Below are 57,671 nucleotides of genomic sequence, written 5' to 3'. Positions count from 1 at the left end.
GGCGTCGGTGACCACGAGTTCGGGGCCGGCGTCGGTGAGCGTGTACACGCTGCGGTCGACGGGGTGGCCCGGGTCGATCGGCAGATACGCGGCGCCGGTCTTCAGGACCGCGACCAGCGCGACGATCAGTTCGGCCGAGCGGGGCAGCGCCACGGCCACCAGTCGGCCGGGCCCCGCGCCACGCCCGCGCAGCAGGCGGGCCAGGCGGTTCGCGGCGGCGTTCAGCTGCGCGTAGTCGAGCGTTCGTGCTCCCCCGGTGACCGCGGGCCGCCGCGGGTGCGCCGCCGCCGTCGCCTCGAAAGCCCGCGCGAGGGTCAGGTCGGGAACGGGGTCGCCGGGGCCGCCCGCCCGCGACCAGGCGCTCAGGCGCAGTCGCTCCCGTGGTTCCAGTACGTCCACGGCACCGACGCGTTGCGTGGGATCGGCCACGAGTTGTTCCACGACCCGCACGAAGCGGTCGGCGAGGCGTTCGGCGGTGTCCCGGTCGAACAGGTCCGTGGCGTATTCGAGCCGGCCGACGATGCCCTGGCCGGCCGCGTCGGCGAAGAGGTTGAAGCACAGGTCGAACTTGGCGACGCGGCTGCGCAGCGGCTCCAGGCCCACCCGCAGCCCGGGCAGCATGAGGTTCTCCCGAGTGAAGTTCTGCCAGGCGAGCATCACTTGCACCAGTGGCGAATAGGACGTCGAGCGCTCGGGGTTGACGACGTCCACCAGGCGTTCGAAGGGCAGGTCCTGATGGTCGTAGGCGTCCAGCGACTTGCCGCGCACCTGATCGAGCAGGTCCAGGAAGGCGGGGTTGCCCACCATCCGGGCACGCAGGACCCAGGTGTTGACGAAGAAGCCGATCAGGTCGGCGAGGTTGTCGTCGGTGCGGTTGGCGATGGGGGAACCGATGGCGATGTCGTCACCGGAGCCCAGCGCGTGCAGCAGGACGGCGAGCGCGGATTGGCACACCATGGACACGGTGGCCCCGCGGCCGCGGGCCAGTTCCTCGACGGCGGTCGCCGTGCGCGGGTCGATGGCGAACTCCACGACGTCGCCCCGGTGGCTCGCGACGAGCGGGCGCGGGCGGTCGGTGGGCAGCTGTAGGGGCTGCGGCAGGCCCGCGAGTTCTGCCTTCCAGTAGTCGATCTGGGTGGACAGGAGGCTGTCGGGGTCGTCGGGGGAGCCGAGCAGTTCGCGCTGCCACAGCGTGTAGTCGACGTACTGTACGGGCAGTTCGCGCCTGCGCGGCGCCTCGCCGCGCAGGCGGGCGGTGTAGGCGGCGGACAGGTCCCGGGCCAACGGCGCGAGGGACTCTCCGTCGGCGGCGATGTGATGAATCATCAGCAGGAGGACGTGTTCCTCGGCGGCGAGGCGTACGAGCGTGGCGTGCATCGGGATCTGCGTGGCCAGGTCGACGGGGCGCGATGCCGCCGAGGCCAGCACCTCGTCCAGGTCCTGCGGCGCGACGTCGACGACGGGCAGGTCGACGGTCGCCTTCCCGGCGTCCAGGACGTACTGGTGCGGCTCGCCCGCGGCGTCCTCGGGGAACAGGGTGCGCAGGCTCTCGTGGCGCCGCACCACGTCGCGCAGTGCCTCGGCGAGCGCGGCCGCGTCGAGCCGGCCGGTCAGGCGCAGCGGGAACGGCGTGTGGTAGGTGCTCGATCCGCCCTCGAACTTGTCCAGGAACCACAGGCGGCGCTGCGCGAAGGAGAGCGGAACCGTCTTGCCGCGCGGTGCGCCACGCCGTAGCGGGGCGCGCCTGCGGGCGTTGTGCGGCAGGTGTTCCACGAGTTCGACGACCTTGGGGGCCGCGAACAGCACGCGCAGCGACAGCTCGATGCCGAGCACGGAGCGGACCCTGCCGGCCAGGCGTGTGGCCAGCAGGGAGTGGCCGCCCAGGTCGAAGAAGTCGTCGTCGATGCCGACCCGGTCCAGCCCGAGCACCTCGGCGAACAGCCCGCACAGCAGCTCCTCCAGCGGGGTGCGCGGGGCCCGCCCGGTGGCCGTCGGTGCGAAGTCGGGGACGGGCAGGGCTCGCCGGTCCAGCTTTCCGTGGGGTGTCAGGGGCAGTGCGGCGACGGCGATGACGGCGGCGGGGATCAGGTGGGCGGGCAGTCGCTCGCCGAGCCGGCCGCGGAGCGAGCCGACGAGCACGCCGATGCGGGACGCGGCGGACGGGTCGGTGGCCAGTTCCCGATCGGGGCGGGCGGTGGATGCGGGGCACAGGGCGATGGGCCCGTGGTCGCGCGGGAGGAGTACGGCGTCGAAACGTTCGACGCCTGTCGCCGACCCGGTGAGCCGGGCGGTCGCGGTGCGCTCGGCCGCCCAGGCGAGCACGTCGTGCGGGTCCAGGGCCCCGCCGCCGGTGTCCGGGTGCCCGGCGGCGGGGCCGGTCCGGCTCCCGGCCGTGGGACCGGTCAAGCCCAGTTCCGCCGCCAGTGCCGCCTCACCGTCGAGCCGGGCGTTGGGGATGCCCGTGACGACCAGCGCACCCTCGCCGTCGCGTGTGCGCCACAGCCGATCCAGGTCGTTCAGGTCCACTGCCCCCGGGCCCCACGGCACGCGCGGAACGTCGTCGAGGGCAAGGGCGTCGGCGGGCGGATCCGGGCACAGGACGACGTCGTAGCGGTGTCGGGTGAGTTCGTTGTGGACCCGGCCGGGCTTGAGCGCGACGTCCACGCTCGCGACGCCGTTTCGCCGGGCCCAGCGGGTGAACCACTCGGGGTCCAGGGCCAGTTCCGGTTCCAGCAGGACCGCGCGCCGGATCGCGGTGCGGGCCGCAGCCGGGGAGTCGTCCGGACGCCGGGCGCGCTGCGTACCGGCGCGGAACAGCCACAGCGTGGCCGCGTTGCGCACGTCGCCGACGAAGAGCCGTCCGCCGGGCGCGAGCAGCGGCAGGGCCCGGGTGAGCACCCGGTCCAGGTAGTCGGCGTCGGGGAAGTACTGCGCGACGGAGTTGAGGACGACGACGTCGAAGCGGCCGTGCGGCAGGCCCGTCACGTCGTCGGCCGCCTGGTGGCGCAGCGTGCACCGATCGGCGTACCCGGCCTGCTCGACCTCGTCGGCCAGCCGTTCGATGGCCTCGGCGGACAGGTCGGTTCCCCAATACTGGTCGACCCGCCCGACGATCGACGACATCAACAGGCCCGAGCCGACCCCGAGTTCGAGCAGGCGGCGCGGTTCATCCGCGGTGATGCGGTCCACTGTCGCGGCCCGCCACTCCCGCATGTCGGACGGCGGGATCGGCCGGCCCGTGTAGCTGGACTCCCAGCCGGAGAAGTCCTCTCCCCACGGGGCACGCGCCTTGGCGTAGACCCGGTCGTAGATCTGCTCCCAGTCGTGGATCCGTTGTGCCGGGTCGATGGCGGGGGGAAGGTCGGCGCCGGGCACCACGTACCCGACCAGGCGACGCTCGCCGGTGCGGTCCGCGACGATCGTCACGGCGGACTGCGCGACGCCGGGGTGCGCGCTCAGCGCGGCCTCGACCTCCCCCGGTTCGACGCGGAAGCCGTTGATCTTCACCTGGGAGTCGGCGCGGCCGCGGAAGTCGAGCCGCCCGTCGGGGGTACGCACGACAATGTCGCCGGTACGGTACATGCGCTCCCCCGGGGGCCCGAACGGGCAGGCCACGAAGGACCGGGCGGACCGCGCGGCGCGCCCGAGGTAGCCGCGGGCCAGGCCGGCGCCCGCGAGATACAGCTCGCCGGGGACCGAGTGCGGGACGGGCCGCAGGGCCGTGTCCAGAACGTAGGCGCGGGTGTTGCTTCGCGGCCGGCCGATGGGCAGCCGGTCGGGCACACCTTCGGCGGCGGGGATGGGGTGGTAGATGGAGAAGCTGGTGGTCTCGGTGGGTCCGTACGCGTTGAAGATCCGGATGCCGGGGCAGGCGGCGGCGACCCGGGCCACGGCGGTCGGGGACACCACGTCGCCGCCGACCAGGATCTCGCGCAGGCCCGCGAAGCTCTCGGGCTCGCTTTCGGCCACCACCTTGAACAGCCCGGCGGTGAAGCACGCGAGCGTCACTCCCCGCGCGGCGACGAGAGCGGCGAGCGTGCTGGTGTCCAGGGGGCCCGGCGGGGCGAGGACGAGGGTGCCGCCGCGCAGCAGCGGGGTCCACATCTCGTAGGTGGAGGCGTCGAAGGCCTGCGCGCAGTGCATGAGGATCCGCTCGTGCGCGCTGTTCGCAAAGCGGCGGTCCAGGGCGAGGCTCGCCACGGCGCGGTGCGTGACGGCGACGCCTTTCGGGGTGCCGGTGGAGCCGGATGTGTACATCACGTAGGCCAGTTGGTCGCGGTGGTGCCGCCGCTGCGGGGCACGATCGGCGGAGCGCGCGATCTCCTGCTCGACGGCGGGCTCGTCGATGATCAGGAACGGGCGGATGTCCGACGGGAGTTCCGCGGCGAGCCGGGTGTCGGTGAGGACGAGGGCGGGGGCGGCATCGCGCAGCATGAACGTGAGCCGTTCGGCCGGGTAGTCCGGGTCGAGGGGCACGTAGGCGCCCCCGGCCTTCAGGATCGCGAGCGTGGCGACGATCAGGTCGGCCGAACGCCGCAGCGCCAGCCCGACCGGTGTGTCCCGGTCCACCCCTCGTGCGGCGACGACCCGGGCGAGTCGGTTGGCGCGGGTCTCCAACTCCGCGTAGGTGAGCTGCCGTTCGCCGTCGACGACGGCGACCGCGTCCGGGGTCTCGGCGGCCCGTTCGGTGAACAACTCGTCGAGGGTGGCCTTCGGCAGTGCCGTCGCGGTGTCGTTCCAGTCGGTCAGCAGACGGTCGCGGACGGTGTCGGTGACGATGTCGATCGCGCCGACCGGCGTGTCGAGGTCTTCGGTGAGACGGCGCAGGATCCTCGCGTACGCGGCGACGATGTCGGCCGCGCGCTCGCGATCGAAGAGGTGGTTCTGGTACTGGACGGCCACCTGCAGGTGCGGTTCGGCGAGGGCGACGACCGCCATCGGGTAGTGGACACCGCTGAGCGGGCTCAGGCCGGTGATCCGCATCCCGGCGGCCGATGTCGCCTCGCTGATGGCCGCGCTGTCGACGGGGAAGGACTCCAGGACGACCATCGTGTCGAACAGGGTGCTCAGGCCGAGGTCCTGCTGGATGTCGAGGAGCCCGTGGTGCTGGTGGTCCAGCAGGGCGCCCTGTCGGCGGTGCAGTCCGGTCAGGATGTCGCGCGGCGTGCGGCCGGGGGCGCAGTCGACGCGCACCGGCAGCGTGTTGATGAACAGGCCCACCATCGAGTCGATCTCGGCAAGCTCGGGCGGCCTTCCGGAGACGGTGGTGCCGAAGACCACGTCCTGACGCCCGGTCAGCCCGGCCAGGAGTACCGCCCAGGCGCCATGCAGCAGCGTGCCGGCCGTGACCCCCAGTTCCGCCGCCGTCCGGGCGAGGTCACGCGCCGCCTGCGGCGACAACGGCACCTCGATCAGCCCGATCCCCGCGCTGTGCCCGTCCGCGGGCGCGTCGGGGACCAGCAGGGTCGGTTCCTCGATCCCGGCCAGTTCCGCTGCCCAGGCGTCGGCCGCCGCCCGCCGATCCTGCCGCGCGAGCCAGGACAGGAAGTCGCGGTAGCCGCGCACCGGGGGCAGCGCCGTACCGTCGCCCGCTGCCGCGTACAGCCGCGGCAGTTCCTTCATCAGGAGCGGCACGGACCAGCCGTCGAACAATATGTGATGGGCCGTCAGGACCAGTTCCCAGCGGTCCGCCGCCGACTTGATCAGGGAAAGCCGCAGCAGCGGCGGCGTCGCCGGATCGAAGTACGTGCCGTGGTCGGCGGTCAGGAACCGCTTCAGCTCCGCGTCCCGACGTGGCGTGTCCAATGTGCTCAAGTCCAGGTGCTGCCAGGGCAGTTCCACCCGTCGCGGCACTACTTGGCGCCACTCCCCCGACCTGTTCGCGGCGTACGCCGCGCCGAGGTTGGGATGCCGGTCGAGCAGGGCCTGCCCGGCCGCGCGCATGCGCTCCGGGTCCACCTCGCCGGACAGGTGGAAGGTGAGCTGCATGTGGTAGGCGTCGAAGGACGCGCTGCCGGTGAGCATGGTGTGGAACAGCAGACCGGACTGCATCGGGGTCAACGGCCAGACGTCGATCAGCCTTCCGTATCGCGCGTGCCAGGCGTCCAGTTCGGCCTGGTCGATGTCCACGAGAGGGGTGTCGGACGGGGTCGACCCGCCCGCGTCGGGGCGGCTGCCGTGGTCGGCGAGTGCTTCCAGCGCCGTGCGCCACAGGTCCGTCACGTCCTGTACGTCACGGTGGGACAGCAGGGTCTCGGGGTAGCCGATCCTGGCCTTGAGGCAGGGGCCCTCGGGCGATGCGTCGACGTACGCGGTGATGTCCAACGCGGCGAGCGCGGGCATGTCCGGGTCGGGCCCGGGAATGAGGTCCGTGGTGCCCGCGCTCGGCGTGAAGCCGAGGCCGTCGGACGTGTTCCCGGCCACGGCGGGCGAGTTCACGTAGGTGAAGGCGATCTGCCCGGTGGGATACCGGCGCAGGGCTTCGCCGGTCTCGGGGTTGAGGTGGCGCAGCAGGCCGTATCCGATGCCGTTGTCCGGGATGCCCGCCAGCTGTTCCTTGACGGCCTTGACGGCGGCTCCGGCGGCCGGCCCGCCGGCGAGCGCTTCGTCCAGGTCGACCCCGTGCACGTCGAGGCGGACCGGGAACACGCTGGTGAGCCGGCCCACGGTGCGGGACAGATCGGCGCCCGGCACGGCCGACTCCTCCCGGCCGTGGCCCTCGACCCGCAGCAGGAGCGAGGTCTCGGCGATGCCTCGCCGCTGCCGCCACCGAGCCAGTGCCAGCGCGAGCGCGGTGAGCAGGCCGACGTCGACACCGCTGCGGAACGCGGTGGGCAGGGTGGTGAGCAGCGCCCGGGTGCGGGGTGCGGGCAGTTCCAGGTGTATGTGGCGGACCGTGGACGTCACGTCGAGGGCCGGGTCGAAGGGGCGCGGGCCCAGGTCGGGGTCGGGTCCCGTGACGACGCGTCGCCACAGGGCGAGTTCGCCGGTGCGCCGGGGCGTAGCCGCCTCCTCGGTGAGGGCGTGCGCCCAGCGGCGTACCGAGGTGGCGACCTCGGCGAGGCGCGGCGTACGGCCGTCGCGGACCTGCTGCCAGGCGGCGGCCAGATCCGGGAGCAGGATGCGCCAGGAGGCGTCGTCGACGACGAGGTGGTGCAGGACGATGCTCAGCCGGCCGGCGATCGACGGGCCCGCGTCGAACCACACGAACCGGGCCATCACCCCGGCCGTCGGGGTCGGCCGGTCGGCCGCGTCGTCCGGTTCCCTGCGCGCCCGGTCAGACCGGTCCTCGCCCCGAGCGCCGTCGACGGGGACCCGGCGGATGAGCTGCGCCACGTCGACGGCGCCGGGCGGGGCCACGTCGAGCCCCGGCCCCGCGTCGCCGTTCACCAGGGTCGAGCGCAGGACGTCGTGCCGGTCGACGACCGCGGCCAGCGTCGCGACCAGACCGGCCTCGTCGATCCCGACGGGCAGATCGACGGTCGTCGTCATGGCGAACCGGCCGTGGCCGCCGCCCGCTTGCAGCATGTGGTGAGCCCCCGGGAGAAGCGGTGCGAAGCCGACACCTCCACCCGCCGACTCGGTGAGCACCGGCGTGTGCCGCACGTCGCCGGCCGCCTGGGCGAGTTCGGCCACGGTGCGGCATTCGAAGACCTGCCGGGGTGTGACTTCGACGCCCTGTGCCTTGGCTCGCGAGACGACCTGGATCGAGCGGATGCTGTCGCCGCCGACGGCGAAGAAGTCGTCCTCGACGCCGACCCGTTCCAGGCCGAGTACGTCCGCGTACACCCCGGCGAGCACCTGCTCGACGGGAGTACTCGGGGCGCGGTAGGCGCCGACGGTGAACTCCGGCTCGGGCAGGGCCCTGTGATCCAGCTTGCCGTTCGGGGTCAGCGGGACCCGGTCGATCAGCACGAACACCGACGGCACCATGAACTCGGGCAGTCTGGCGGCCACGAATCGGCGCAGCTCCCGCGGCGACACGGTCCCGACCAGGTCCAGGTCCAGCTCGCCGAGGCCGGCCACGGCGCCGAGGCCGGACGAGCCGGCGCCGACGCCGACGGGCACCGCGTAGCCCACCAACTGCCGCTCGCCGGCGCGGTTCGCACCGACGACGACGACGGCCTGTGCGACACCCGGGTGTGCGGTCAGGGCGGCCTCGACCTCGCCGGGCTCGACCCGGATGCCGCGGATCTTGACCTGGGCGTCGGTGCGGCCGAGGTAGTCCAGTTGCCCATCGGCGTTCCACCGGGCAAGGTCGCCGGTACGGTACATGCGCCCACCGGGCGGCCCATAGGGATCGGGGACGAAGCGCTCGGCGGTCGGGCCGGGACGGTCGCGGTAACCGCGCGCGACGTTGCCCGCCACGTACAACTCGCCCGGAAGGCCCGGCGGTACGGGCGCCAGTCCGGGGCCGAGTACATAGGCGCGCATGTTGCCCAGCGGCACACCGATCGGCGCGGTCACCGCTTCGGGCCGGTCCTCGCCGACGGTGTGGGTGGTGGCGTAGAAGGACTCGGTCTGGCCGTATGCGTTGACCACCCGTACGCCGGGTATGGCCTCGCGCACGCGCCGTACGAGCGCGGCCGGCAGTGCCTCGCCCGCCAGAACGACGGCATCGGCCTGCAAACCGTCGCCGCACCGGTCCAACAGCGCGGCCATGACGGACGGAACCGTGCTGATCACCCCACCCTGCCAGCCGCCGCGCTCGGCGATCGTCGGCACGTCCGGGACGACCTCGACCGTGCCACCGGCGGCCAGGGTGGTGATCACCTCGAAGACGGAGACGTCGAAGCCGATGGAGGTTCCCGCGAGAGTACGGGTGCCCTTGTCGATACCGACCTCGTCCTTCAGGCGCAGCACGCCGTTGACGATGTCGCGGTGGGTGAGCGTCACGCCCTTGGGCGTGCCGGTGGAGCCGGACGTGTACATCACGTACGCGGCATTCGCGGGCCGTACCGGCGCCGGGGCCTGCTCCGGCTCCGGGGCCGCGCTCGTGAAGTCGACGTCACCGAACAGCAGAAGCGGGGTCCCGGTTCGCGGGAGGGCAGGAGCGGTGTCCGCGTCGGTGAGCACGAGTGCGGGCCGCGCGTCGGCCAGGATCAGGTCCAAACGCGCGCCGGGGTACCTGGGGTCGATCGGCAGGTAGGCGGCACCCGACTTGAGCACGGCCAGCATGCCCACGATCAGCTCGATCGAGCGGGGCAGCGCCAGCCCCACCAGCGCCTCCGGGCCGATGCCCCGGCCGGTCAGCTCCCGGGCGAGCCGGTCCGAGCGCACCTCCAAGTCGGCGTAGCTCACTCGGCGATCCTCGAAGGCCACCGCGACCGCGTCCGGATCCGCCGCCGCCCGTGCCAACAGTTCCGGAACGCTCACCTCGGGCAACTCGGCCGCCGTGTCGTCGGCGATGCCCGGCGCCTGTTCGCGCGCACCCGGACCCAGCAGGTCCAACGAGCCGATCGCGGCGTGCGGGTTCCGTGCCGTGCCGCTGATGCAGGCGACCATGGTGTCGGCGAAACGACGCACGTCGTCCGCGCTGTACAACGTGCTGTTGGCGTCCACCCGGATGTGCAGGCCGCTCTTGGCCTGGCCGTCGTAGTAGATCGCGAGGTGCAGGTCGTCGAAGGCGCCCCAGGAGAAACCGGATTGCGCGTACGCGGTCGCACCCGCGTAGTCGACCTCCGGGGTGACGAAGGGGAGGATGCTGAGGGTGACTCCGAAGGGACTGGCGACCGACCCCACATCGGCTCTCCCGGCCTCCGCACGGATGTCGGAGACCTGGTGGGCGGAGTGCCGCCCGATCTGCCACAGCTCGCGGGAGACCGTGTGCGCGAAGTCTCGGAACCGCGTGGCCAACGGGGCGTGCACGCGGAAGGGCAGGGTGGTCGACTGTGAGCCGTAGAAGTCCCTCGCGGCCTTCGTGCGGCCGAGGGCCATCGTCGAGAAGGTGAAGTCCCGACGCCCGCCCACGTGCCGGAAGAAGACGGCGGCGGCGGCGGTCAGGAAGGCGGGCATCCGCACGTCGATGGAGGCGGCGGCCTCGAACCACGCGTCCGTGTCCCGTGTCGGCACCGCCAGTGTGTGGTGCAGCACCGTGGGGCGGCCGGCGCTGCGTTGTCCCGGCAGCCGTAGCGGTTCGGGTGCCTCGTCCAGACGCGATCGCCAGAATTCGGCGTCCTTGGCGAACTGCGGAGAGTTCCGGTAGCGGAGGTCTTCCTGGCGGATCAGCTCCGGTCCGCCGTGGGAGCGCTCCGGTATCGGCGTGTCGTGCTTCAGGGCCCGGTAGCACTCCGCGATGCGGAGTGGCAGGAGCCGGGTCAACGTGTAGCCGTCGGCGACGGTGTGATGGGCGGCGAGGAACACCAGGTGACGAGACTTCGACACGCGGACGACCCCGGCCCGGAACAGGAGGTCGTTTTCCAGGTCGAACGGCTCTCGCTCGATGGCCTCGGCCCATGCGTGGGCCGCCGATTCGGGGTCGGCGGCAGCGCTCGCGTCGTGGAAGGCGGGCGTCCAAGTGTCCGTGTCGCCCTCGCGGAGCACCTGCCTCAGTTCGTCTCCGAACTGTCGGAAGTTCACCCGTGCGGCGCTGTATTCGTGGAAGACGACGCGCAGCGCGGCGCGCAGCATCTCCACGTCGACGTCGCCTGCGACAAGCCATCTGCACGCGGGGATGTTCGGCACATCCGGCGTGATCTTCTGAGCCAGCCACAGGCTCTCCTGCGCTTGTGAAACGCCAATGGAACGCACCGGATTCGGCCCCCTCGTAAAGACGCGTCGGAATGATTCCCCGAATTCGGAATCCTCCGTTCCGGAACTCGGCTCCACCGACCGGCCGATCCCCTGGGAACATGATGCGAGAAAGCGAATTCGACGCAACGCGGCTCGCGTCGCAGGCACATCTTTCACCGTGGAATCTTTTGTCCTGTCGACAGGACAGATCCGGAAAAGCGGATGCGGTCCGTCCGCATCATCTCGGACGGGGTAATTGCCGGCGCGTCTCGAACCATTGATTCCCCGGAGGGGCGTCCCGGATCCTGTCACGGTGCATACTCCGGCGCCCTTGGTGTCCACCCCGGTCCCGCCAAAGATCCCACCCCGTCGAAAAGGAGGTCGAATTGAACGGCATGACCGGCCGGAGCGGGAATCCGAGCCCTGACATCTGGTTCAACTGGAACACCATGGTCGTCGACGCCGCACCGCACCCTGCGGCGTACTCCGGAACGTTCTTCGACGAAACCCTCCGCGATGGAGTGCAGGCACCCCACATCAGAAATCCTTCGTTGGATCGGAAACGGACCCTGGTCGACCACATGGCTCGTGTCGGAGTGCGATCCGCCGACCTGGGTTTCCCCGGGTCCGATCCGGAAGCACTCCGTGAATGTGTGGCTCTGGCGCGCCACATCGTCACTTCCGGGCACCCGATCGTCCCGGGTTACGCCGGCCGCACCCACCCCGCGGACATCGCCGCGATCCGGGAGATCGCGGCGCGGGCCGAGACCGCGGTGGACGCCTACGTCTTCGTCGGGGTGAGCCCCATCCGGCAGTACGTCGAGGACTGGAGCATCGCCGGCATCCAACGCAACATCGTCGATTCCGCCGCGGCCTGCGTCGACGGCGAGGTGGACTTCGTCCTGGTTCTGGAGGACGCGGTGCGGTGTACCCCGGAGGTCCTCGGCCAGGTCTACGACGCCGCGATCGATTCCGGAGTCACCCGGCTGACCCTGTGCGACACCGTCGGAGCGGCCCGCCCGGAGGGTACGGCCGCGCTGCTCCACTGGACCTCCCGGTACTTCCGGAACCGGCAACGATCCGTCGACCTGGAGTGGCACGGTCACAACGACCGGGGGCTCGCCCTCGCCAACTCCCTGACGGCGCTGGCCCTGGGCTGCACCCGGGTGCACGGCACCATCCTGGGCATCGGAGAGCGCGCGGGCAACGCCTCCCTGGACCAGCTCATCGTCAACAGCCATCTCGACGGACACGGAACATACGACCTGAAGGCGCTCAGGCGGTACGGCGAGTACGCGGCGGACGTGCTCGACGTGGACATCCCGCAGAACTACCCCGCGCTGGGCCGGGACGTCTTCAAGACCAGCGCCGGTGTGCACGCCTCCGCGATCCTCAAGGCACACCTGAAGGGCGACACACTCGTCAAGGACAGCGTGTACTCCAGCGTCCCGGCCGCTTACCTGGGCCGCGAACAGGAAGTGCTGATCGATCGGGCGTCGGGCACCAACAACGTCCGCTACTGGCTGACCGTCCACGGCTACGACAGCACCGACGCGTCCCTCCTCAAGAAGATCCTGGACGGCTCCAGGGCCCATCGGGGTCCCCTCACCGACGAACAGATAGGGCGGATCATTGCAACAGCGGAGTGACCCCCGGGACGACGGGTCCGAGGAGCGCCGGATCCGCCTGCGCGGCAACGTCCTCGTCCTGACCGAGGACACCGATGTCGTGGCCGCCCAGTTGTCGGGTGATGCGGCGCCCGGCGTCGCCGAACTGCTGCGCGCGCCGCTCATGGACAACATCTCCACCGACGAGATCATCCCGGGCTGGTGTTGTTACCGGTACGACGAGAAGCTCGGTGACTACGCCTACCTGGGACTGCGGGACAGGAAGGTCGCCGAGGGCGCCCTGAAGTCCTTCGCGCCCCGAATCATCGTCAGTGGCGAGGCGAAGGGCTGCGGCTCCTCCCGGGAACACGCCGTCTACGCCGAGAAGTACGCCGGCGTCGAAGTCGTCTTCGCCCGGTCCTTCGAGCGCATCTACGAGCAGAATTGCCGCAACGTCGGCATCGTCACCTGCACCGACTTCGACCTGTTGGAGTCGCTCCTCGACGGCGAGGAAGTGCCGCTCGCGGCGTTCACCCGACGTGCCAACGCCATCGAGCGCGCCATCGTCGACCTCGGGGGCCTGTTCGGCTTCAATCGGCAAGGCTGCGGCCTCACCCCCGACTTCGCGCCCGCCCGCCCGCTGAACGTGGTGGAGAAGATCCTTCAGCGTGCCCTGTCACCGCGCAACCCGCTTCCCGAGAACGCCTCGGTGCGCGTCGGCGAGTCGTACTTCGTCACGACCGACGTCCGGTTTTCGCACGAGTACGTCACCCCCATGGCCGCGGGCATGTTCACCCGACAGTTCGGACCGCACGCCCGGCTCGAACAGCCCGACACGTGCTACTTCTTCCAGGACCACCTCTCCCTGGCCGCCCCCGTCCTCAAGCGCCGGGAGAACGGCGACCGGCTCATCGCCCGGGTCGAGGATCTCGGGGTTCGGCAACGGGAGTTCGCGGAACTCGCCGGCGGGCACTTCATCGGCCTCCGTGAGGGGGGCGGCAGCCGGGCGATCTGTCACAACCACATCCTGGAGCACGTCGCCCGCCCGGGGGACGTGATCATCGGTACGGACAGCCACACCTGCACGGCCGGCGCCGTCGGCGCGCTGGCCTTCGGGGTGGGCGCCACCGACATCGCCAACGCCTGGTACAACCGCGAGACCCTGGTGAAGGTGCCGGCCGTCGTCCGGGTCGAACTCGACGGCGCACTGCGGCCGGGCGTGTGCGCCAAGGACGTCATGCTCGGCCTGCTGGTCCATCCCGGGATCGAGGGGAGCCGGACCCTGGGCAAGGTTCTGCTGTTCACCGGCTCCGGCGTGGGGTCCATCGGCGTGGACGAACGCGCCACCCTGTGCAACATGGCGGTGGAGGCCGGGGGCATGACCGCGTTGTTCGAAGCCGACGACGTCACCCACGCCCATCTGGCCCGCCGCACCCCGGCGAGTCCCGCCGACGCCGCACCGTCCTCGGACCCCGGCGCCCGGTTCGATTCGACCGTCACCGTGGACCTGGGCTCGATCCAACCCATGGTGGCCCTGCCGGGAGACCCGCGCAACGCCGTCCCGCTCGCGTCGGTGCGCGAGGAAGTCCGCGTCGACAAGGTGTACGGCGGTTCCTGCACCGGCGGCAAGGCCGAGGACATGGACATGTACGCCGCCGTCTTCAAACTCGCCCGCGACCGGGGACGATCGGTACCCGCCGAGGTCCGGGCGTACATCCAGGTCGGCAGCGAGGCCGTGTTGAAGCACGCCGCCGAACGCGGCTATCTCGACCTGTTCGAGCAGGTCGGCGTCACCGTCCTGCCGCCCTCCTGCGGCGCCTGCATCAACGCCGGTCCCGGAGTCTCGGAGCGGCCCGACGAAATCACCGTCAGCGCGCAGAACCGCAACTTCCCCGGACGGTCCGGGCCCGGGCAGGTCTACCTGGCCTCCCCGTACGTGGTCGCGGCGAGCGCCATCGCGGGACGGCTCAGCTCCGTGGAGGACATGCTCGCCACCGGAGCACGGACGTGAAGATCGCGGTGATCCCCGGGGACGGAATCGGCGGCGAAGTCGTCCCGGCCGTGCTGCCCGCGCTCGAACTCCTCAGCGACCATTTCGGGTTGGACCTCTCGTACCGCGTCTTCGACTGGGGCGCCGAGCGATGGTTGGCCGAGCGGGTCGGTCTGCCGGCCGACGCGCTCGACCTGCTCGCCTCCGACTACCCCGCCATCCTCCTCGGCGCCCTGGGTGACCCCAGGATCCCCGACATGGCACATGGTCGCGACATTTTGCTGGGCCTTCGTCGCGGCCTCGACCTGTACGTCAACTATCGACCCTTCACCCCTCGCGGCAGCGACCGGGCGATCGCCCTGTTCCGGGAGAACACCCAGGGCCTGTACGCCGGAGTCGGCGGCACCGTCTCGCACGGGAGGCTCCCGGCCGTGGCCATCGACGAATGCGTGTACACCCGGGAGACCGTGGAGAAGTTCCTCCGCTACTGCCTGCGCACCCTGAGCGAGAGCGGTCGCAAACGGGTCACCCTGGTGCACAAGAGCAACGCCGTTCCCCACACGGGTCGCCTCTGGCAGGGGGTCTTCCGAGCCGAACTCGCCGGTTTTCCCGCGCTGGTGGGCAGTGAGGAGTACGTCGACTCCTTCTGTTACCACCTGGTCCGCGACCCCTCGCCCTACGAGGGCATCGTTGCCTCGAATCTCTTCGGCGACATCGTCAGCGACATCGGCGCGGCCCTGATGGGCGGACTCGGGCTCGCCGCGAGCGCGAGCGTGTGCCCGGAGACCGGCTGGGCCCTGTTCGAGCCGGTACACGGAAGCGCGCCCGACATCGCGGGCCGGGGCATCGCGAATCCGTATGCCGCGGCGACGGCGGTCGCCCTCATGCTCGACCATCTCGGCCACCCCCGGGCGGCGGCGCCGCTGCGCCGGGCACTGGCCGCAGCGGCGCGGACCGACTCCGCCACCCCGGACCTGGGCGGTCACGGCACCACCGGCACATTCATGGCGGACGTCATGACCCGGCTGGAGGAGGCTCTCGCCGACGACAGGACCGAGCCCCAGGTCTGACCGCGTCCCCGGGACCGCCGATCCGCTTCGACATGCAGGGGCGGTGTTTTGTGGCCACGCTCCCGAATTCACCGATGCGGAAGCAGTGCAATGCCTCCTACGCCAGGCTGTACTACAACGTCGTGAAAAGCTCGGTAACCGATTTCGATCACGCGGGAGTCCCCTTCGGCGAACCGAAGGGGACTTCGCGTGGCCGCGCGGCATACGATCGGGCGCTACGCCCCGATGCGCGTGGTGCTCCAGCCGCTCCAATTACCGTTGGTATAGCGGTGGTCGTAGTAGCGCTTGCCGTTCATACCGATGCAGGTGACGTTGAAGGCCCAGCCGTTGACGTCCCAGACGTCCATGGAGCTGTTGCCGGGGCTGGTGCTGTAGCCGTTGTCCAGGTGTTTCCACCCGCTCAGGCCGGAGTCGGAGCTCCACTGGGTGTACGTACCGTGGTTGGTGCCGATGACGAAGGCTTGCCAATGCCCGTTGGGCAATTTGATCTTCACGTCGCTGTTGCAGTAGAACGAACCGCCCCACGGGGCGGCGTAGTGACACCACGCGTCACTCGAGCTGGTGCCGACGTCGCCCGGGTCCGACGCGTCGGCGGACGCAGGGGACGCTCCGACCAGTGAAATCGCCGACAGGGCGAGGCCGGAAGCCACGATGCCCCCTATTTTGCGCAGCTGCAATGCCATGGAAACTCCCTGATCGGTCGGCGACTCGAGATTCGGGTCGCCATGCGCCGTACGGTTCGTCCGCCGGAATTTCACCCGGCGACATCGCCATCCTGTCGCCGGGTCGCCGCCCGCGTCATTCGCACAGCGCGCCTCCTCGTAGGCATGGAGCGCACTCTTTCCTCCGAAGCGGACGAGCGCAGGGGGCGCCGCCGGTCAGGCGGACGCGGCTGCCGCTGCCGTCGCGAGCAGTTCCGGCACCGTCCCGCTGAAGTCCGGCAGCAGCATCACGGCCACCGCCCACGCCTCCGGGTCGCCGGCGATCGTCGCCCGCGCATGCTCGGCGAGCACGGCCGAGGCTTCGGCGTGCCCGTCGGGGAAGACACCGGAAAGGTCCGCGACTGCTTCCAGCAACCGCGCCGCCGGGTGGCCGCGTTCGACGAACTCCCGGACCGAGAGCACGTCGTCGGCGAGGGCGTTGCCGAACCAGCAGAGTCCGAGACGAGCCTCCCGCGACGTGGGCGGGAGCGGCCCGGCGAGCGCCGCGAGCGCGTGCTCGCGCACGCCGGCGGCCAGTTCGACGGCCGACCGGTCGTCCACGGCCGCGGCCGCACGGAGCAGTTCGGCGGGACACGACGCATGCCGGGCGAGGAGCACCAGCGCCGCGCGGGGCAGCGGCTCCCGCTCGTGGGCCGCCACGGCCGCGGGCCAGAACGCATCCGGAACGTGTCGCGCCGCGCGCTCGGGCCGTTCGCGGATGGCGGCGACGCGTTCGTCCGGATGCTCGCGGCGCAGGGTCTCGGCGCGCAACCGGGCCAGGCCGTCGGGTGCGTTCAGGGCCCACCGCCGGGCCAGTCGTGCGGTGGACGAGCGGTGCAGCAGCGACCGCAGCCGGGGGTCGAGCAGCGCCCCTCGGCCCTGCGCCTCCCACAGGCTGAGCAGCCCCCGCAGCACGCCCGCCGGACCCAGGTCCTCGGCACGGCGGAGCAGCACCCGACGCAGCAACGCGGTGTGATGCCCGTGCACCGCCTCCAAGTAGCCGTCCTCGTACGGCCCGTTCAGCAAACTGCGGTCGAACGCCGTCAGCCGCACTCGGGGCGACGCGTCGCGGCGGGTCGCGGCGAAGGCCGCGTACCGGGTCGCGGCGTCCGACGACTCGGCCAGCAGCGCGGCGTTTATGTGCCGGTCGTGCCTGGCCAGCAGCACGCCCTCCGTCTCCCGGTCGGGGATCAGGCGGCCGACGAGGGCGCGCGCATCGAGCTCCGGGTTTCGCATCAGCGCGAGGACCAGGTGGCCGGCAAGCGGCTCGTCGACCCGCCTGAACACGTCGCAGACGTCGGAGGGCAGCACCGCGAGCACGGCGGCGGCGTCGTTCGGTGGAAGCCGGCCCAGCAGTCCGAGCGGGGACGTGTGGCCCCAACGCTGCGCCATGGCATGGACGGTGTCGGCATCGGGCGGGTCGGACCCGACGAGGGGCGCCCCGGCGCCGGGGTGGTCGGGGCGGTCGGGGCCGGCGGCCCTCGCGGCGTCCGCGCACAACTCGGTGAACGTCCCCGGGTAGTCCGGGGCGTGCTGCGCCAGCCACGCCCACGCGGCCGGGTCGGGGCCCGGAAGCATGCGGGCCGCTTCGTCCACGACGCGGTCGAGGGATGCGATGCGGGGCTCGGCGTACACGGCGCGCGCGTGCCGTGCCAGGGTGCTGAGCGCGCGCCACGCGGGTCTGCCCTCGAAGGCGAGTCGACGGGCGGTCAGTACGCGCCGGTCCAGCGCCGCGCACAACGCGGTGTGCCGGCGAGCCGTGGTGACGTCGAGCGGCGACTCGGCGGCCAGGACGAGGGCGGCGTCCGTCGGGCAGTCGGGGTGGACGAGCAACCGACGGGCGATGTCGACGCGGTATGGCTCGCGCAGGTGCTCCGCTACGACCAAGTCCCAGTCGCTGCGGGAGTGTCCGTCGAGTGCCGTGCTGTCCAGGCGGGTCTTGAGCTTCCGCAGCCATTCCGCCAACGGGGTGCCCGGGTCCGGGCCTGCCACGGCGTCGGCGGAGGCGTTGTGGGCGCCGGTTTCGACGTCGGAGCCGACGGTCGACAGCAGCCCGAGACGCTCGCGGACCCGCGCGGCCGTCGCCACATCGGCATGTACAAGCAGCACATCGGCCGCGGACGCCCGGCCGCCCTCGTCATCCTTCACCCCGCGACGATACCGACGCGGGCCCGCCGCGGTCGGCCCACCGAATCATCACTATGCCAAGGCCGGTGCGGCACACGCTTCGGGGCGGAGTGCATGGTGTGCTCATGGACCGATTCGTGGGCTCGGCACGTCTCGAGTGGTGGGCCCACACATCGATCTGCCTCGGTGAGTACGAGATCGACATCACCATCTCACCTGAGACCGGATCAATTCGTGATTACTCGGCTTTGCGAAGTTCGTAGCGAAGGCCTCCGCCGGGGCCGCCCAGGTGTGCCACCAGGCGCGGATCCACTTTCCCGCGCAAAGGTTGCGGCGCCCTCGACGTTCGGATCGCCCCCGCCCGCTGCCTCGCCGTCCCCGCTCACCCTGCGGCCCATCACGTCACCTCTCGCTGATGAAATCCCCGTGGTGAAACCGTGGTTCGCTCCCCGAGTCGCCGTGCTTCCACGTCCGCAGGTCGTGAGGCGGGGTGCGAGAACCATCGCGGCGGGCAGGCCGTTCACGCGGATCGCGGCCCCGGGTGCGGCACGGTCGGGAGGGCGGTGGTGGTGGGGGTCGGTTGGGCGTGGCCTCGGATGGCGGCGATGATCCCGGCGGCCCAGTGGCGGGGGTGGTCGTGGCCGAGGGCCGCGTCCAGTCGCATCATGCGGGCGCGGCGCTCCCGTCGGGGCATGCGCAGCGCCCGGCGCAGGACCCGCACGAGGTCCGCCGGGGAATGCGGGTCCGTCAGGAGGGCGCCGCAGGCCAGTTCCTCGGCCGCGCCGGCGTGGCGGGAGAGAACCAGGACCCCGGATCCGTGCGCGGCGGACTGCGCCGCGGCGAATTCCTTGGCGGTGAGGTTCATTCCGTCCTGGAGCGATGTCACCCAGAACACGTCCGCGGCGAGGTAGTGGTCCACGATCTCGTCGAAGGGCAGGTTTCGCGGGTGGTACTCGATCGGTTGCCAGGTCGTGTCGCCGAACCTGTCGTTGATGTCGGCGATGCGGTGTTCGAGCGCGGCCCGGGTCGCGTCGTGGACGACGATGCCGGGCTCCGGTGGGGGGCATACGAGTCGAAAGCGCAGCCGGCCGCGCAGGTCCGGGTCGGAGGCGAGGAGTGCGCCCACGGCGTCGACCTTGCGCTCGGGGGCCTTGGCGTAGTCCAGGCGCTCGACCGCGAGGACCACGTGGCCCGCGGCGGACGGCGGGTGGGGTGCCCTGGCCCGGACCCGGGCGTCGATCGCGTCGCGGTCGACGCCCAACGGGTGCACGCCCACGCTCGGCGCAATCCGGGTCCTGCCCAGTGTGGCCCGGAAGTTCGCGGCGAAACGCGCGGTTTGGAATCCGGCCCAGTCCAGTGTCGTCAGGGAGGCGCGCACCTCGGCCGCGACGGGCAGCGCGGCGAAGACCGACGCCGGGGGAAACGGTGTGTGGTGGAACAGGCCCGTGCGCAGATCCGGTCGCAGGACACGCAGGAGTCCCGGCACGAGCCACAGGTTGTAGTCGTGCAGCCAGACGGTGCCCCGTTCCGCGGCGCGGTCGGCGATGTGTTCCGCGAAGCGGCGGTTCACGGTGCGGTATCGGTCCCAGTCCGCGTCGTCGAAGCGGATGCGTTCGGGTTGCGACATCAGCGCCGGCCACAGTGTCTCCTTGCAGGCACGGTGGAAGTACGAAGACCACGTCGAGACGTCGAACGGCTCCAGAGACAACGCGGGGCCGGGACCGGCGGCTCTCGGCTCCGGATCGGGCGGCGCCTGTTCGGCCACCGACCCGGCCACCGACCCGGCCACCCACAGGGCCGAAACGTCGCGGGCGTCCGCGTGTTCGGTGCCCAGGACCGCGCACAGTGTCGGCAGGATCCCGTTCGGGCTGGCCGGGGGCCGCCACCCGGCCGACGTCCATTCCCGGGGTGGGCGGTGATAGCCCACGACCACCGCGTGCCCGGGCTCCGTCCAACCCAGGTTCGCGAGCCCGGCGAGGATGCCGGCAGCGCCGTGGTGCTCGGCGCGGTACACCTTCTCGTCGCCGGCGAGCGCCCGGTCCAGGCCGGGCTCGGAGCCGGCGACCACCACACCGTGCGCGCCGATCTCGAACATCGACAGGTCGTTGAGCGAGTCGCCGGCGACCAGGATGTCGTCCCATGCCCAGCCGTGCCGCCGCGCCAGCACCCGTACCGCCGCGCCCTTGCCCGCTCCGGGAGGCAGGACGTCGAAGTAGCGATCGGCCGAGTACGCCCACGAGCAGCCCAGCGCGGCCACCGCGCGCGTGAGTTCCACGGTCAGCCCTTCGGGGGGCAGGTGAAACGAACACCGTCCCTGTTGGACCACTCCCTCCTGGTACGCCAGGGCGGGGAACCCCGAGAGCGCCGCACGGACGCGGGCCGCACCGGGCCAGCCCTCGCGTAATCGGGACTGCAGGTCCGCCACCGCGCTCAGGTCCGTGCCGTCGGCCACGGTGGCCCCGACATCGGCGACGATCCACCGCGGTCTGGGTACGAGCGGATCGTCGAGCACCCGACGCACCGAGGGCAGTGCGCGGCCGGTCGCGAACACCAGGGTGATCTCGGGGTGGCGCGACAGGACCCGGCGCAGCCGAAGGCGCTCGGTGTCGGTCCCGCCCAACAACGTGCCGTCCAGATCGGTGACCAGGACTCTCATCGGCGCTCCCCCACTCGATACGGACGCCACGAGATACCCCGTGTGCGAACCGTGCGCGACCGTGCCGGCCGGGAAGCCGGATGCGCCCCGCGGCTCGGGAGCGCGGTCGGGCGACGGCGGCGCGAACGCCGACACGCGTAGAACGAAGAACACTGTAGGGAGTTCGGCGACCGCCGGGGGCGATACCCGGGCTGTCGTGCTCAGATCGACGTCACGGGTTCGACCATCGCGAGCCACGCGGACAGTTCGCCGACCGTGACGGCCCCGCGCGATCCGGGCGAGGTGGCGGCCGCCGATCCGCAGGCCACCGCCGCGGCCAGGCACCGGGTCACGTCCCAGTCGGCGAGCAGGCCGTGGATGAATCCGGCGTTGAAACAATCGCCGGAGCCGGTGGTGTCCACGACCCGAACCGGCACCGCGGGAACGGCGAACCGACGCCCGTCCCGCAGCACGATCGCGCCGTGTCCACCGCGCTTCATCACGACCGTGGGCACCAGTTCGCCGAGAGCCGCGGCCGCGTCGTCGGCCGTGGCGGCCCCCGTGAGGCGTAGCGCCTCGTCCACGTTGGGCGCGAAGACGTCCACCTGTGCCAGGACTTCGCGCACGGTCGGCGTCTCCAGCGTGACCGGGACGTCCTGGCAGTCCATGAAGACCGACGCGCCCGTCGCGCGTACCGCGCCCAGTGTCGCCGCCACGCCCGGGCCGTGGCGCAGTTCGGGCAGGACCAGAATCCGCGGCCGGTACGCACGGACCAACTCGTCCACCGGGCGGGGCGTCGTCGGGTCCCGGAAGCTGACCATGGCCCGGTCCGCGGCGTACGACAGCGCGACCGTGACGCTGCGCAGCGGCCCGGCGTGGTGGCGGAATCCGGACTCGTCCATCCCCGCCGCTCGGGCCCCGGCCAGGACGTGTCGGCTGAACTCGTCGTCGCCGAAGTCGGTGGCCCACACCACGTCGTTGCCCAGCCTGTGCAACGCCAATACCGGATTGAAGGCGCCGCCGGGCAACATTTCGAAGCCGCCGGCGAACGTCTCGCGTCCCACGGCCGCCTCACCCGGCAGGTCGCGGAAGATCAGGTCGGCGAAGTACGCCCCGGCAACCAGGACTTCACGACGTTCCTCGGAGATGCCCACGCCCGCATCATCTCGCCCCCGAGAGATTTCTTGTATATACGATTATCAGGTAAATAGTCTATTGGAATGAAATTGCCGTAATGCCCCTTTGTCACGTCAACGTGATGTGATGTCATATTCGCACCAGATTGCCCCGCTCGTCTCATTCACGGGAAGGCAGCAACATGGGCAGATTCAGGTACGGAATCGCGGCAACGGCCATTGTGCCGGCCGCCTTGGGGTTGTGTGCGCTCGCGGGAGGTACTGCTCACGCGGAAGCGGGTCAGGACACCATCACCATGTACAAACAGGAGAAAACCCAGTGGTGCTGGGTCGCCTCCGGCCTGACCATCGCCAAGTTCCAGGGGTTCGGCTCCACGCAGACGGACTTCTGCACCCGCGCACAGCCCTACTACGGCTGCAACAACCAGCCCGCCACACTCGACGACATGGCCCGGGGCTGGAACAGCCTGGGCATGACCCACCCCGGCTCGGGACTGAACAGCGCCGCCACATTCAACCAGGTGTACACCGAGGTCAAGGCGGCCCGGCCGATCGGTGCCCGCATCGGGTGGACCTCCGGTGGTGGCCACATGAACGTGGTCTACGGCTTCGACACGTCACGCAACACGATCGCCGTGGCCGACCCATGGCCGGACACCGCCACGTACACGTGGTGGAACTACGCCGACTACGTGAGCAACAGCTCGTCGAAGTGGACGCACTCCCGCATCGGCATCTCCGGCTAAGGCAGGCGACATGCGCGACACCAGCGGCACCACAACGCCCGGCAAACGAACCGGCTTTCGCTTCTCCCTTCTGTCCTTCGTACTCGCATCGAGCGCGTCCGTCCTGTTGTCCGTCGCCGGCGCGGCCCACGCGGCCCCGGCCAAGGACCCGCTCCCGGCCGACATCCCCGACTACCAGGCCGCCCTCGACGCGGTGAAGTCCCCCGCCGTCCGCGACTCGGTCTGCCGCTTCCTGAGCACTCCGATCCCCGCCGGCGCCGCCGGGACGGTGCAGACAATCCCCGAAACAGCCGAACCGTGCCAGGGCCTCCCGGCCTTCACCATCAAGGACCCGGTGGCACTGAACGAAATCACTGCCGGATTCGTCGCGGGCACCGCCCTGCCCCTGCCCACCGAGGCCGTCAAACTGACGAGCCTGCTCTCCTCGCTGAGCGCCACCGTCAACGGCCGCACCGCCACCGTCATGCTCGCCCCCACCCAGGGCGGCGGCTGGCACCTAGCGGCCATCCGCGACGGAGACGGAGACGCCGGCTACGCCGGCAAGGCAACCGTCGGCACTCTCGTCTTCACCGAACCGCAAATCCGCGGCTGGTACCAGCTCAGGCTCGACACCGTCGAGCCGCTCAACGACCAGGCCCGGGAGGGACTGGGCGGCCGGGCGTCGGTGTCGCTCGGCGACTACCAGAAGCTGGTCAAGGCCCGCTACGCCGACAAACTACCCGGCTCGGAGTACGACACGAAGGGGTACTCCAGCGGCTACGACCCCCGGCACACCACGGACGAAGCGTCGTCCTCCACCCCGCTGTTCGCCGCGTCCGGCGCGGCCCTCGCCCTCACGGGCGGAGCCGTCGTCCTCCACCGGCGCCGACGGGCCGACACCGGCTGAACCCGGCCCGGCTCACCCCTCCCCCACTCCCGACACCTCGGGGTGGACGCCGTCGTGGCGGGGGTCGGGGGTGGGAGGAGGTCCTGCGCCATGGACCGCGTCCGGCCCCGGAACGGCCGCCCGGCGTGATCACGAACTCCATGCCACGCCAGGCCTTCCGGTGTCTCGGTAGACGGTCATTGTGTCCTGCGACGGGCGTCGCGCACCGGATCGGAGGCGTATCACTCGTGTGGGCCGTCGAAGCGGGACCTCAGGGCACGTCGACCAGCACTCGGCCGTCGGCCGGGGTCTGCGCGGCGGCACGGCCACCGTAGGCGGACTCGACCCGGGACCGTTCGGCCGCGTCGGGAACAGGGTTCCTACAGCCGACTCCCGCGCTGGAGCCCGACATCAGCTTGGAGCACGGACCCGGTTTGTTGTCCGGGAGGCCCAGGTTGTGCCCGATCTCGTGGGCGGCTATGCGGGTCTTGTCGTAACCCTGGTCGACCGCCTGGCTGCCGAGTTCCACCCACGCCTGTCCACCCGGGCGGACCGGGCCCAGGCTCGCCTGCGGCCAACCGTTGGTGGCGGTGATCCGAATCTGGGCACGGGTACCGGGTGGCGCCTTGATCAGCTTCACGTTGGTGACGTTCGCGTTCCAGGAAGCGACTCCGGCGGTGATGGCCGCTTCCCAACCACCGGCTCGGGAGTCGTCGTAGTAGAGGGTCGTCGCCGCCGAAACGCTGTTCGGGGCGGCGGCGTTGGACGGCACGGCCGCGGCTTGCTCCGCAGGCGCCATGACCATGGTGACGACCGCGGCGGTCCCGACCGCCGCGAACCACTTGGAGGGGGGCATATGCGTCCTTCCGCTCGACTTGTCCGTGGCGGGTGGAGCACAGGTCCCGGGGGTGTCGGTGACCTGTCGACTCGTTGCGTCGTTGGGAGTATGTGCGTGCTCGTGGATTCGCAGGCATACCAGTCGGCCATAACATCGACACACAGAAGCCAAGACGCGGCTCGGCGGGATGGACGACAAGGTGCCCGGCTCCGCCGGGTTCGTCGAGTTCGTCGGCAACGGTTCGGTGTACTACGCGTACGACACGCTCGCCCCGTCGACGCACGGACGGCGGCCGGCATCGCTGCCGTTCGAAGCACCCGGTGATTATCGCCGTCTCATTCATCAATGCCCATTGAATCCCAAATAACCATTCGTTTGAGTGAATTGGGATGCCCATCATGGCCGGCGCCCCGGTACTGGCGTCGGCGGTACCCACAGCACACAACCATGTCGCGAGCCGCACCGGCCGGCGCGAGCCCGGAGGTATCGGTCGGGACGGCAGCCCATCCGTCGGGGCCGGTCACCGGAGCCGCCCCGGAAGTCACGACGAACGCTCCTTGATGTCGTATCCCATGACCCGACGCAACGTACCCCCATCCGACGACACTTCGCCGACGGCGCGCGACCGTGACCGACTCGTCGTCATCGCCCACCGGACCGGTCTTGTGAAGCCCGGAGCGTGAGCCCCGGTCGCGGCCGGCGTCGCTCGGCCCGGCCGCGACCTTTCTCGGAGGCTGGGCTATCCCAGTCCGCCGTTGAGGGCTGCGGCAAGTTCGCCGTTGTCGGTGTCGCCGCTCAGTTCCCAGAAGAAGGCGCCGCCCAGCTTCTGTTCCTTGGCCCACTTCGTCTTGACGGCGAGGCCGGCCGGCGTGTCGTAGCCCCACCATTCGTTGCCGCAGTGGCCGTACGAGGTGCCGCCGGCCAGTCCGGTGGCGGGGCAACGCACCTTGAGCGCGCGGTAGCTGCCGTCACCCGACGCCGGCGCGGTCGCGGTGCCACCCGGTTCGCTCTGGGTGACGCCCGTCCAGCCGTGACCGTAGAAGGGAATGCCGAGCAGCAGCTTCTTCGCGGGTACGCCCTTCGTCCGGAGCTTGGCGATGGCGTCGGCCGAGTTGAAGTTCGGCACGGGGATGCCCGGGTACGACGTCAGTGGTGAGTGCGGGGCGGTCGGGCCCTGCGCCATCCACGGACCGAAGAAGTCGTACGTCATGACGTTGTACCAGTCCACGGCCCCCGAGGCGCCGCCGTAGTCGGCGACGTCGAGCTTGCCGCCCGGGGCGGCGTCGGCCGTGATGGCGGCGCTGACCAGGTTGCCGGCGCCGAAGCGGGCACGGGTGGCGTCCAGCAGGGTTTTGATCGACCCGAAGCCGCTCGCGTCACAGGTCAGGCCGCACGCGTTCGGGTATTCCCAGTCCAGGTCGATGCCGTCGAACACGTCGGCCCAGCGCGGGTCTTCGACCACGCTGTGGCACGACTCGGCGAACGCGGCCGGGTTCTGCGCGGCCTGGGTGAAGCCGCCGGACCAGGTCCAGCCGCCGAACGAGTAGAGGACCTTGATGTTCGGGTACTTCTTCTTCAGCTCGCGCAGCTGGTTGAAGTGGCCCTTCAGCGGCTGCTCCGCGGTGTCGGCGATACCGTCGACGCTGTCGGCGGCGGTGTAGGGCCTCTGGTAGTCGGCCCAGGGATCGCCGACCACACACTTGCCGTCCACCACGTTGCCGAACGCATAGTTGATGTGGGTGATGTTGCGAGCCGTGCCGGACGTGTCGATGTTCTTGGCCAGGTAGGGGCCCCAGTTGGTGAAGTAGCCCAGCTTGACCTTCGCTTCGCCGGTGGTGCGCACCTTCGCGGGGGCGCTTGCGGGACCGACCTGATCCTTCGTGTCGCGCGCGACGACGGTGTAGGTGTAGCCGGTTCCGGTGTTGAGGCCGCGGTCGACGTAGGACGTGTGCCGAACGGTGGCGACCTTGACGCCGTCGCGCAGCACGTCGTAGTTCCGCACGCCCCGGTCGTCCCTGGCCGCGCGCCAGGAGAGTGCGACCGACGTATCGGTGACGTGGCTCGCGTGGGGCCTGCCCGGCGCGGTCGGCGGCCGGTCCCGGCCCCGGTCGGCGACCTGGTCGGACGTCTCCGAGCCGCCGGTGCCCTCCGCATGGGCCGGTCCGGTCAGGCCGACCAGGGCACCCAGGGGCAACAGCAGGGCCGTGAGCAGAGCGATGAACATCCGGCCGCGCCTGGCGCCCGGCCGATCGGGGTCTCGCGTGTGCGTGACGGGTCGTGCGGTGCCTGTGCTCAAGGGAACTCCTCGAACTCGGTCCGAACGTACGGGGACTGCGTCGCCACGCAGGCGTGTCGAGAGCTACGACACACCCCGTCGCGGCTGCCCGAGCCTAGGAAGGGCCCGAACCACCGGTCAATGGTCTGTACCAGATTGGTCTGGACCAGAGTCTCTCGTGTTCGACGAACCTCGGCGGTTCGTGGTCGACGTCCGCCCGGTTCGCGCCCGTGGTGTCGATCACCCGCAGCGTGCAGCACCATGCCCCCGGCCGCAGCGCGTCGGCGCGATCAGGGTTGGGCGTTGTACGGCCTCCGGACACGTGGCCGGGGCTACCGAACGACAACGGGGATCCGGCACGCTTTTCAGTAGCCGTCGGGTACGGGCTCGGCGAAGGCGATCGAGGAGGACGACTCCATGTCCCGGAAGGCATATCCCGGCTTACGTCCGCTGCGCGTCCTGCGCCTGTCGGTCGCCGCCGTGCTGCTCGCGGCGGTGGCACTGGTCGGCCCCGGCGGCGCGGCGCCCGCGCAAGCGCACGCGGGCGGCGGTGTGTACCGGCTGAAGCTGTGGTGGATGTGGCAGCGCGGGGACAACTTCACCGCCGCCACCCCGGCCGACGACCAAAGCGCCGCGCCCGGTTACCTGCTCATCCGATACGAGCCGTGGGTCTACGCGGACCCGGAGGCCGGCACGGTCCCGCTCCAGCTCTACTGGCACGCCGGCCGCGAGGACAACGCCAGTGTGGCCGACATCAACAGCCTCGACGCGGTCGCCGCCGCCGGGTACACCTACATCCGCACCCAGGGCTGGCTCTATGCGACTCCGGGCCCCGGCAGGGTGCCGCTGTACCTGTACTGGCACGCGGGTCGCCAGGACTTCCTGACCGTGGCCACGCAGGCAAGTATCGACTCCGCGATCTCGGCGGGCTACGTCCTCCAACGCATCGAGGGCTACGTGATGTCGAACCCGTAGGAGCTGTCGGCCTCACCCGGTCAGCCGACGCGGTGGGCGATCACGGTGATCGTCGCCTCGTCGGGACCGGCGTACACGAGCCGAGCCCACTGCCGGCGTCCATCGCCGCGAACGCGGCGCGGCGATGGACACCCATGTGTCCGCCCACCGCGCACCCCCGTGGAGTCGTCACGTTCCGAAGTCGCATGGTGACACGAAACACATCCCGAGCGGAACCGGCGAACATCCGGCACCGGCGAGGGTTCGAGGTCAGCGGCGTCGGGTTGGGCCCTGGCCGGTGCCGTTGAGGGTTGCGAGTCGGGCGAGAGGGGTTCCCTGGTTCCACAGTCCGAAGAAGTCACGGTGGACGGCGAGGATGCCGTTGTCCACGGCGAATTCGGTGGACTGCTTGCTGAGCGTGCTGGTGGTGACGAGCACGGCGATGTCGGCGCCGAAGTGGGTCTTGGCGCCGAGGAGGTCGCGGACCTCCTTGGGGACGATTCTGCGGGTGGGCACGTAGCGTTTGCACTGGATGACCGCGGAGCGCCCGTCGGGCAGCCGGCGCAGTAGGTCGGCGCCGTTGTCCCCGGAACCGCCGACCCGACGCACCTGCGTGCATCCGTCGCGACGCGCAGTTCGGCCACGAGTTCCTCGAATTGCGGGCCGGTGAGCGCGTCCACTTCCGCCAGGGTCCGCCGTCGCCCCGCGGCCACGGCGTCCTGGTGTCGCCACCGCTCGTCCTCGATCCGCGCGGCGCGGTGGGCGCACCACAGCCACCACCCCGCCCCCGCCGACGCGGCGGCCACCGTCACCCCGAGCGCCGCCCACACACCCCCGACGACGAACGCGATCGCCACCAGGATCGCCGTCGAGGTCCCCGACCACCGCACCCCGCCTGCCACGCAGGGCTCACGAGGTGCGGTGGTGTCGACGGACCCGAACCGCGGCCGTCTCCGTGGGTGGGCGTCAGGGCTTGGGCAGAGTGCAGCCCGGCAGGCTCAGGTCGACCTTGTTGCCGATACCTATGCAGGGCACGATGATGTACGTCTCCTGGGCGTAGTTGATGCCCTGATGGATGGTCACGTTGCCGTTCTGGTCGACCTCACACGGGTTGTTCACCGTGCAGGTGGCACCATCCTCGTTGCCGGTGTTGTTGACGGCGACGACCTTGCCGGTCGTCGTGTCGATCACCGGGGAGCCGGACGTACCGCCGATGGTGTTGCAGGACGACGTGTAGCGGACCGAGTCCCGCCAGGTCCAGTCGCCCTCCTTCAGGCGATACACGAAGCCGTCGACGTTGCAGCTGTAGATCCGCTTCCAATACCCGGAAACCACCTTGATCGCCGAACCGGCCACCGGGTGCTGGTCGTTGAGGGTCAGCGCGCTGATCCCATACGACCTCTGGATCTGCGCGTAGGTCTGGGTGAGTTCGTAGATCGAGATGTCCGTGTCGGTCATCGTGGCGTACGAGACCTTGTGGGCCCGCAGGGTGGCGACCCTGGAACCGGAGGCGCCGAGCAGCGAGAAGGTGCGGGACGACGGCTGGTCGGTGATGACCTCCCCGGCACCGGGGAATCCGGTCTCGAGGCAGTGGCCGTTGGAGAGGACGAGCGCGGGGTCGCCCGGCTGCGAGTTGGGCATCCGGATCACGGATCCCGAACAGTTGCTCAGCGCCACCGTACCGGCGAAGTTGACCGCCTTGACGGTGGCCGGCGGGGCACCGACGGCGGGTGCAGTGCCCGCGATCGCGAACAGCAGGGCACAGACGACGCCGAGTGCGCCGACGAGGGACTTCTTCATGTGAGGTTCCCCTTTTGAGGGTGGGGACGATGAAGGAGCGCAATTGTGTGGTGCATGCGCATTGTTGAGGCTTCGACACCCAAGGGACAAGTAAGCAAAGTGAGTTGGCTGTTTCTTTGCGCACGCCGACCATTGCCGCACCCACCCGAAGCCCCTCCGTTGCGTCTTGTCGTGAGCGAAGGAAGAACACGACGAACCGTCGCCGGTGGTGCTTGCCGGCCTGGTTGATCGCGGCGAGGGTCTCGGTGCCCCGACCCGTGAAGTCGAAGTCGCCGATGTCGCTTCATCCTGCGGGTATTCGGTGGCGGTTGGGGCGGAGGGCCATCCACGCGGGGCCTACGGAGGCGGCCAGGGCGGCCGTGAGGCATGTGGCGATGACGCCGCCGACGAGCGTCCACGGCACGACCAAGGGGACCGAGGTGCCGCCGAGATCGCTCAGCGCCGAACGCAGGCTCAGCAGCGACGGCACGGCGACGACCGCGCCGAGCGCCGTGCCGATGGTCACGACGATGGCCGACTCGGCGGCGATGGCGCACAGCGCCTGGCGGACGGTCGCGCCGGAAAGGCGCAGGACGCGCAGATCGGGCAGCCGATCGGCGGTGGCCGTCATCAGGGTGTTCGCGATCGCGATGGCCGTGTAACCGACGGAGACCACCACGAGCAGCACGGTGAAGATCCACACGAGGCGTTGCTCCTCGGCGTCGGCCGACGAGGCGTAGGCGGCGACGCTCACCTCCTTGCCGCCGAGCGGCGCCGGCGCGGGATCGGCTCCGGTGCGAAAGACGGCCGCCGTCAGGGCCGAGGGATCGTGGGAGCGGACGGTCCCGCGCGGGAACAGGACGTCGTAGGGGGTCGACCGGTCGGCCAGCACGGCGACCACGCGCATCGTCTCGGTGGCGCCGTCACGGAAGGTCACCCGCGCGTCGCCGCCGTGTCGCCACCCCAGGCGCGCGGCGGCGCTTTCGGACACCGCCATCGTGGTGGGGCCGCGCAACTCGGCGAAGGAGCCCTGCCGAACCTCGACCCGGTCGCCGACGGCGGCGAATTCGTCGGTGACCACACCCGCCGCCTCGACGACCGCGTCCTTGTCGCCGTAAACGGTCGTGGGTGTCAGCGGGGTGCCCGCCACCTCGGCCACCGCGGCGTCCGTCAGGCCCGGGGTGTCATCGGGCACGATGACGCGCTGGGCTCGCACCGACGCCGCGCGCCGCGCCTCGTAGGACTGCGCCGTGGTCGCCACCATGCCCGTGATCAGCACCGCCAGGCCGACCGTCGCGAGCACCGGCGCCGCAGTGGCGGCGGTGCGGCGCACGGCCGTCAGCATGCCCTCGCGTACGAGCAACCCGATCGCCCCGGCGCCTCGCGACAACGGCCATGTCAGCACCCGCACCACGGGAGGCACCACCGCCGGGGCGAGCATGGTCAGCCCGACGATGAGGGCCATCGGCGGATACAGCCCGAAATCCGCGAGCGCCCGGGGGTCGGCCGTCGCCGTGACCGCCGCCGAGACCACGCCGAGGGCCACGAACAACAGCCCACCGACGACGCGCCCGCGCGACATCGGCCGGTTGTCCACGTCGGCCTCGCGCAGGGCCTCCAAGGGCGCGATCCGCGCGGCGCGACGGGACGCCGACCACACTCCCGCCATGGCCACGACCATGCCCAGCACGAACGCGCCGGCCAGGGGCAGCACGCCGACCTCGACCGTGAAGCCCTCGGGCTCGAACCCGAGATCGACCAGGACGCCGGCGAAGGTGGGAGACAGGACTCCGCCGAGCACGACCCCGAGCCCGGCCGCGAGCGCGGCGACGGCGCCCGCCTCCGCGAACAGCGCGCGCCGAACCTGCTTCGGCGTGGCGCCGATGGTGCGCAGCAGACCGAACTCGCGTCGACGCCCCGCGACCGAGAGGGCGAACGTGGACGCCACGACGAACACGGTCGTGAACGCGGCCAGAGCCGCCATGGCGGACAGCACCTGAAGGCCCACCCACCGGGTGAACGCGGCGTGGCCCGGTTCCAGTTCGGCGCGGTCGGAGCCGGTGAGCACCCGCCCCTCCGCGCCCACCACCGCCCGCACCGCCGCCGGGTCGAGCGTCGCGCCGGCGCCGGCGAGCAGGCCCAATACGCGTACACCGCCTGCGAGTCGATCCGCCTGGCCGTCCGTCAGGTAGATGCCGGGGCCGTCGACGAGACCCGACACCGTGTAGGGCGCGGGTCCGGACGCGGTGAGCACGGTGACCGTGTCGCCGGGGCGCGGCCCGAGCCGGCGGTCGAGCACCACCTCGTGGTCGGCGACGGGTGGCCGCCCCGCGACCGGCGCGTGGGCCGCGAGCGCGGCGCTCGACCAACCGTGCCCCAGCGGATCGTCGGACCGGGGATCGCCGACGGGGCGCCCGCCGATCACCACCTGGGCGTAGAACGAGCGGTCCACCACGACGCGCCCGACTCCGGGCACGGCCGCGAGTCGATCCGCGAGCCGCCGCGCCCGTTCCGCCGACCACGGGGGGCCGTCGTCGAACGGCGGCGCCTGCGGCCGGGCCTCGCCGCCGCGTACGAGCACCGGCGCAGCCGCGAACCGCTCCGGGGTCTCGGGGCCCGAGGACAGCAGGACCACGCCCGTCGTCGCGAGGATCGTCACGCCCAGCCCGAGGCCCACGAAGGAGCCGAGGAACGACACCCACCGGGCCCGCATGGTGGCGAGGGTCAGCACAACTCCTCCAGCCACGCCATGCGGGCCGCGATGGTCTCGGCGGAGATGCCGGCCCCGTCCGCGCCGCGATGGATCTCGTCGGCCACGCGGCCGTCGGTGAGCAGTACCACTCGATCCGCGAAGGCGGCGGCGGTCGGGTCGTGCGTGACCATCACCACCGTCTGGCCGTGCGCGTCGACGACTTCGCGCAGCAGGCGCAGGACGTCGCGCGATGCCTTCGAGTCGAGCGCGCCGGTCGGCTCGTCGGCGAACACCACCGCGGGCCGGGTGATCAACGCGCGGGCGATGGCGACGCGTTGTCGCTGCCCGCCGGACAACTCGGCCGGTCGGTGGCGGGCCCGGTCCGCGAGCCCCACCTCGGCCAGGGCCGCCGCGACGCGCGCCGGGTCGGGGCGGCGCCCGGCCAGGCGCAGCGGCAGGGCGACGTTCTGCTCGGCGGTGAGCGCGGAGACCAGATTGAAGGACTGGAAGACGAAGCCGACGCGCGAGCGCCGAAACAGCGTCGACTCGTGCTCGTCGAGGGCGCGCACGTCGACGCCGTCGACCCGGATCTCGCCGCCGTCGGCGCGGTCGATGCCGGCCGCGCATTGCAACAGCGTGGACTTGCCCGAGCCAGAGGCGCCCATCACCGCCGTCAGCGTGCCGCGCGGGAAGTCGAGGGTGACGCCGTCGAGCGCGATGACCCGCTGGGCACCCGCGTGGTGCGTCTTCGTCACGCGAAGCAGGCGCACGGCCGGGCCCGTCGGTGTGGGTGTCGGTGTGGATGTCGCTGTGGTCATGCCCTCCAGGAAACCGTCGGCGAACGGCCGGCACATTGGTGCCAGGGCGAGAGTGGGACTAGCCCTGGCACTACCGACGCGGCCGTCGCGCGCCGGCTAACGTCGTCGTATGTTCGCGCAAGCCTCGTGGGACTCGATCGGTCGGCGACCGGTGCGTTTCCTGGTGTCTCCGGTGCCATGGCGGGCCCTGTCCTATCTCGGGGCGAGTTGGGTCGTCGGGGCGGTCGTGGTGGTGACCGTGACGTCGGTCGTGGCCGTCGGCGTCACGACGTGGGAGACGTCTGTCGGCCCGGTGTTCACCGCGTCGCTGGGGCTCGTTGCCCTCGCGTGCATGGCGTTCGCCGCCGCGCCGTTCGAGCGGTGGCGGCTGCGGCTCATCGGCGCTGCCCTCGCGCCGCCGGAGCGGTCGGGCGGTGTGCGGGCGCGGCTGCGCGAGCCCGCCGGGCGACGCGAACTCGGCTACGCGCTGGTGTCGTTGCTCGCGCTGTGGTGGGTGGATCTGGGCATCGCGTCGGTGGCGTTGGTGATTCCTGGGCTGTTGGTCTCGGCGCCGCTGCAGCCCACGGCGCCGTTGTGGATGGCGGTGGTGCTGCCGTTGGTGGGGGTCGTACTGCTGCCCGTCGCGCTGTTCCTGATCGCGGCGTGGGCGGGCGTGCGGGCGACGATGACGCGTGCCGTGCTCGCGCCTCGCGAGGCGGAGTTGATCGAGGTGGTGCGATCCAGGGCGCGTCTGGTCGACGCGTTCGAGACGGAGCGCCGGCGGATCGAGCGCGATCTGCACGACGGCGCGCAGCAGCGCCTGGTCGCGTTGAGCATGAAGTTGGGCCTGGCCTCGCTCGACCTGCCGCCCGGGTCGCCCGCCGCCCGTCAGGTCCGGGAGGCACACGAGATGGCGCGGGCGGCGCTGACCGACCTGCGTGAGCTGATCCGCGGCGTGCACCCGCAAGTGCTCACCGAACGGGGACTGCCGGCCGCCGTCCGCGATGTCGCGGGGCGCTCGCCGGTCCCGGTCGACGTCGATGTCGAAGTGGCCGGGCGATTGCCCGTGGCGGTGGAGGTGACCGCCTATTTCGTGGTGTGCGAGGCGTTGGCGAACGTGGCCAAGCACAGCGGCGCGCAACGGTGCGCGGTCCGCGGGCGGGTGGCCGACGGGCTGCTGGCGTTGGAGGTGCGTGACGGCGGTGCGGGCGGTGCCGACCCGGAGGCGGGCACCGGGCTGACGGGTCTGGTCGATCGACTCGCGGTTCTCGACGGCAGAATGTTGTTGTCCAGCCCGATGGGTGGCCCGACCCTGCTGCGAGTGGAGATCCCGTGTCCGGCCTCAGAGTAGTGCTCGCGGAGGACGCCGTGCTGTTGCGCGAGGGGCTGGTGGGACTGCTCGAGCGTTTCGGCCACGAAGTGGCCGCGGCAGTGGGCGACGGTCCTTCGCTGATCGCGGCCACGCGGGAGCATCGCCCCGATGTGGTGATCGCCGATGTGCGCATGCCACCCGACTTCACCGACGAAGGGCTGCGCGCCGCGCGCGAACTCCAGGCGACGATACCGTCGTTGGCCGTTCTGGTACTGAGCCAGTACGTCGAGCAGACCTTCGCGGAGGAGCTTTTCGACGCGCGTGGCGCCTCGGGCATGGGATATCTGCTGAAGGAACGCATCGGCGATGTCGAGGAGTTCACCGACGCCCTGACCCGTGTCGCCGGGGGTGGAACCGTGGTCGACCCCGAGGTGGTGCGCCAACTCCTGGCGCGTCGGCGCGATCCGCTGCGGCGCCTGACTCCGCGCGAGCGCGAGGTCCTCGCCCACATGGCCGAGGGACGCTCCAACGCCGCCATCGCGCGCGCGTTGGTGGTGACGGAAGCCGCCGTGGCCAAACACATCGCAGGCATCCTGACCAAACTCGACCTCCCCCCGGCCCCCGACGACCACCGCCGAGTCCTGGCCGTCCTGGCCTACCTACGCGGCTGAAGCACCCGCGCAACGCGGCCGGCACGTCGAGAGCACCCGGCCCACCCCCTCGCCCGGCGCATCAAGACTGTCCGACCGCCTCGATCCACCGGGGAAAGCCGCATGCTCTGCCACCGGGCGCCACGAATGAGAAGACCCACGCCTGACGCGGCACCTCGGGTACGGGCCGCTCACCGAACTGCCCACTGCGCGGCGGCATGGCTCTTCCGCGAGGCCGACGAAACCCGCGCCGCCGCCACCGCCACGACCGATCCCGCCGGCGGAGGTGGACCACACGATCGCGGTGCATGTACGCGCGGTGTTCCTGGCCCCGCAGGCGGCGGCGCGCCACACTCGAACCCTCCGCGCACCGCGTGCGAACCCCGCGGCGGCCGGGCCGTGGCCGCTCGCGTGCTCAGCGGCGGTACACCGCCGTCGCGATCTCGACGAAGGAGCGGATCAACGGGTTGCCGTCGCCGTCGTTCCACACCACGACCACCCGGCTCGGCGCCATGTCGACCAGCGGAACCACGGTCAGGTTCTCGGGTAGCACGTTCTCCGCCAGGCCGTGTCCCAGCGGAGCCAGCCCGACGGTGCTGTTCCAGAGCACGGCCTGCACACACTCCTGGACGACGCGCACCACCGGGCCCTCGCGCGGCTCGCCGCCGTTCCAGTACGACTGCCAGATCGGATCGGTGCCCGGAGGGAACTGGAACCAGCGACGGTCGCCCAGATCGGCAATCTCCAGACGGTCGCGTCGGGTCAGCGGATCGTCGGCGCGCAGTACCGCACCGACCGGATCCGCGCGCAACTCGCGCAGCGTCAAGGCCGTCTCGTCGAACGGCGCACGCGTCAGGGCCACATCGACCAACCCGGCGCGCAACCCACAGGTCGGGTCGGTCAGGTCCGCGTCGCGGATGCGGATGTCGACACCGGGATGACTGCGGCGGAAGGCGGTGGCCAGCCTGGTGATGCCGGGATCGCTGCTGTCCCCAAGGATGCCCACGGTGATCCCCGCCAGGCCGGCCGCCGCCACCACGCGGGCGCGGAGGAGGTCGGCCTGCCCGAGCAGCGCCCGAGCCTCGTCGAGCAGTATCGCCCCCACCGGCGTGAGCGTGACGCCGCCGGGCGAGCGGGCGAACAGCGCGGCCCCGACCTCGGTCTCCAACTGCTTGATCGCCCGACTCAGCGGCGGCTGGCTCATGTGCAGCCGAGCCGCGGCCCGGCCGAAGTGGAGTTCTTCGGCGACCGCCACGAAGTAGCGCAGGGTACGTAGCTCCACGCTGCAACGATACCCGTACGGTATCGGCGCGCCGGAATGGGTCTTGGACAGCGGCGGAGCCCCGGCGGTGCACTTGGAGCATGTCCTACGAGAACACATCCGCTGAAGCGAAATCCGGTGAACCGCAGGCCACCCACCCCGGTGTCTCGGTGGTCGGCCCCGACGACGGCGAGGTGATCATCATGGCCACCACGCGCATGCGAGTCCTCGAGGACGGCAGCCACACGGAGCACCGTCTCGGGGTCACCGAATCCATCCTCGCCCCGCACACCTCGGGGCCGCCGCAACACCGCCATGCCCTGCACGACGAGGGCTTCTACATCGTCTCGGGCACGTTGGTGTTCACCATCGGGGACACGCGGTACGAGGCGACGGCGGGCACACTCGTGGTCGTCCCGCGCGGAGCCCCGCATACCTTCGCCAACCCGACCGACCAACCCGCCGTCCTGCTCAGCATGTTCACCCCCGACCTCTACGTGCAGTACTTCCGAGACCTCCAGGCCCTGACCGCGGACGGCGGACCGCCGGCGCCACGGGCCGGCCTCGAGACGATGAGCCGCTACGCCACCGTGGCCACCACCGACTTCGCCTGAAGCCGGTGGCGTGACCGGGCGCCCTCAATCCCTCGGCAGCCCTTCGGCGCCCGGATCGCTCACACACGCCCATCCACGACCTCCGGGCCGCCCCGGACCCGGCGGGTCACCCCCATGCGGTGACCCCGAACGGAGATCATGAACATCGCCCATTGGATCGTCGCCGGCCTGCTCGCGTCCTTCTACCTCTACGCGGGTGGGCTCAAAATGGTCCGCAGCCCCGAGCTGCTCCGGCCGATGATGGCCTGGGTGGACCGGATACCGCTGCCCGCCGTCAGGGCACTGGGAACGGTCGAAGTGCTGGGTGCCGTCGGCCTGCTCCTCCCGCCGGCGACCGGCATCGCCCCCTGGGCGGCCCCCGCCGCGGCCATCGGGTTCACCCTGCTGCAAATAGGCGCGATCGCCGTCCACTTGACCGGCGAAGACCGCCGAATCATCCTCAACATCGGGCTCGTCATCGCTGCCGCCGCGACCATCTGGCTCGCCACCGCCCGGCTGTGATCGAGCGGGGAACTTCGTGATGCGGCGGGCCGGTACGGCCGAGGTCGCCCCGTTGAGCGGGGGCAGAAGCCGAGCAGTCCGCAGTTGCTGTCGGCACAGTTGCGCGGTCCGGATCCGGGTACACGTCTGGACGCGGGGCGCATGAGCCGCGACCCGATGGCCACGCGGCGTGGCGACCACACCGACCTGGTGACGCTGGTCGCCAGCCAACTCGACACGAGCGACAGGGAGTTGGCCGCCGCGGCCCGACCGGCCGGCCGGGCCGGCCGGGCCGGCCGGGCCGCCCGGGCCAACCGGGCCGGCGCCCTCGTCACCGCGAACCTCGGCGGTTCGGAACGACCGTCACCGGCCTCGCGAGCCGCCGAGGATTCGGCGTGGCTGTCGGGGCTTCCCGACTATGCGATCGGGAAATCGAAATAGGTGTCCGGGTAGGGCTCGTCCTTCAGCGTGTAGTGCCACCATTCGCAGTCGTACGCACTGAACCCGGCGGCCTCCATGATGGAGCGGAGATATTGTCGATTGGTCGTTTCGACCTCCGTAATACCCCGTGCTCCGTGGTGCGAGATCGGGTCCATCAGGTCGTGGTGGCCGCCCATCGGAGCCAGGTCGCCGGTATCCAGGTGGTAGAGCGTCAGGTCGACGGTACTGCCGCGGCTGTGGCCCGACTTGGCGGCCACATACCCCTTTTCGAACATCTCGGCTCTGTCGATATTCGGATAGTGTCGTGGCTTCGTCCGACCGTCCTCCGCCCGGGTCGACCAGCTCAGGAATCGGTCGACCGCGCGCTGGGGGCGGTATCCGTCCCACAGAAGCAGGTCGAACCCGACCGATGCGGCCTCTTCCCGCGCCCTTTTCAGGGCCGCGCACAAGGCCCTCGTACCGACGATGCGATTGGCCGAATACCCGTCCACCGGCTTGCCGATGAAGTTGTCCCAGGTGGCGTACTTGGCGTCCCACCGCACCCCGGGGATCAGCTCGTCGACGAAGGCGAAGTCGTCGTTCATCGATTCTTTCCTTCGATCGCCAACGACACCAGCCGATCGATCACTTCGGACAACGGGAATCCGGCGGCTGCCATCATGCGCGGATAACGGCTGTACGAGGTGAGCCCGGGAAGGGTGTTGACCTCGTTGAGGACCACGTTTCCGGCCGGCGTGAGGAACATGTCCACGCGGGCCAGCCCCCGGCAACCGAGGGCACGATAGATGGCCTTGGCCGTTTCCTGGACACGAGCGCGCGACTCCGCCGGGATGTCCGCGGGCACGATCGGTGTCGAATTGTCGGAGCCTCTTTCGGGCACCGCCTCCTGGTGGATCTTGAAGAATCCGTGCGACAGCGCGATACGATCCACTTCGCCCGTGATCAATTCCGGATCGTTGCCCAATATCGCGCAGCCGACCTCGCTGCCGACGACAGCCTCTTCGATCAGGATCTTCGAGTCGTATCGACGTGCCTCGGCGATCGCATCGGCCAGTTCTTCCGGCCGGGATACCTTGCCGACCCCGAACGACGATCCGGAACGGGCCGGCTTCACGAACGCGGGATAGAAAATCCCGTCGGCGTCGACCTTCTCGTCCGCCGTGACGGCGATGAAATTCGGCGTGTCGATCCCCGCGCCTGCCGCGATGGCGTAGGCAAGGGATTTGTCCATGCACAGCGCGGAGCTTTGGATGTCGCAGCCCACATAGGGTATTCCGGAGAGTTCCAGCAGACCCTGCGGCGCGCCGTCTTCACCGTGCTTGCCGTGCAGCACCGGCAACACCACATCCAGGCGGATCGTCTCGTAGCGACCCGACTCCAGAAGGAGCAGTCCCTGCACGCTCGGGTCCGGTGCCAGTACGACCGGACGGCAATTGCCGCCTTCCCAGTCCGCGTCGGGGCCGTCACACAGCTTCCAGGCTCCGCCCTTCGTGATCCCGACCCAGAAGGGCAGATACTTTTCCGGGTCGAGGTTCTGCGCGACCAGCTGCGCCGATTTGACGGAGATGGGGTGCTCTTCGGAGCTGCCCCCGAATATGATCCCGATTCTTGTCTCAGCCACGCTGATCCCCGCTCTCGAACTTCAGGCAGTTGACGATGGAGTTTTCGACCGTGTCCCGGAGGGCGTGATCCGTGTAATAGGCGGTGTGCGGGCTGACCAGGGCGTTCGGAAGTTGGTGCAGCCGCAGCAACGACTTGCTTTCGACGGGCTTGTCCCGGCGGTCGGCGTAGAAGATTCCTTCCTCTCCTTCGAGGACGTCCAGCGCCGCGCCACCCAATTCGCCGCGTTCCAGCGCCGCGATCAGGGCCTCGGTTTCGATCAGTGCACCGCGTCCGGTGTTGACGATGAAGGCTCCGTTCTTCATGCGCCCGATGCGTCGGCCGTCGATGAGGTGGTGGGTGTCCGCGGTGAGCGGTGTATGCAGCGTCACGATGTCGCTCACGCGCAGCAGTTCGTCGAGGTCGACGTAATCCGCCGCGACCTTGGGGGTGGTGTCGTGGGCCACTATCCGACAGCCGAAGCCCCGCAGTCTGTCCACGACGGCCGCACCGATGCGCCCCGTTCCCACCACCCCGACGGTCAGGTCACGCAACTCTTTCCCGCGCACATCGTTGAGTGAGTAGTCGTGCGCGTCCGCACGGCGGATGATGGATCTGGCATTTCGCAGTGCCATCAACATGAGCATCAGCGTGTAGTCGGCCACACTGTCTGGGGAATAGACGACATTACCGACGGAGATTCCGACGCTCTCCGCGTATTTCACATCGATATGGTTGTATCCGATGCTTCGTGTGGAGATGTACGCCACGCCGACCCGGCTGAGCGCGAGGAGGGTGGCATCGGCGATGCGCGTCTTGTGGCCCACGCTGATACAGCGGTTCCCCGACGCCAGTTCGATATTGGCCTCGGCGGGCGCTGCGGCGGTAATGGTCGGCACTACGTCGAATCGGGGTGACATTTCTCGGAACAGAGCGGCCTCGTCCCGCTCACATCCATAGATCGTGATTCCCGTGGTTCGAACATCCGAAGAGGAAGCGGAGGAAGCGGAGGACGAGGACGCCGCAGATCCGGTGCGGCGGGCCTCGGTTCGTATCGGATCGCGATAACTCATGACACCCAGTAAAGGCGGCATGGCGTTGTCGGAACGTACGCGCTTTTCGATATGCCGACGCTACGTTACCCACAGGTATTATCGTGAGCACGGCAAACTCGCGTGGTTCGGCGCGAACGCGGCGTCATCGCCCGCGACGCCTCATGTACAGATCGAAGGCCCGGTAGACCATCGGTCGCAGGGGCAGGTCCCACTCGCCGACATACCGCACCGCCCGACCGCCGGTGCCGACCTTGAACCGGATCAGGCCCACGTGCGGATCGTCGGCATCGAGGGTGGGGGTGATGCCGCGCAGGTCGTAGACGTCGCAGCCGGCCGCCAGCGAGTCGCGGATCATCGACCACTGGCACGCGTTGGAGCCGCGCACCTCGCGCTTGGCGGTGGAGGACGCGCCGTACGAGTACCACGCGTGCGCACCGACGCGGACCAGGATGGTCGCGGCGACCGGATCGCCCTCGTGCCGAGCCACGTAGAGCCTGATCCGCTCCGGATCCTCCGCGCTCATCGCCGCGAACATGCTCTCGAAGTAGCGCAGCGGTCGCGGAATGAAGCGGTCACGTTCGGCGGTGTGCACGTAGAGGTCGTGGAACGCCGCCAGGTCCGCGTCGATCGTGACCTCGACGCCCTCCTTCTCGGCCTTCCTGATGTTGCGACGCCAGAGCTGGTTCATGCCCCCGAGCAGGTCGTCCTCGGTCCTGCCGGCCAGCGGAATCTCGTACTTGAACTGCGGCTGGCCGAGCCCGAAACCGTCCTCCGGGCTCTGCGGCAACCATCCGGCGTCCCGAAGCCGGCTGCTCACATGGGCGCCGACCGGGTCGGGCGAGCGGCCGGGGATGTCGGTGAGCCGCCGGATGCCCGGATCGGCGGCGCCCTCCTTGACCTGTTCCGCGCTCCAGGTGTCCATGCGCACCGGCGGGCACAGCCGGATCGCGAACGCCCCGCGTGCCTTGAGGTGGGCCGCCAGCGGGTCGAGCCAGGCGTCGATGTCGCCGGTCCAGTCGATGGTCGGCCCCTCGGGCAGATAGGCGAGCGTGTACCGCTCCAGCCGCGGCACCGGACGGTGCAACACGAGCCCGGCGCCGACCAGCCGCGGGCCGTCGTACCAGCCGACCGATTCGTTGCGCCACTCGGTCTTGACGCGGCCCCACGCCGGGGTCTGAAGGAAGCTGACCGAGCACTGTGCGCGCACGAACGCCAGATGCTCGTTCGCGCCGATCGTCGCGACGGTCAAACGTGTCCCCGCGGCCGGGGAGTTGCGGCGGGGTGCGGTTCGGCTCATCGGTGCCTCGCCCCCGCGTCGGCCCGGTGGGGAGGGGAGGTACACGGCGGTGTCGGCCGGTGGTAGGACATTGCGCCAGTGAAGGCGGCGTGCCGTTGCCGATACGTATGCACTTTTCGATAGACCGACGATATGCCGCGCCTCGTAGCATCGGGGCATGCGTGTGCTGATCGTCGAGGACGAGCCCTACATGGCCGAAGCCATCCGCGATGGCCTGCGCCTGGAGGCGATCGCGGCCGACATCGCCGGAGACGGCGACACCGCCTTGGAGTTGCTGAGCATCAACAGCTACCACATCGCCATCCTCGACCGGGACATCCCCGGACCCTCGGGCGACGAGATCGCCACCCGTATCGTCGCCTCCGGCAGCGGCATGCCCATCCTCATGCTCACCGCCGCCGACCGCATCGACGACAAGGTCACCGGGTTCGAACTCGGCGCCGACGACTACCTCACGAAGCCGTTCGAACTGCGCGAACTGGTGCTCAGGCTCAGGGCCCTGGACCGCAGACGGGCACACAGCAGGCCCCCGGTACGCGAGCTCGCGGGTGTGCGGCTGGACCCCTTTCGCCGGGAGGTCTACCGCGACGGGCGCTATGTGGCGCTGACTAGGAAGCAGTTCGCCGTGCTCGAAGTCCTCGTCGCCGCCGAGGGCGGGGTCGTCAGCGCCGAGGAACTCCTGGCGCGGGCGTGGGACGAGAACGCCGACCCGTTCACCAACGCGGTACGCATCACGGTCTCGGCGCTGCGCAAACGGCTCGGCGAACCCTGGATCATCCTCACCGTACCCGGCGTCGGGTATCGCATCGACACCCAACCGGCGCACGATCGCGAGGGCAACGACCGTGCATAGGGCGTCCGTACAGCCCCTGGGCAAGGCGCCTCCGCCGGCCGTGCACAGCACACCCGAGCAGCCGCCGGCGCGGGCTCCCGGACTGAGCGCGCGCCTGAAACTCACCCTCAGTTACGCCGGCTTCCTCATGCTGGCCGGCTTCCTGCTGCTCATCGTGCTGTGGTGGTCCATCTGGCGGTATGTACCCTACAAGCCGATCAGGGACAGCGACGGTCTGGTCCCCCGGCACGGTCGCATGATGTTTCTGCGCACCTTCATGCCGGTCGCGACCACGATCATGAGCTTCCTGTTGGTGTTCGGTCTGGTGGGCGGATGGATTCTCGCCGGCCGCATGCTCGCCCCCCTCACCCGCATCACGGACGCCACGCGCAAGGCCGCCGACGGGTCGCTCTCCCACCGGATCCGGTTGCGCGGCCGCAAGGACGAGTTTCGCGAACTCGCCGACACCTTCGACGCGATGCTCGCCCGGCTCGAGGAACACGTCGCCGAACAACGAAGATTCGCCGCCAACGCGTCGCACGAACTGCGCACCCCACTGGCGATCTCGCAAACGCTTCTCGACGTGGCCCGCAACAATCCGATCCACGACCACGGCGAACTCGTTGCCCGCCTGCACGCCGTCAATGCCCGGGCGATCGAACTCACCGAGGCGCTGCTCGTGCTCAGCCGCACCGACCAGGGCTCCGTCACCCGCGAACCCGTCGACCTGTCGCTCCTGGTGGAGGAAGCCGCCGAAACACTGCTCCCGCTCGCCGAGAAACGCGGCGTCACCATCGACGCCTCCGGCGAGATCACCCCCACCGTCGGGTCGCCGGCGCTCCTGCTCCAGATGACGACGAACCTCGTCCACAACGCCATCGTGCACAACCTGCCCGAACAGGGCGTCGTGTGGGTCGAGACCTGCGTGCGCCCGAACAAAGTGGTGCTCACGGTCGAAAACAGCGGCGAGGTGCTTTCCGCACAGCTGGTCTCCACCCTCACCGAACCGTTCCAGCGCGGCACCGAACGCATCCGCAACGACCACGCGGGCGTCGGCCTGGGGCTGGCGATCGTCAAGAGCATCGTCCGGGTACACGACGGATCCCTCGTCATCACCCCACGCCCCTGGGGCGGACTGCGCATCACCGTCGAACTGCCCACCGCGACGCGCGTGTCCGTCCCGAGGGCACGGCATGCGGGCGCGACACCGTGAGCGGGCCCGCCGAGGTCCGTCACCCACCGCCACGACCTCGAACATCGCCGACGCCCCGTCAGGAAGCCCAGCATGACCGCGACCCGCCGCCTCATCTCGCCCCGCCGCTGGACCCCTCCCCCGGCCCCGGCCGACCATGGACGCACACACGTCACCGGCCGCTTCGTCGTAGGCCGCCGCATCCCGACCGGCGGCCACGGTCCCGAGGACGTGATCTTCGACGAGCGGGGCCGAATGCTCGCCGGCCTCGACGACGGCACCGTCGTGCGCATCGACCCGGCCACCGGCGCCCGCACCGTGCTCGGGAACACCGGAGGCCGTCCGCTGGGCCTCGAACCCTCCGCCGACGGCGGCGTCCTGGTGTGCGACCACGATCGCGGGCTGCTGCGCATGTCCGCCGACGGATCGGTCGAAGTGCTCGTCGACACGGTCGAGGACCGGCCGCTCACCTTCGCGAGCAACGTGGTGGAAGGCCCGGACGGGACCGTCTGGTTCACGGTGTCCACGCGCCGCTGGGACCTGGAACACCACCTCGGCGACTTCCTGGAGCACTCCTGCACCGGCCTGCTCGTCCGCCGCGACCGCGACGGCACCGTCACCGTGCTCCGCAACGACCTCAAGTTCGCCAACGGCCTCGTCCTCGCGCCGGATGCCTCCCACCTGCTCGTGGCCGAGACCAGCGGGTACCGGGTGAGCCGCTACCGACTCACCGGACCGAACGCCGGCGGCATGGAGCCCTTCGTCGACAACCTCCCCGGCCTGCCCGACAACATGAGCCTGGGCCGGGACGGATTGGTGTGGGTGTCGATCGTGGCGCCCCGAAACGCGCTGCTGGACCGGTTGTTGCCGCTGCCGGGCTTGCTTCGGCTGCTGGTGTGGAACCTCCCCGAGGCGATCCGCCCCGAGGCCGCTCCCATCGCCTGGGTGATGGCGTTCGACCTCGACGGCCGCCTCGTCCACGACCTGCGCACGGACGACGGTTCGTACGCCTTCGTGACCGGCGTCGCCGAATACGACGGAACACTGGTCGCAGCCGGCCTGCACGAGGACGACATCGTCGTCCTGGCGCGCACACCCCCGGCCGAGTGAAAAGTCACCGGAGGACAGGACGAAGCGGCGGCCGAGCGTTATCTGCGAGTCCCGGAAACCTCCCAGATCCGTGGGATTTCGCTGCCCGAGCGCAACGGCGAGGATAACGACAGCGCGTTCCGAACCGGGTGCAGTCGGTGGTCGGCCACCGGCACCGGTGCGGTGGATCGCGCCGTCCAAGCACGTCCCGATCCCTCGGGACGCGGCGTCACTCGCACTCCGCACGAGATGGGACGAACACGCAGATGAGACGCAGCGTAACGATTCTCCGCGAACGAACCGGGCCGGCGCCCGGATCCAGGGGTCGCGCCGGACTGGTTCGCCTGGTCGCGATCGGCGCACTCTCCCTCGGCACGCTGGGCGTGGGCGCCGCGTCGGCCTCCGCCGCCGTCGAGGCTCCGGCCGGCACCGACCCCAACGTCGCCGCCGCCTACCGGTGCGATGTCGTGTACACCACCGCCTACTACTCCTGGATCACCACCGGCCACAGCCACATCGACTCCATGCTGCACGCCGAGCGGAGCTACTCGGCCTGCGATGCAAAGCGCCAGACGTACCTCGTCCGTCCCGGTGATCTCCGTCCCGACAAACCGATCACCATCGACCCGAGCCTGCTCACCCAGGTCCGACCGTAGCCGCACCACCGCACCGCCGCACCAATTCTTCTACCGGAAAAGCGAGTTGATCCCATGAAGATTCGTCGCATCGCCACCGCGATCGCCGGCGCGGCCGTCCTGGCCCCGGTGCTCGTACTGACCGTCGGCTCTGCGGCACACGCGAACCCGCCCTACGCGCACTCCAAGCTCGAGCGGTGCACCATCGACTGGAACAACAACTACTGGTCCGGCGGCGAGGCCTTCGCCCGCGGTCAGTGGAGGGCGTGCATGGCCGAGTAACCGTCCCGCGCCCCGGGCGCCGGTCGCGGCCCACCGTGGGTTTGCGGGCGGCGCTCGTCGGGGCCGGCCTGTGGTCGGTGGAGGAATCTGTGCACGGAGCGGCACGTGTTCCCCCGGAGGGGCGGCCTCCGCATCGGGTCCGCTCCGTAAGGTGGGGATCGGAAGCCGCGCCCGTCGGTCGAGAGGCCGAGGGCATGCCGAAGCAGGAGTCTCCGTGGACCACGAACCCCACCCCGGACGGGAACCGGTCGTGCTCGAACCCTTGGTGCGCGCGTTCGTGGACGAGCACCGGCGCGTGGCCTCGACCGGGGAGGACGGCGGGCGCTCGACCGCGCGGCCCGACGATGGCCTCCCGGGACGGTACTCGAAGACGTCGGGCATCACGTCCGGCCTCACGTCCGGCATCCACGCCGCGGACCCCGACGTCGAGGAGGCGACGCTGACGGTGCCCGTCGCGTGTGACGATCGTCAGGTCGTCCGCGTCCTGCGCCCCGTCGATGCCGACGAGCCACTGCCGGTGATCCTGTATGTACCCGGCCCGTCCCGGACACGGACCGACGCTCCCCCGCAGCGGGCGTTCGAGCGCGACCTCGTGCTCGGCGCGGATGCCGCGGTCGTCGTCCTCGACCCGCCGCACCCCCACGGCAAGCGCCACCCCGCCGCGGTGGAGCGTCTCCACACGATCGCCTCGTGGCTCTTCGAACACGGCGCGGACGCGGGACTCGACCCGCGTCGCGTCGCCGCCGTCGGCGTGTCCACCGGGGCGAACCTGGTGGCCGGCCTGACCCTGGCCACCCGGCGCCACGGCGGTCCGCCGCTGCTCCAGCAGGTGCTGATCTGCCCGACCACCGATGCCTCGGCCTCGGCCTCGACGTCCTGGTATGCCGAGTTCGTGGACGGCTACGTCCCCGATGCCGGGCTCCGCGACGAGAGCACCGTGTCGCCGCTGCGCGCCGGTGTCGACGAACTGGCGGGCCTGCCTCCCGCACTGATCCTGGTCGCGGAGGCCGACGTCCTGCGCGACGAGGGGGAAGCGTACGCCGCCAGGCTGCGAACCGCCGGTGTCCCCGTGGTCTCGCTGCGCTATCACGGGACGATTCACGCCTTCGTCGCCCTCGACGCGCTGCGCGACAGCCACGCCTCCCGGGCGGCGCGCGTCCAGGTCGTCGACACGCTGCACGTCGCCTTGCACGCCTGGCGCGGTTGACCGACCCGACGACGGAATCGGCCCGCTCGGGAGCCGGTCGACGCGACGTCGGGCGTAGGTCGGTCGACCCGACCTCGCGCGTGAGTCAGTTGACCTAACGCCACCCGTGGACGCCGCGTCACGATCATCGAGCGGCCGGTCCAGCGCCGTACGACGGCGACGTGGGCGGAGTGACGATGCGGCCTGTCATGGTGACGGAACCCTCGCGGGCCGAGGCGACATCCGGGCCGTCGGCCAACCGCCCCGGACTGCGGGCCCGCACGGTATGCCTCCTCGACGGGGACGGACTCCCCGATCTCGGGGGTGAGGCGAACGCGGACACGATCGTGGTCGCGATCCCGATCTCCGGATCGCTCGCCGTGACCACCGACGACGGCGACGACGTTGTCTCGACGGGCACCCTCCTCGTCGTCGACGGCCGGTGCCCATCGACGTTCGCCTCCGTCGGAGCCTGCGAACTGGCACTCGTGGCGTTCGCCCGGGCACTGCTGACCGAGCCGGACCCGGCCATTCGGCGAGCGACCGGCCGTGTCCTCGACGCCGAGCGTGGCACCGCCGCCCTCGTCTCGTCGGCCGTGGTGTCCCTGTGCCGAACCTCGGGGTCCGACGTCGTACCGCTCGACCGGATGAGCCATCACGTGGCGGACCTCGTCTCGACGCTGATCGCGGAACTCGCCGAGAACCCGCGGCCGGCTCGTGCCGACGAGCTGATGGCCGACATCCGCTGGTACGTCAACTGCCACCTCGGCGACCCGGAGCTGAGCCCCGAGAGCATCGCGGCGGCGCACTACGTGTCCGTCCGCTATCTGCACAAGCTCTTCGAGGGGGAAGGCGTCACCCTCGCCCGCTGGATCCAACGGCGTCGTCTGCACGAGTGCCGTCGGGAACTCGGGCGTACCGGCCGGAACTCCGTGAAGGTCGCCACCGTGGCCCAGCGCTGGGGTTTCGCCAACCCGGCGCATTTCAGCCGGGCCTTTCGCGCCGCCTTCGGTGTCTCGCCCCGGGACTGGCGCGAGTCGCGCACCACAGGGCACCAGGGCTGAGGTAGGGAGCGACAGGTGAGCATCACCGATCAGGCGTCGTTGCCACGTGTGGTCCGCACGAACAGACTCGGCTACCTCCGGGTCGCGACGATCGAGGCGGACCCGGGCGCACCGCATACGGTTCGCACGCGCTTCGCGGACCGTGCCGACCCATACGTCGGCGTCGGGCTCCAGGATCTCGGCACCTCCCGGGTGGTCCAGGACGGACACGGATCGCTCGTGCGCCCGGGCGAACTCTTCGTCGTCGACACGGACAGGACGTTCACCCTCGAACCCGAGAGCCACGTGCGCGTGCACGCGTTCCGTGTGCCTCGCCGGGCCGTGGCCATCGCCGACCGTGACCTGCGTGCCGTCACCGCGCAGGCCATCGTCCCGGGCACCGGGGTCTCCGCCGTGGTCAAGGCCGTGCTGACCTCGCTGGCGTGTTCGCCGGATCCCTTCGCACCGGCGGTGGGCGAAAGAGTGGCGGGCAACGTCACGGAGCTACTGGCGAGTCTGATCACCGAGCTGGCCCCGTCGGCGACGCCCGCGCCGTCCTCGGTGTCGGGCGAACTCACGCTTCGTATACGGGAGTACATCGACGCGAACCTCGGCGATCCCGACCTCACGCCGGAACGCGTCGCGCGAGCGCAGCGCATCTCGCCGCGCTACCTGCACCGGGTGTTCGAGTCCGAGGACACCACCGTGGGCAGGCTGATCCAGCGCCGCCGTCTCGAGGAGTGCGCTCGCGAGCTGGCCAGGCGCGGACGCACCAGCCCCACCGTGGCGGCGGTCGCGCAACGCTGGGGCTTCGTCAGCCCGGCCCACTTCAGCCGGGCCTTCCGCGCGACGTACGGCGTTTCTCCGACGGAGTGGCGCGACCGGGGGCAGGGGCCGCATCCGGCGCTCCCCGCCCGTCGACAATCCTGACGACGGCCATGGGCCCGGGTCCAGGTCGGCGAAATGCCACGTCGGCCGCCGGCCCGCGGCAGGTACGACCGTAACCTGGTGCCCGAGATCCAACGCGCCCGTGCGTACGCGACGGGCGCACCCCGAACGATCGCGGCCTGGTGAGGAGGCGGTGTGAACATCCTGCTGGAAGCCACGTTCGACGACGAACACAACGCACGTGAGCGCCTCGAAGCCGCGTTTCGCCGATCCCTCGGGCCGGTCGGGGTCACGGTTCCGCGCGGGCGTCGGGTCGGAGCCGTATTCACCGGCACCCGGATCGGATACGCACGCGTCCTCACGGTCGCGTCGAGCGGCCTGGGGTTCGGCCGCAGCACCCGAATGACGCACCGTCACCCACTCGGGGCGGTGACCGTCGCCCTCCAACGTCAGGGCGTCGCGTCGATCGCGCAGGACGGCCGTGACACCGTGCTCAGGGGCGGTCAGGCCGCCCTCGTCGACATGCGCCGTCCCTTCGCCGTCCGCCAGTTCGACGACTTCACGATGAACCTCGTGCGGTTGCCGCACGAGGTCGTCGCCCGGCTCGGCGGAGCGTTGGAAGATGCGACGGGTCGGGTGCTCGCGCCCGGATCCGGTGTCGGCGGGATCTTCGTCGACTTCGTCGCACGGCTCGCCGACGTCTGCGCCCAGGTCTCCGCCGGGATCGGCGAGCGTCTCGCCGGCCACACCGCGGACCTGCTGGCGACCGTTCTCGAAGAGGGGTGCCGGGCCGACGGCGCACGAACCGATGCCGCGCTCTCGCGGGTACACCTCGTCGACCAGGTCCTCGGCTACATCGACACCCACCTCGGCGACCCCGGGCTGTCCCCGGAAGCCATCGCGGCACAGCAGCGCATCACGGTGGACCACCTGCACCGACTCTTCGACGGGCACGGGGCCGCGCTCGGCCGGATCATCCAGCAGCGGCGTGTCGACGCGTGCGTCCGCGAGCTCGACCGGCGTGCCGCCATGCACCCGCGACTCACCGAGGTGGCGCGTCGCTGGGGGTTCGCCGACACGGCGCACTTCACGAAGGCGTTCGCGGCCGTGCACGGCACGCCGTTCGGGACGCGCCGCGCCCGGCCGCTCGCGACGGGGTAGCTCCGCGACACGGACGGGACGCACACGTTCTCGAGGTCGGGTCGAGCCGATCCAGTGGGGCGAGGTACTCCAGTGGAGCGGGGTACTACAGTGGACCGGCGACGGAGCGGTTGGGGTTGGGGAATCCTCCGATGCTCGTGCGGAGCTTCGGTGCCGTCCCAACCGGATGCCGGCTGCCGATGCCCCCAGAGCACGAAACGACCAGAGGGAGACGGGCAGTGGACGGCCGGGAGCGAAGCGCCCACGACCTCGTGGGTCGCGAGCGCGAGAAGGCGCTGCTCGCCCGGAGTCTGCACGACGTCCGGGTCGACCGGAGAGGCACCGGGGTCCTGCTGCGCGGAGACGCCGGCATCGGCAAGACCGCCCTGCTCGCGTGGGTGGAGACCCAGGCCCGGCAGATCGGCTTCACCGTGTTGCGTGCCGTCGGTTCCGAGGCGGAACAGGGACTGGCCTTCGGGGCACTGCACCAGGTCCTGTGGCCTCTCCTCGACGGCGGCGACGACGTACCGGAGCACGCCGACGCCCTGTACCGGGCGCTGGGACTGCGCGAAGGCATGCCGCCCGGCGGTTTCGCGGTGGGCGCGGCGGCCCTGCGGATGCTCGCCGACGCCGCTCGTTCGGGCCCGCTCGTCCTCCTGCTCGACGACCTGCAGTGGGTGGACGCGTCCAGCGCGACGGTGTTCGCGTTCCTGCGTCGGCGCATCACCGACCTGCCGGTGCTCATCGTGGGCGCCGTGCGTCCCGAGGCGGACGCGGACGCCGACGCGCACGACGGTTGGCCGGCCGACCCCGTCGAGGTGGGCACGCTGGCCCACGCGGACGCGGGAGAGCTGTTGCGGCGACGCTACCCGGCCATGGTCGCCACGGCGGCGAACCGGGTGCTGGACGCCGCCGACGGCAATCCGCTCGCCGTGGTCGAACTGCCGCTCCAGCTCGAGGAGGGCCACGTCAAGGGGCTCCTTCCGATGCCCGAGATGTTGCCCCTCGGCCGACGCCTGGAACGCCTGTTCGCCGGCCGGATCAACTCGCTGCCGCCCGATGCCCTCCGTGTCCTGCTGCTCAGCGCGCTGTGCGGCGGCACCGCGGCAGGCAACACCGGCGCATGGCTGCGCGCCGTCTCGGGCGACGACGCGGAACGCACGCTCGCGCACATCGAGGCGAGCGGTCTGGCCCGACTCGACGCGTCGAAGGCGCTGGTCTTCCGCCACCCGCTGGTGCGCAGTGCGGTGATCGCCGCCGCCCCGGGGCACGACCTGCGTGCGGCACACCGGACAATCGCCGAAACCCTGCTGCCCGACGATCCGCGGCGCCTGGTGCACGAGGCCGCCGCGGCACTTCTCCCGGACGAGGACCTGGCCGCGCGCCTCGAAGACGCCGGTCGCCGGCTCGCGCGCCGAGGTGGAGACGCAGAAGGCGCGCTGCTCCTGGACCGCGCCGCCGCACTGAGCCTGGCTCCCGACCGGCGGGCCCGACGATTGACGTGGGCCGCCGTCATGGCCGCGCGCGGAGGCCGACTGTGCCACACGGCGCAGCTCGTCGACGAGCTGAAGCAAGGACCGGTCCCCGCCGACATCGCCCCGCTGTTCGGCTACGCGGTGGTGTACGTCGATCAAAGTCACCGCATCGACTTCGAGTCGTCGTTCACGCTGCTGCCCGAGGTCCTGCGGGCGTTGGCGCAACCGGGCGCGGACTCGTTCGGGGGCCTGGCCGAGCAGGTGTATTTCAAGCTGCTGCTCGCCACGTCCCTCACGAACGACCCGCGGGGCTGGGACGCCCTCGACCGCCGGCTCGCGATGGCGTCGCCCCTGGGTCGGCTGTGCTACCGCGCGTGGGTGGACCCGCCCCGTACCGCGCACGGCGTGGCCGAGGAACTGCGGAAGCTGCTGACGGACATGAGCGACGAGCAGGCGGCGGGGGACGGCTGGCTCGCCCTGTGGACGGCGTCGGCGGTCGACGCCGCCGACGCGGACCTGCGGCGTCGGTTCACCGGTCGGCACGGCTACGCCACCCAGGGCTCGCTCGCGAAGGCCGAGCGCTATCAGGACTTCCTGCGCGGAAACTGGGACACGGCCGTGCTGTGCCTGCGGGAGGCGGAGGCCGCCGACGACGTCGGCTATCGCAACAACGCCTTGTTGTTCCGCTTCTACTACGCGCATTTCCTCGCGGGTCGAGGCGCCGAGGCGGAGCTGCGCGAGGTCGACCGGTGGATCCGGCCCGTCGCGGCGACCGCGCGGATGCGCTTCGTCCTGGACAACCTCACCCGGCTCCGCGGTCTGGCCGCGTTGGGTCACGGCCGGTACGAGGAGGCGTATGCGCATCTGACCGAACTCACCGAGCCGGGTGTGCTGCCGCGCGGCATGCCGTGGTTCCATCTCGTCTTCTTCGACTTCGTCGAGGCGGCGGTACGTACCGGCCGGCTCGCGGAGGCGCGTGCGCACGTGGCGGCCGGCGAAGCCGCCCGGATGGAGAAGATCTCCGACCACCACGCCTTCCTGCTCGCCGCGGCCGCCGCGTCGACCGCGCCGGAAGAGGTCGCGGACGCGCGCTTTCGGGACGCGTATGCGGTGCCCGGCGCCGCGCAGTGGGTATTCGACATGGCGCGTCTGCGGCTCGCGCACGGCTCGTGGCTGCGTCGTCGGCATCGCGCCGAGGCCCGGGACGTGCTGCGCGAGGCCCATCACACGTTCCGTCGGCTCCGCGCCGACTCGTGGCGGGGACTGGCCGAACAGGAACTGCGCGCCGCCGGCGACCCGGTCGGCGCGGTCCGGGACTCGAACAACCCATTGAGCGCGCAGGAACTGCGCATCGCACGACTCGCTGCGCAAGGACTGTCCAACAAGGACATCGGACAGCGGCTGCAACTCTCGCCGCGCACGGTCTCGGCTCACCTGTACCGGATTTTCCCCAAGCTCGGGATCACCTCCCGGGCGGCCATCGGCCGGGCGCTGGGAAGCGACGCCTGAAGCACCGGCGCACCACCGCCCGCCGTTTGCATGCGTTGTGAGGTCAAACCCGGTGCACGGACGGTCAATCTCCGGCGTCTTCGCGGTTCTAGCGTGAGGATCGACGGCCCCGCAGATCTCCGTGTCTGGTCCGGAGGGGTCGGAACCTCACATGGAACTCAGGAGATTCGCATGTCCGACGTTGTGGAGCCGGTGCAACCGGTACTGCCGGTACGGCCGGTGCTGGAGCCGGCCGCCGCCGCGTTCGCCGAAGCGACCGCCAATCCGCCCTACCTGTTCGACCTGCCGCCCGCCGAGGGGCGAAAGACCGTCGACGAGGTGCAGTCCGGCGAGATCGACAAGCCGCGGATCGACGAGGAATGGATCACCGTCTCCGGCGGCCCGACGGGCAGCGTCCGCGCCCGCATCGTGCGCCCCGCCGGCGTGCAGGGGATTCTGCCGGTGATCCTCTACATCCACGGCGCGGGCTGGGTGTTCGGCAACGCCCACACCCACGACCGCCTGGTGCGCGAACTCGCCGTCGGCGCGAACGCCGCCGTGGTCTTCCCCGAATACGACCTCTCCCCCGAGGCCCGCTACCCGGTCGCCATCGAACAGAACTACGCGGTCGCGCAGTGGATCGTGCGGCAGGGCGCGGCCAAGGACCTGGACGGCTCGCGACTGGCCGTCGCCGGCGACTCCGTCGGCGGCAACATGACCGCCGCGCTGACCCTGATGGCCAAGGAACGCGGCGACGTCCCGCTCGTGCAGCAGGTGCTGTTCTACCCGGTCACCGACGCGAACTTCGACACCCCGTCGTATCACCAGTTCGCCGAGGGCTACTTCCTGCGCCGCGACGGCATGCAGTGGTTCTGGGACCAGTACACGACCGATCCCGCGCAGCGCGCGCAGATCACCGCGTCCCCGCTGCGGGCGACCGTCGACCAGCTCACCGGCCTGCCGCCGGCCCTGGTCATCACCGGCGAGGCCGACGTGCTGCGCGACGAGGGCGAGGCGTACGCGAACAAGCTGCGCGAAGCCGGCGTCCCCGTCACCGCCGTCCGCTTCCAGGGCATCATCCACGACTTCGTCATGCTCAACGCCCTCCGCGAGACGCACGCCGCCCAGGCCGCCATCACGCTGGCCGCCGGCACCCTGCTCACCGCGCTGCACAGCGGCTGACACCGCGCTCGACGTCGACCTCCGACAACCTCCGCCAACCCCCGACAACAGGGAGAACAACCCGAACATGACCACGAATCCCACCCCCACAGCCGTGCTCGTGCACGGGGCCTTCGCGGACGCCGCCAGTTGGACCGGGGTCATCGCGGAACTGCAGAACCACGGCATCCCCGTACTCGCGCCACCGAACCCGCTGCGCGGCCTGGCGTCGGACGCCGCGTACATCGCGTCCGTGGTTGCCCAGGTCGACGGTCCGGTGGTGCTCGTCGGCCACTCCTACGGCGGTGCGATCATCTCCGTGGCCGGCGTTGCGGACAACGTCGTCGGGCTGGTGTACGTAGCGGCCTACGTCACCGAAGAGGGCGAGAGCCTGGGCGAGTTGCAGGGCCGCTTCCCCCTGTCGCCGCTCGTCGAGAACCTGAAGGAGGCGACGTACCCCACGGACGGGGCGGAGCCCGCCGTCGAAGTCACCATCAAGGCCGAGGCGTTCCCGGACATCTTCGCCGCCGACGTCCCGGCCGCCGCCACCAGGGTCCTCGCGGTGGCGCAGCGTCCGCTGGCCACCTCGGCGTTCACGGAGACGGCCTCGGCCGCAGCGTGGAAGACCAAGCCTTCCTGGGCGCTCGTGGCCGGCGCGGACCAGGCGATCAACCCCGAGGTCGAGCGCTTCGGAGCCGAGCGGGCCGGGGCGACGATCGTCGAGATCGAGGGCGCCTCGCACGCCGTGGCCGTGTCCCGGCCCAAGGAGGTCGCCGAGCTGATCCGCGACGCGGTACGCGCGGCCGGCTGACGAGGCGACGACCGCGCGGGGGCACTCGTCACATGGTGAGCACCCCCGCGCGGCTGTCGGAATCGGGCACCACGGTTCGGCGCATCTCGGGCCCCGCCACGGTGACCGGGGAGCTTCCCCTGGACCAACACGAACGCACGCCGTGGGCAAAGGGTGCGCCCGACGCCGCGACCGGTTACATCATCGACGGCGACCTGACCGTCGACGGTGCCGTGGTCGACATCGACGCCGGCGACGCGGCACTGATCGTCCGCCGACCTCCTGGTCCCCGAGTTCCTCGTCACCGGTACACCGGAACCCGACGACTTCGCCGACATCGGCGTCCGCGGCGCCCTCCTCCGCGAACGTATCCTCGCCGGCCTCCCCCTCACCAGGAGCGGCGAGCACTGACGACCGTGTCGTCCCGGGCCGGACGACTCCGGTCCGGGACCCCGCTCGGTAACCGTCCACGCGCCAGGGCTTGCGATCGTCAGGAGCCCTTGGTCAGGTGTCCCCAGACGTCCGCGTCGCCCTTGAGGGTCGCCTTTCCCGAGACGGTCAGATTCGAGAGGACCACCGAGTCCACCGCCTCGATTCCGGCTGCCTTGATCCATCCCGATGGCCCGGGTCGCTCACGTGGACGGTGGTGGTGAGGACGTATCCCGGTCGCGGTTGCCGTCGTTGCGGAGGTCGGCTCGATAGCACTCGGTCGTATAGGGCATCTGCGTCGGGCGCTCCACGTCGAGCAACGCGCGGACCCGTGACAGCAACTCCTCCCGCGCTGCGGGCTCCAGCATGATCACGTAGCTGCGGGAGGCGACCATGTCCACGATCTCCGCGGCCGACAGCGGCTGACTCCAGCGCAAGTCCTGCCGCTCGACGGGGCCGAACGGCGCGCCCACGTCCTCCACTTGCCGGGCATTCGTCGGTGCCGCCGCGCAGTCACGCAGGATGCGGTCGAGTTCCGCCACCCAAGGCACCGACACGTCACGGAAGTTCCACACCAGGCCCAGTCGCCCGCCCGGGCGCAGCACCCGGGCGGCTTCCGGGACGGCTTGCTCCGGGTTCACCCAGTGCCAGGCTTGCGCACAGACCAGGGCGTCCACGCTCGAATCCGGAAGCGGGATCGATTCCCCGGTCCCGTCCAGGACCCGCACGTCGGGAAGCACGTGCGAGAACCGCTCGCGCATCCCGGCGGAGGGCTCCACCGCGACGACCTCCCGGCCCGCGGCCCGCAGCGCCCGGGTCAGCTTGCCCGTACCCGCACCGACGTCGACAACGGTTCGCGCGTCCTGGGGCACCAGCCAGGCCACCGCCTCCGGCGGGTAGGGCGGGCGGCCACGCTCGTAGGCGTCCGCCGCGGCCCCGAACGAGCGCGCCCGACGAAATTCTTCCCGCTCCTCGGCTCCCGTCATGCCCGGCATCCTGCCAGGTACCGTCCGGTGCGCTCGTCACAATCATGTGACAGCACGTAACAGGATCGTGGCGGTGTGTCCCGGGGCGGAGGGCACGCCGATACTCGGTCGTACCAGTGGGCACTCGCGAGGGGGAGCGGCCATGACGCAGCTCGACAGGGTCGACAACACACTGTGCGCCACCGGGCGGCACGTCTTCGCCGGACAGCGGGACCGGCATCCCGGGAGTGTCGGGTGGTGGGCGGTGCTGCGGGCCGGCGGGTGGGGTCTCGTGACGATCGCCATCGCGTGCGTGATGACCTCGGTCGCCTACAGTCCGATGATGGCCGTCGCGGTCCTGGGCGTCGTCGTCGGCGCGATGGTGATCTGCTTCGCGTGGAACCTGCTGCGCGGGCACCGGGGCGGATGCGCCGCGAGGCGGTCCGTACGCGCGGTGCTGTGCGCATACGAGGGCGCCTCCCTGCCGTGACACGCGGCGACGGACCCCGCAGGGGCCCGGCGACACGGCGGCGGCCGACGAAGGGGATGGAGGCCGTCCGTCCCGGGCAGTTGGGATCGTCGATTGTGGGCAGGGATGCTCCGTCCCTCCACTCCGAGGCCACCGCCGGAGATCGACATGGTCGACGAACCACCCGCATCACCCCACCTTCGCGAGACGATCCGTTGGAACGTGCCGCCCGAACCGGGCGCCTTACGCCCGATCCGTCACGCGGTCCGCGACACCCTCACCGACTGGGGCTGGGCCCACGAACGCGTCCACACCGCCGTGTGGGTGACCTCCGAACTCGTGGGCAACGCCCTGCGCCACACCGACGCCGGCGCCGTGCTCACCCTGACGCCCGTCCCCCACGGCGTACGCCTGACCGTCACCGACACGTCCCCTCAACCGCCCGTCCGCCGTGCCCCCGGCCCCGGCGGCGGGCACGGGCTGCGCGTCCTCGACGCCCTCGCCCCCGGGTGGACCGTCGAACACCACCCGCACGGCAAGAGCATCCATGCCGACATCCGCACCTGACGCCCTGCGGCACCGACCCGCCCGACCACCGGGCCGACGAGGCGGAGCGAACGGCCGATCCTTTCCGGGAAAGACCGCGCGAAACGCACCGATTCCAGGGAATGCGCCCTCTCGGGCGGGGCAGACGTGGGGCGGAGGTAAAAACAATGATTCCCCTTTTGGTCGTCCTGCTTCTCGCCCTGATCCTTTTCGGTGCCGGCTTCGCACTCCAGGCCCTGTGGTGGATAGCCGTCATCGTCCTGGTCGTTTGGGCCCTGGGCTTCATATTCCGCTCCGCGGGCACCGGCGGCCGGCGTGGCCGATGGTACCGCTGGTAAATCCCGACAACGACACAGTTTCCCACCATGTCACCGACAGGGTGGGGTGTGGGTCGACCCCGATTTATCGG

44 protein-coding genes (1 of these 44 running past the window's edge) are annotated in these 57,671 nt (G+C 70.7%); 27 read left to right on the top strand and 17 right to left on the bottom strand.

Annotated features, from left to right (window positions below; translation table 11 throughout):
- A protein-coding gene (locus tag ACWGR4_RS03410) for an amino acid adenylation domain-containing protein (protein ID WP_452128179.1) crosses the window boundary here: on the bottom strand, positions 1-10,749 show its 5' portion. Its footprint begins 2,214 nt before the window's first position; 10,749 of the gene's 12,963 nt are visible here — the first part of the coding sequence; its start codon is at positions 10,747-10,749; its stop codon lies off the left edge, out of view.
- Between the two features lie 377 nt (positions 10,750-11,126).
- Between ACWGR4_RS03410 and ACWGR4_RS03405 the strand changes: the two genes are divergently transcribed.
- Genes ACWGR4_RS03405 through ACWGR4_RS03395 form a run of 3 tightly spaced genes read left to right on the top strand, consistent with a single transcriptional unit; the run spans position 11,127 to position 15,398 of the window.
- Positions 11,127-12,380: a LeuA family protein gene (locus ACWGR4_RS03405; RefSeq protein ID WP_380006882.1), complete on the top strand. Its 1,254-nt coding sequence runs from the start codon at positions 11,127-11,129 to the stop codon at positions 12,378-12,380.
- On the top strand, positions 12,364-14,349 hold the full coding sequence (locus ACWGR4_RS03400) for an aconitase family protein (RefSeq protein WP_452128180.1): 1,986 nt from the start codon (positions 12,364-12,366) through the stop codon (positions 14,347-14,349). The genes ACWGR4_RS03405 and ACWGR4_RS03400 overlap by 17 nt, the downstream gene beginning before the upstream one ends.
- On the top strand, positions 14,346-15,398 hold the full coding sequence (locus ACWGR4_RS03395) for an isocitrate/isopropylmalate family dehydrogenase (RefSeq protein ID WP_452128181.1): 1,053 nt from the start codon (positions 14,346-14,348) through the stop codon (positions 15,396-15,398). The genes ACWGR4_RS03400 and ACWGR4_RS03395 overlap by 4 nt, the downstream gene beginning before the upstream one ends.
- A gap of 215 nt (positions 15,399-15,613) precedes the next feature.
- Here the strand turns inward: ACWGR4_RS03395 and ACWGR4_RS03390 are convergent, their stop codons facing one another.
- The 4 genes from ACWGR4_RS03390 to ACWGR4_RS03375 all read right to left on the bottom strand — a co-directional run bounded on the left by ACWGR4_RS03390 (position 15,614) and on the right by ACWGR4_RS03375 (position 22,015).
- Positions 15,614-16,081: a hypothetical protein gene (locus ACWGR4_RS03390; RefSeq protein ID WP_452128182.1), complete on the bottom strand. Its 468-nt coding sequence runs from the start codon at positions 16,079-16,081 to the stop codon at positions 15,614-15,616.
- Between the two features lie 195 nt (positions 16,082-16,276).
- Positions 16,277-18,247 carry a hypothetical protein gene (locus ACWGR4_RS03385; protein ID WP_452128183.1) on the bottom strand — a complete coding sequence of 657 codons (1,971 nt, stop codon included), beginning with the start codon at positions 18,245-18,247 and terminating at the stop codon, positions 16,277-16,279.
- Positions 18,248-18,746: 499 nt separating this feature from the next.
- Complete coding sequence (locus ACWGR4_RS03380) at positions 18,747-20,882, bottom strand: HAD-IIB family hydrolase (protein ID WP_452128184.1); 2,136 nt, start codon at positions 20,880-20,882, stop codon at positions 18,747-18,749.
- A gap of 200 nt (positions 20,883-21,082) precedes the next feature.
- Positions 21,083-22,015: a carbohydrate kinase family protein gene (locus tag ACWGR4_RS03375; protein ID WP_452128185.1), complete on the bottom strand. Its 933-nt coding sequence runs from the start codon at positions 22,013-22,015 to the stop codon at positions 21,083-21,085.
- A gap of 278 nt (positions 22,016-22,293) precedes the next feature.
- Here ACWGR4_RS03375 and ACWGR4_RS03370 point away from each other — a divergent pair, with 278 nt between their 5' ends.
- Together ACWGR4_RS03370 and ACWGR4_RS03365 are read left to right on the top strand one after the other, a co-directional pair.
- Entirely contained in the window at positions 22,294-22,743 is a 450-nt protein-coding gene (locus ACWGR4_RS03370) for a papain-like cysteine protease family protein (RefSeq protein ID WP_380006715.1), read from the top strand.
- A gap of 10 nt (positions 22,744-22,753) precedes the next feature.
- Positions 22,754-23,629 (top strand): hypothetical protein, encoded by an 876-nt coding sequence (locus ACWGR4_RS03365; protein WP_452128186.1) that lies wholly within the window; start codon positions 22,754-22,756, stop codon positions 23,627-23,629.
- A 250-nt stretch (positions 23,630-23,879) separates the two neighbouring features.
- Here the strand turns inward: ACWGR4_RS03365 and ACWGR4_RS03360 are convergent, their stop codons facing one another.
- Positions 23,880-24,464, bottom strand: coding sequence for a snapalysin family zinc-dependent metalloprotease (locus ACWGR4_RS03360; RefSeq protein ID WP_452128187.1), 585 nt, complete (start codon positions 24,462-24,464; stop codon positions 23,880-23,882).
- A 169-nt stretch (positions 24,465-24,633) separates the two neighbouring features.
- Between ACWGR4_RS03360 and ACWGR4_RS03355 the strand changes: the two genes are divergently transcribed.
- The gene (locus ACWGR4_RS03355; RefSeq protein ID WP_452128188.1) at positions 24,634-24,813 is read left to right on the top strand and encodes a hypothetical protein; all 180 of its coding nucleotides are present in this window, start codon (positions 24,634-24,636) and stop codon (positions 24,811-24,813) included.
- 372 nt (positions 24,814-25,185) lie between these two features.
- Here ACWGR4_RS03355 and ACWGR4_RS03350 read toward each other — a convergent pair whose 3' ends face one another.
- Complete coding sequence (locus ACWGR4_RS03350) at positions 25,186-26,742, bottom strand: glycosyl hydrolase family 18 protein (RefSeq protein ID WP_452128189.1); 1,557 nt, start codon at positions 26,740-26,742, stop codon at positions 25,186-25,188.
- Between the two features lie 396 nt (positions 26,743-27,138).
- Here ACWGR4_RS03350 and ACWGR4_RS03345 point away from each other — a divergent pair, with 396 nt between their 5' ends.
- Positions 27,139-27,696: a hypothetical protein gene (locus ACWGR4_RS03345; RefSeq protein ID WP_391585563.1), complete on the top strand. Its 558-nt coding sequence runs from the start codon at positions 27,139-27,141 to the stop codon at positions 27,694-27,696.
- A gap of 249 nt (positions 27,697-27,945) precedes the next feature.
- On the opposite strand, the gene ACWGR4_RS03340 is transcribed toward ACWGR4_RS03345, so the two are convergent.
- From ACWGR4_RS03340 to ACWGR4_RS03325, 4 genes are all read right to left on the bottom strand, one after another.
- Positions 27,946-28,284, bottom strand: a complete 339-nt coding sequence (locus ACWGR4_RS03340; protein WP_391585562.1) for a restriction endonuclease — start codon at positions 28,282-28,284, stop codon at positions 27,946-27,948.
- Positions 28,285-28,641: 357 nt separating this feature from the next.
- Positions 28,642-29,475: a trypsin-like peptidase domain-containing protein gene (locus ACWGR4_RS03335; protein ID WP_439678642.1), complete on the bottom strand. Its 834-nt coding sequence runs from the start codon at positions 29,473-29,475 to the stop codon at positions 28,642-28,644.
- 283 nt (positions 29,476-29,758) lie between these two features.
- Entirely contained in the window at positions 29,759-32,185 is a 2,427-nt protein-coding gene (locus tag ACWGR4_RS03330; protein ID WP_452128190.1) for an ABC transporter permease, read from the bottom strand.
- Positions 32,179-32,964, bottom strand: a complete 786-nt coding sequence (locus ACWGR4_RS03325; RefSeq protein WP_452128191.1) for an ABC transporter ATP-binding protein — start codon at positions 32,962-32,964, stop codon at positions 32,179-32,181. The genes ACWGR4_RS03330 and ACWGR4_RS03325 overlap by 7 nt, the downstream gene beginning before the upstream one ends.
- A 109-nt stretch (positions 32,965-33,073) precedes the next feature.
- Here ACWGR4_RS03325 and ACWGR4_RS03320 point away from each other — a divergent pair, with 109 nt between their 5' ends.
- Positions 33,074-34,294 (top strand): sensor histidine kinase, encoded by a 1,221-nt coding sequence (locus ACWGR4_RS03320; protein ID WP_452128192.1) that lies wholly within the window; start codon positions 33,074-33,076, stop codon positions 34,292-34,294.
- Complete coding sequence (locus ACWGR4_RS03315) at positions 34,276-34,926, top strand: response regulator (protein ID WP_452128193.1); 651 nt, start codon at positions 34,276-34,278, stop codon at positions 34,924-34,926. The genes ACWGR4_RS03320 and ACWGR4_RS03315 overlap by 19 nt, the downstream gene beginning before the upstream one ends.
- A gap of 394 nt (positions 34,927-35,320) precedes the next feature.
- Here ACWGR4_RS03315 and ACWGR4_RS03310 read toward each other — a convergent pair whose 3' ends face one another.
- On the bottom strand, positions 35,321-36,172 hold the full coding sequence (locus ACWGR4_RS03310; protein WP_452128221.1) for a LysR family transcriptional regulator: 852 nt from the start codon (positions 36,170-36,172) through the stop codon (positions 35,321-35,323).
- Positions 36,173-36,267: 95 nt separating this feature from the next.
- Between ACWGR4_RS03310 and ACWGR4_RS03305 the strand changes: the two genes are divergently transcribed.
- The 3 genes from ACWGR4_RS03305 (at position 36,268) to ACWGR4_RS03295 (ending at position 37,701) form a co-directional block, all read left to right on the top strand.
- Positions 36,268-36,780: a cupin domain-containing protein gene (locus tag ACWGR4_RS03305; protein ID WP_452128194.1), complete on the top strand. Its 513-nt coding sequence runs from the start codon at positions 36,268-36,270 to the stop codon at positions 36,778-36,780.
- A 138-nt stretch (positions 36,781-36,918) separates the two neighbouring features.
- Entirely contained in the window at positions 36,919-37,281 is a 363-nt protein-coding gene (locus tag ACWGR4_RS03300) for a DoxX family protein (protein WP_452128195.1), read from the top strand.
- Positions 37,282-37,422: 141 nt separating this feature from the next.
- Positions 37,423-37,701 (top strand): hypothetical protein, encoded by a 279-nt coding sequence (locus ACWGR4_RS03295; protein ID WP_452128196.1) that lies wholly within the window; start codon positions 37,423-37,425, stop codon positions 37,699-37,701.
- On the opposite strand, the gene vanX is transcribed toward ACWGR4_RS03295, so the two are convergent.
- From vanX to ACWGR4_RS03275, 4 genes are all read right to left on the bottom strand, one after another.
- Positions 37,677-38,285 carry a D-Ala-D-Ala dipeptidase VanX gene (vanX, locus tag ACWGR4_RS03290; RefSeq protein WP_380006670.1) on the bottom strand — a complete coding sequence of 203 codons (609 nt, stop codon included), beginning with the start codon at positions 38,283-38,285 and terminating at the stop codon, positions 37,677-37,679. The two genes, ACWGR4_RS03295 and vanX, sit on opposite strands and share 25 nt — an antisense overlap.
- On the bottom strand, positions 38,282-39,322 hold the full coding sequence (gene vanA, locus ACWGR4_RS03285; protein WP_452128197.1) for a D-alanine--(R)-lactate ligase: 1,041 nt from the start codon (positions 39,320-39,322) through the stop codon (positions 38,282-38,284). Before vanA ends, vanX begins: the two co-directional genes overlap by 4 nt.
- Positions 39,315-40,373, bottom strand: a complete 1,059-nt coding sequence (locus ACWGR4_RS03280) for a D-isomer specific 2-hydroxyacid dehydrogenase family protein (protein WP_452128198.1) — start codon at positions 40,371-40,373, stop codon at positions 39,315-39,317. The genes vanA and ACWGR4_RS03280 overlap by 8 nt, the downstream gene beginning before the upstream one ends.
- Before the next feature lie 124 nt (positions 40,374-40,497).
- Entirely contained in the window at positions 40,498-41,652 is a 1,155-nt protein-coding gene (locus ACWGR4_RS03275; protein ID WP_452128199.1) for a lipid II:glycine glycyltransferase FemX, read from the bottom strand.
- Between the two features lie 157 nt (positions 41,653-41,809).
- Between ACWGR4_RS03275 and ACWGR4_RS03270 the strand changes: the two genes are divergently transcribed.
- The 12 genes from ACWGR4_RS03270 to ACWGR4_RS03215 all read left to right on the top strand — a co-directional run bounded on the left by ACWGR4_RS03270 (position 41,810) and on the right by ACWGR4_RS03215 (position 54,874).
- A complete protein-coding gene (locus tag ACWGR4_RS03270) occupies positions 41,810-42,505 on the top strand; it encodes a response regulator transcription factor (RefSeq protein WP_380006658.1) in 696 nt (231 codons plus the stop codon).
- Between the two features lie 127 nt (positions 42,506-42,632).
- Positions 42,633-43,697, top strand: a complete 1,065-nt coding sequence (locus ACWGR4_RS03265; RefSeq protein WP_452128222.1) for a sensor histidine kinase — start codon at positions 42,633-42,635, stop codon at positions 43,695-43,697.
- Positions 43,698-43,769: 72 nt separating this feature from the next.
- Positions 43,770-44,786 carry an SMP-30/gluconolactonase/LRE family protein gene (locus tag ACWGR4_RS03260; protein WP_452128200.1) on the top strand — a complete coding sequence of 339 codons (1,017 nt, stop codon included), beginning with the start codon at positions 43,770-43,772 and terminating at the stop codon, positions 44,784-44,786.
- A 245-nt stretch (positions 44,787-45,031) separates the two neighbouring features.
- Positions 45,032-45,421 carry a hypothetical protein gene (locus tag ACWGR4_RS03255; protein WP_452128201.1) on the top strand — a complete coding sequence of 130 codons (390 nt, stop codon included), beginning with the start codon at positions 45,032-45,034 and terminating at the stop codon, positions 45,419-45,421.
- A 54-nt stretch (positions 45,422-45,475) separates the two neighbouring features.
- Positions 45,476-45,682: a hypothetical protein gene (locus tag ACWGR4_RS03250; protein ID WP_452128202.1), complete on the top strand. Its 207-nt coding sequence runs from the start codon at positions 45,476-45,478 to the stop codon at positions 45,680-45,682.
- Positions 45,683-45,896: 214 nt separating this feature from the next.
- A complete protein-coding gene (locus ACWGR4_RS03245) occupies positions 45,897-46,889 on the top strand; it encodes an alpha/beta hydrolase (RefSeq protein WP_452128203.1) in 993 nt (330 codons plus the stop codon).
- Positions 46,890-47,077: 188 nt separating this feature from the next.
- Entirely contained in the window at positions 47,078-47,932 is an 855-nt protein-coding gene (locus ACWGR4_RS03240) for a helix-turn-helix domain-containing protein (RefSeq protein ID WP_452128204.1), read from the top strand.
- A 15-nt stretch (positions 47,933-47,947) separates the two neighbouring features.
- Positions 47,948-48,841, top strand: coding sequence for a helix-turn-helix domain-containing protein (locus tag ACWGR4_RS03235; RefSeq protein WP_452128205.1), 894 nt, complete (start codon positions 47,948-47,950; stop codon positions 48,839-48,841).
- Positions 48,842-48,994: 153 nt separating this feature from the next.
- Positions 48,995-49,960: an AraC-like ligand-binding domain-containing protein gene (locus ACWGR4_RS03230; protein WP_452128206.1), complete on the top strand. Its 966-nt coding sequence runs from the start codon at positions 48,995-48,997 to the stop codon at positions 49,958-49,960.
- 218 nt (positions 49,961-50,178) lie between these two features.
- On the top strand, positions 50,179-52,923 hold the full coding sequence (locus tag ACWGR4_RS03225; protein WP_452128207.1) for a helix-turn-helix transcriptional regulator: 2,745 nt from the start codon (positions 50,179-50,181) through the stop codon (positions 52,921-52,923).
- A 171-nt stretch (positions 52,924-53,094) separates the two neighbouring features.
- Positions 53,095-54,084 (top strand): alpha/beta hydrolase, encoded by a 990-nt coding sequence (locus tag ACWGR4_RS03220; protein ID WP_452128208.1) that lies wholly within the window; start codon positions 53,095-53,097, stop codon positions 54,082-54,084.
- Between the two features lie 67 nt (positions 54,085-54,151).
- Positions 54,152-54,874 (top strand): alpha/beta fold hydrolase, encoded by a 723-nt coding sequence (locus ACWGR4_RS03215; protein WP_380006628.1) that lies wholly within the window; start codon positions 54,152-54,154, stop codon positions 54,872-54,874.
- Positions 54,875-55,485: 611 nt separating this feature from the next.
- Here ACWGR4_RS03215 and ACWGR4_RS03210 read toward each other — a convergent pair.
- Positions 55,486-56,268, bottom strand: a complete 783-nt coding sequence (locus tag ACWGR4_RS03210; protein WP_452128209.1) for a class I SAM-dependent methyltransferase — start codon at positions 56,266-56,268, stop codon at positions 55,486-55,488.
- A 142-nt stretch (positions 56,269-56,410) separates the two neighbouring features.
- Between ACWGR4_RS03210 and ACWGR4_RS03205 the strand changes: the two genes are divergently transcribed.
- The 3 genes from ACWGR4_RS03205 (at position 56,411) to ACWGR4_RS03195 (ending at position 57,600) form a co-directional block, all read left to right on the top strand.
- The gene (locus tag ACWGR4_RS03205) at positions 56,411-56,737 is read left to right on the top strand and encodes a hypothetical protein (protein ID WP_452128210.1); all 327 of its coding nucleotides are present in this window, start codon (positions 56,411-56,413) and stop codon (positions 56,735-56,737) included.
- Between the two features lie 147 nt (positions 56,738-56,884).
- Positions 56,885-57,283 (top strand): ATP-binding protein, encoded by a 399-nt coding sequence (locus ACWGR4_RS03200; RefSeq protein ID WP_452128211.1) that lies wholly within the window; start codon positions 56,885-56,887, stop codon positions 57,281-57,283.
- 146 nt (positions 57,284-57,429) lie between these two features.
- The gene (locus ACWGR4_RS03195; RefSeq protein WP_078981957.1) at positions 57,430-57,600 is read left to right on the top strand and encodes a DUF5670 family protein; all 171 of its coding nucleotides are present in this window, start codon (positions 57,430-57,432) and stop codon (positions 57,598-57,600) included.
- Positions 57,601-57,671: the final 71 nt, after the last annotated feature.

The organism is Embleya sp. NPDC055664, assembly GCF_053618075.1.
The sequence above is the reverse complement of the archived record's forward strand: the minus strand, read 5'-3'. Positions and strand labels throughout refer to the sequence as shown.

Bases quoted from the DNA above. Each gene is read 5' to 3' on its own strand.
- ACWGR4_RS03320 (WP_452128192.1), top strand. From the start codon at position 33,074: ATGTTCGCGCAAGCCTCGTGGGACTCGATCGGTCGGCGACCGGTGCGT.
- ACWGR4_RS03300 (WP_452128195.1), top strand. From the start codon at position 36,919: ATGAACATCGCCCATTGGATCGTCGCCGGCCTGCTCGCGTCCTTCTAC.
- ACWGR4_RS03405 (WP_380006882.1), top strand. From the start codon at position 11,127: ATGACCGGCCGGAGCGGGAATCCGAGCCCTGACATCTGGTTCAACTGG.
- ACWGR4_RS03255 (WP_452128201.1), top strand. From the start codon at position 45,032: ATGAGACGCAGCGTAACGATTCTCCGCGAACGAACCGGGCCGGCGCCC.
- ACWGR4_RS03380 (WP_452128184.1), bottom strand. From the start codon at position 20,882: ATGAGAGTCCTGGTCACCGATCTGGACGGCACGTTGTTGGGCGGGACC.
- ACWGR4_RS03240 (WP_452128204.1), top strand. From the start codon at position 47,078: ATGGTGACGGAACCCTCGCGGGCCGAGGCGACATCCGGGCCGTCGGCC.
- ACWGR4_RS03205 (WP_452128210.1), top strand. From the start codon at position 56,411: ATGACGCAGCTCGACAGGGTCGACAACACACTGTGCGCCACCGGGCGG.
- ACWGR4_RS03200 (WP_452128211.1), top strand. From the start codon at position 56,885: ATGGTCGACGAACCACCCGCATCACCCCACCTTCGCGAGACGATCCGT.
- ACWGR4_RS03365 (WP_452128186.1), top strand. From the start codon at position 22,754: ATGCGCGACACCAGCGGCACCACAACGCCCGGCAAACGAACCGGCTTT.
- ACWGR4_RS03355 (WP_452128188.1), top strand. From the start codon at position 24,634: ATGGACGACAAGGTGCCCGGCTCCGCCGGGTTCGTCGAGTTCGTCGGC.
- ACWGR4_RS03250 (WP_452128202.1), top strand. From the start codon at position 45,476: ATGAAGATTCGTCGCATCGCCACCGCGATCGCCGGCGCGGCCGTCCTG.
- ACWGR4_RS03210 (WP_452128209.1), bottom strand. From the start codon at position 56,268: ATGACGGGAGCCGAGGAGCGGGAAGAATTTCGTCGGGCGCGCTCGTTC.
- ACWGR4_RS03270 (WP_380006658.1), top strand. From the start codon at position 41,810: ATGCGTGTGCTGATCGTCGAGGACGAGCCCTACATGGCCGAAGCCATC.
- ACWGR4_RS03305 (WP_452128194.1), top strand. From the start codon at position 36,268: ATGTCCTACGAGAACACATCCGCTGAAGCGAAATCCGGTGAACCGCAG.
- ACWGR4_RS03265 (WP_452128222.1), top strand. From the start codon at position 42,633: ATGCTGGCCGGCTTCCTGCTGCTCATCGTGCTGTGGTGGTCCATCTGG.
- ACWGR4_RS03335 (WP_439678642.1), bottom strand. From the start codon at position 29,475: ATGAAGAAGTCCCTCGTCGGCGCACTCGGCGTCGTCTGTGCCCTGCTG.
- ACWGR4_RS03390 (WP_452128182.1), bottom strand. From the start codon at position 16,081: ATGGCATTGCAGCTGCGCAAAATAGGGGGCATCGTGGCTTCCGGCCTC.
- ACWGR4_RS03260 (WP_452128200.1), top strand. From the start codon at position 43,770: ATGACCGCGACCCGCCGCCTCATCTCGCCCCGCCGCTGGACCCCTCCC.
- ACWGR4_RS03370 (WP_380006715.1), top strand. From the start codon at position 22,294: ATGTACAAACAGGAGAAAACCCAGTGGTGCTGGGTCGCCTCCGGCCTG.
- ACWGR4_RS03295 (WP_452128196.1), top strand. From the start codon at position 37,423: ATGAGCCGCGACCCGATGGCCACGCGGCGTGGCGACCACACCGACCTG.
- ACWGR4_RS03325 (WP_452128191.1), bottom strand. From the start codon at position 32,964: ATGACCACAGCGACATCCACACCGACACCCACACCGACGGGCCCGGCC.
- ACWGR4_RS03360 (WP_452128187.1), bottom strand. From the start codon at position 24,464: ATGCCCCCCTCCAAGTGGTTCGCGGCGGTCGGGACCGCCGCGGTCGTC.
- ACWGR4_RS03345 (WP_391585563.1), top strand. From the start codon at position 27,139: ATGTCCCGGAAGGCATATCCCGGCTTACGTCCGCTGCGCGTCCTGCGC.
- ACWGR4_RS03280 (WP_452128198.1), bottom strand. From the start codon at position 40,373: ATGAGTTATCGCGATCCGATACGAACCGAGGCCCGCCGCACCGGATCT.
- ACWGR4_RS03220 (WP_452128208.1), top strand. From the start codon at position 53,095: ATGTCCGACGTTGTGGAGCCGGTGCAACCGGTACTGCCGGTACGGCCG.
- ACWGR4_RS03195 (WP_078981957.1), top strand. From the start codon at position 57,430: ATGATTCCCCTTTTGGTCGTCCTGCTTCTCGCCCTGATCCTTTTCGGT.
- ACWGR4_RS03275 (WP_452128199.1), bottom strand. From the start codon at position 41,652: ATGAGCCGAACCGCACCCCGCCGCAACTCCCCGGCCGCGGGGACACGT.
- ACWGR4_RS03215 (WP_380006628.1), top strand. From the start codon at position 54,152: ATGACCACGAATCCCACCCCCACAGCCGTGCTCGTGCACGGGGCCTTC.
- vanX (WP_380006670.1), bottom strand. From the start codon at position 38,285: ATGAACGACGACTTCGCCTTCGTCGACGAGCTGATCCCCGGGGTGCGG.